At 29.1% G+C, this 57,671-nt stretch carries 52 protein-coding genes (2 of these 52 only partly in view); 4 read left to right on the top strand and 48 right to left on the bottom strand.

Going from position 1 to position 57,671, the window contains the following annotated elements:
* The coding region annotated (locus GFJ41_RS08655) for a hypothetical protein (protein ID WP_170075114.1) crosses the window boundary (this coding region is incomplete at its 3' end): on the bottom strand, positions 1–652 show 652 of its 907 nt. Its footprint begins 255 nt before the window's first position.
* A 275-nt stretch (positions 653–927) separates the two neighbouring features.
* On the opposite strand from GFJ41_RS08655, the gene GFJ41_RS08650 reads away from it, so the two are divergent.
* Entirely contained in the window at positions 928–1,356 is a 429-nt protein-coding gene (locus GFJ41_RS08650) for a hypothetical protein (protein WP_035118620.1), read from the top strand.
* Between the two features lie 107 nt (positions 1,357–1,463).
* Here the strand turns inward: GFJ41_RS08650 and GFJ41_RS08645 are convergent, their stop codons facing one another.
* From GFJ41_RS08645 to GFJ41_RS08580, 14 genes are all read right to left on the bottom strand, one after another.
* On the bottom strand, positions 1,464–1,976 hold the full coding sequence (locus GFJ41_RS08645) for a superoxide dismutase family protein (protein WP_035118621.1): 513 nt from the start codon (positions 1,974–1,976) through the stop codon (positions 1,464–1,466).
* Between the two features lie 159 nt (positions 1,977–2,135).
* Positions 2,136–3,518 (bottom strand): MATE family efflux transporter, encoded by a 1,383-nt coding sequence (locus GFJ41_RS08640; RefSeq protein WP_035118623.1) that lies wholly within the window; start codon positions 3,516–3,518, stop codon positions 2,136–2,138.
* A gap of 12 nt (positions 3,519–3,530) precedes the next feature.
* Entirely contained in the window at positions 3,531–3,968 is a 438-nt protein-coding gene (locus GFJ41_RS08635; protein ID WP_035118625.1) for a MarR family winged helix-turn-helix transcriptional regulator, read from the bottom strand.
* Positions 3,969–4,109: 141 nt separating this feature from the next.
* Complete coding sequence (locus tag GFJ41_RS08630; RefSeq protein WP_170075113.1) at positions 4,110–5,507, bottom strand: PTS fructose transporter subunit IIC; 1,398 nt, start codon at positions 5,505–5,507, stop codon at positions 4,110–4,112.
* A gap of 2 nt (positions 5,508–5,509) precedes the next feature.
* Positions 5,510–5,971: a PTS sugar transporter subunit IIA gene (locus GFJ41_RS08625; RefSeq protein ID WP_170075112.1), complete on the bottom strand. Its 462-nt coding sequence runs from the start codon at positions 5,969–5,971 to the stop codon at positions 5,510–5,512.
* A 12-nt stretch (positions 5,972–5,983) separates the two neighbouring features.
* On the bottom strand, positions 5,984–7,879 hold the full coding sequence (locus GFJ41_RS08620; protein WP_170075111.1) for a BglG family transcription antiterminator: 1,896 nt from the start codon (positions 7,877–7,879) through the stop codon (positions 5,984–5,986).
* Positions 7,880–8,100: 221 nt separating this feature from the next.
* A complete protein-coding gene (locus tag GFJ41_RS08615; protein WP_170075110.1) occupies positions 8,101–8,550 on the bottom strand; it encodes a GNAT family N-acetyltransferase in 450 nt (149 codons plus the stop codon).
* Positions 8,525–9,055 (bottom strand): GNAT family N-acetyltransferase, encoded by a 531-nt coding sequence (locus GFJ41_RS08610; protein WP_035118631.1) that lies wholly within the window; start codon positions 9,053–9,055, stop codon positions 8,525–8,527. The genes GFJ41_RS08615 and GFJ41_RS08610 overlap by 26 nt, the downstream gene beginning before the upstream one ends.
* Positions 9,056–9,514 carry a MarR family winged helix-turn-helix transcriptional regulator gene (locus GFJ41_RS08605; RefSeq protein WP_035118632.1) on the bottom strand — a complete coding sequence of 153 codons (459 nt, stop codon included), beginning with the start codon at positions 9,512–9,514 and terminating at the stop codon, positions 9,056–9,058.
* A gap of 208 nt (positions 9,515–9,722) precedes the next feature.
* Positions 9,723–10,178 (bottom strand): thioredoxin-dependent thiol peroxidase, encoded by a 456-nt coding sequence (gene bcp / locus GFJ41_RS08600; protein WP_021430266.1) that lies wholly within the window; start codon positions 10,176–10,178, stop codon positions 9,723–9,725.
* A gap of 105 nt (positions 10,179–10,283) precedes the next feature.
* Positions 10,284–10,790: a CarD family transcriptional regulator gene (locus tag GFJ41_RS08595; protein ID WP_021430312.1), complete on the bottom strand. Its 507-nt coding sequence runs from the start codon at positions 10,788–10,790 to the stop codon at positions 10,284–10,286.
* Positions 10,791–11,022: 232 nt separating this feature from the next.
* Positions 11,023–11,895, bottom strand: a complete 873-nt coding sequence (locus GFJ41_RS08590; protein ID WP_035118633.1) for a ferredoxin-like domain-containing protein — start codon at positions 11,893–11,895, stop codon at positions 11,023–11,025.
* Positions 11,896–12,083: 188 nt separating this feature from the next.
* Positions 12,084–12,515 carry a hypothetical protein gene (locus GFJ41_RS08585; protein ID WP_035118635.1) on the bottom strand — a complete coding sequence of 144 codons (432 nt, stop codon included), beginning with the start codon at positions 12,513–12,515 and terminating at the stop codon, positions 12,084–12,086.
* A 96-nt stretch (positions 12,516–12,611) separates the two neighbouring features.
* On the bottom strand, positions 12,612–13,679 hold the full coding sequence (locus GFJ41_RS08580; protein WP_021434032.1) for a sulfurtransferase: 1,068 nt from the start codon (positions 13,677–13,679) through the stop codon (positions 12,612–12,614).
* Positions 13,680–14,006: 327 nt separating this feature from the next.
* Between GFJ41_RS08580 and GFJ41_RS08575 the strand changes: the two genes are divergently transcribed.
* Positions 14,007–14,753, top strand: coding sequence for a glycosyltransferase family A protein (locus tag GFJ41_RS08575; protein ID WP_170075109.1), 747 nt, complete (start codon positions 14,007–14,009; stop codon positions 14,751–14,753).
* Positions 14,754–14,890: 137 nt separating this feature from the next.
* Here GFJ41_RS08575 and megL read toward each other — a convergent pair whose 3' ends face one another.
* From megL to GFJ41_RS08470, 21 genes are all read right to left on the bottom strand, one after another.
* Entirely contained in the window at positions 14,891–16,084 is a 1,194-nt protein-coding gene (gene megL / locus GFJ41_RS08570) for a methionine gamma-lyase (protein ID WP_021430305.1), read from the bottom strand.
* A 248-nt stretch (positions 16,085–16,332) separates the two neighbouring features.
* Complete coding sequence (locus tag GFJ41_RS08565; RefSeq protein ID WP_170075108.1) at positions 16,333–17,913, bottom strand: sigma 54-interacting transcriptional regulator; 1,581 nt, start codon at positions 17,911–17,913, stop codon at positions 16,333–16,335.
* A 20-nt stretch (positions 17,914–17,933) separates the two neighbouring features.
* Positions 17,934–18,848, bottom strand: a complete 915-nt coding sequence (locus GFJ41_RS08560; RefSeq protein WP_332841127.1) for an SPL family radical SAM protein — start codon at positions 18,846–18,848, stop codon at positions 17,934–17,936.
* 95 nt (positions 18,849–18,943) lie between these two features.
* Entirely contained in the window at positions 18,944–19,219 is a 276-nt protein-coding gene (locus tag GFJ41_RS08555) for a hypothetical protein (protein ID WP_114543717.1), read from the bottom strand.
* A gap of 15 nt (positions 19,220–19,234) precedes the next feature.
* Positions 19,235–20,665: a Na+/H+ antiporter NhaC gene (nhaC, locus tag GFJ41_RS08550; protein WP_025161816.1), complete on the bottom strand. Its 1,431-nt coding sequence runs from the start codon at positions 20,663–20,665 to the stop codon at positions 19,235–19,237.
* A gap of 339 nt (positions 20,666–21,004) precedes the next feature.
* Complete coding sequence (locus tag GFJ41_RS08545; protein ID WP_170075107.1) at positions 21,005–21,706, bottom strand: B3/B4 domain-containing protein; 702 nt, start codon at positions 21,704–21,706, stop codon at positions 21,005–21,007.
* Between the two features lie 98 nt (positions 21,707–21,804).
* Entirely contained in the window at positions 21,805–22,644 is an 840-nt protein-coding gene (locus tag GFJ41_RS08540; protein WP_206001528.1) for a MerR family transcriptional regulator, read from the bottom strand.
* A gap of 27 nt (positions 22,645–22,671) precedes the next feature.
* Positions 22,672–23,394, bottom strand: a complete 723-nt coding sequence (locus GFJ41_RS08535; RefSeq protein ID WP_170075106.1) for a DUF434 domain-containing protein — start codon at positions 23,392–23,394, stop codon at positions 22,672–22,674.
* A 131-nt stretch (positions 23,395–23,525) separates the two neighbouring features.
* Positions 23,526–25,610 carry an FtsX-like permease family protein gene (locus GFJ41_RS08530; protein ID WP_170075105.1) on the bottom strand — a complete coding sequence of 695 codons (2,085 nt, stop codon included), beginning with the start codon at positions 25,608–25,610 and terminating at the stop codon, positions 23,526–23,528.
* Positions 25,600–26,367, bottom strand: coding sequence for an ABC transporter ATP-binding protein (locus GFJ41_RS08525; RefSeq protein ID WP_035118647.1), 768 nt, complete (start codon positions 26,365–26,367; stop codon positions 25,600–25,602). The genes GFJ41_RS08530 and GFJ41_RS08525 overlap by 11 nt, the downstream gene beginning before the upstream one ends.
* 135 nt (positions 26,368–26,502) lie before the next feature.
* Complete coding sequence (locus tag GFJ41_RS08520) at positions 26,503–27,501, bottom strand: sensor histidine kinase (protein ID WP_170075104.1); 999 nt, start codon at positions 27,499–27,501, stop codon at positions 26,503–26,505.
* Positions 27,498–28,163, bottom strand: a complete 666-nt coding sequence (locus GFJ41_RS08515; protein ID WP_035118650.1) for a response regulator transcription factor — start codon at positions 28,161–28,163, stop codon at positions 27,498–27,500. Before GFJ41_RS08515 ends, GFJ41_RS08520 begins: the two co-directional genes overlap by 4 nt.
* 165 nt (positions 28,164–28,328) lie before the next feature.
* On the bottom strand, positions 28,329–30,887 hold the full coding sequence (gene xdh, locus GFJ41_RS08510) for a selenium-dependent xanthine dehydrogenase (protein ID WP_170075103.1): 2,559 nt from the start codon (positions 30,885–30,887) through the stop codon (positions 28,329–28,331).
* A gap of 10 nt (positions 30,888–30,897) precedes the next feature.
* Positions 30,898–32,271 carry a dihydropyrimidinase gene (hydA, locus tag GFJ41_RS08505; RefSeq protein WP_170075102.1) on the bottom strand — a complete coding sequence of 458 codons (1,374 nt, stop codon included), beginning with the start codon at positions 32,269–32,271 and terminating at the stop codon, positions 30,898–30,900.
* A 15-nt stretch (positions 32,272–32,286) separates the two neighbouring features.
* Complete coding sequence (locus tag GFJ41_RS08500) at positions 32,287–33,390, bottom strand: 4Fe-4S binding protein (RefSeq protein WP_170075101.1); 1,104 nt, start codon at positions 33,388–33,390, stop codon at positions 32,287–32,289.
* Between the two features lie 64 nt (positions 33,391–33,454).
* Positions 33,455–34,816 (bottom strand): nucleobase:cation symporter-2 family protein, encoded by a 1,362-nt coding sequence (locus tag GFJ41_RS08495; protein ID WP_150841529.1) that lies wholly within the window; start codon positions 34,814–34,816, stop codon positions 33,455–33,457.
* Between the two features lie 27 nt (positions 34,817–34,843).
* Positions 34,844–36,172, bottom strand: coding sequence for a putative aminohydrolase SsnA (gene ssnA / locus GFJ41_RS08490; protein WP_035118659.1), 1,329 nt, complete (start codon positions 36,170–36,172; stop codon positions 34,844–34,846).
* Positions 36,173–36,191: 19 nt separating this feature from the next.
* On the bottom strand, positions 36,192–37,772 hold the full coding sequence (locus tag GFJ41_RS08485) for an N-acyl-D-amino-acid deacylase family protein (protein WP_035118662.1): 1,581 nt from the start codon (positions 37,770–37,772) through the stop codon (positions 36,192–36,194).
* A 19-nt stretch (positions 37,773–37,791) separates the two neighbouring features.
* Entirely contained in the window at positions 37,792–38,979 is a 1,188-nt protein-coding gene (locus GFJ41_RS08480; protein ID WP_170075100.1) for a YgeY family selenium metabolism-linked hydrolase, read from the bottom strand.
* 34 nt (positions 38,980–39,013) lie between these two features.
* Complete coding sequence (dpaL, locus tag GFJ41_RS08475) at positions 39,014–40,225, bottom strand: diaminopropionate ammonia-lyase (protein ID WP_170075099.1); 1,212 nt, start codon at positions 40,223–40,225, stop codon at positions 39,014–39,016.
* 228 nt (positions 40,226–40,453) lie between these two features.
* On the bottom strand, positions 40,454–42,250 hold the full coding sequence (locus GFJ41_RS08470) for a sigma-54 interaction domain-containing protein (RefSeq protein WP_170075098.1): 1,797 nt from the start codon (positions 42,248–42,250) through the stop codon (positions 40,454–40,456).
* Positions 42,251–42,507: 257 nt separating this feature from the next.
* Between GFJ41_RS08470 and GFJ41_RS08465 the strand changes: the two genes are divergently transcribed.
* Positions 42,508–43,818, top strand: a complete 1,311-nt coding sequence (locus tag GFJ41_RS08465) for an NCS2 family permease (RefSeq protein ID WP_170075097.1) — start codon at positions 42,508–42,510, stop codon at positions 43,816–43,818.
* Positions 43,819–43,871: 53 nt separating this feature from the next.
* On the opposite strand, the gene GFJ41_RS08460 is transcribed toward GFJ41_RS08465, so the two are convergent.
* From GFJ41_RS08460 to GFJ41_RS08435, 6 genes are all read right to left on the bottom strand, one after another.
* Positions 43,872–44,282 carry a peptide deformylase gene (locus GFJ41_RS08460; protein ID WP_170075096.1) on the bottom strand — a complete coding sequence of 137 codons (411 nt, stop codon included), beginning with the start codon at positions 44,280–44,282 and terminating at the stop codon, positions 43,872–43,874.
* Between the two features lie 83 nt (positions 44,283–44,365).
* Complete coding sequence (locus tag GFJ41_RS08455; RefSeq protein WP_035118672.1) at positions 44,366–44,989, bottom strand: GyrI-like domain-containing protein; 624 nt, start codon at positions 44,987–44,989, stop codon at positions 44,366–44,368.
* A gap of 50 nt (positions 44,990–45,039) precedes the next feature.
* A complete protein-coding gene (locus GFJ41_RS08450) occupies positions 45,040–45,435 on the bottom strand; it encodes a GNAT family N-acetyltransferase (RefSeq protein ID WP_206001527.1) in 396 nt (131 codons plus the stop codon).
* 223 nt (positions 45,436–45,658) lie between these two features.
* A complete protein-coding gene (locus tag GFJ41_RS08445) occupies positions 45,659–47,353 on the bottom strand; it encodes a sugar phosphorylase (RefSeq protein ID WP_170075095.1) in 1,695 nt (564 codons plus the stop codon).
* A complete protein-coding gene (locus GFJ41_RS08440) occupies positions 47,346–50,009 on the bottom strand; it encodes a glycoside hydrolase family 38 N-terminal domain-containing protein (RefSeq protein WP_226890241.1) in 2,664 nt (887 codons plus the stop codon). Before GFJ41_RS08440 ends, GFJ41_RS08445 begins: the two co-directional genes overlap by 8 nt.
* Before the next feature lie 101 nt (positions 50,010–50,110).
* Complete coding sequence (locus GFJ41_RS08435; protein ID WP_170075093.1) at positions 50,111–52,093, bottom strand: fructose-specific PTS transporter subunit EIIC; 1,983 nt, start codon at positions 52,091–52,093, stop codon at positions 50,111–50,113.
* Between the two features lie 150 nt (positions 52,094–52,243).
* Here GFJ41_RS08435 and GFJ41_RS08430 point away from each other — a divergent pair, with 150 nt between their 5' ends.
* Positions 52,244–52,975 (top strand): MurR/RpiR family transcriptional regulator, encoded by a 732-nt coding sequence (locus GFJ41_RS08430; RefSeq protein ID WP_035118686.1) that lies wholly within the window; start codon positions 52,244–52,246, stop codon positions 52,973–52,975.
* Between the two features lie 39 nt (positions 52,976–53,014).
* Here GFJ41_RS08430 and GFJ41_RS08425 read toward each other — a convergent pair whose 3' ends face one another.
* From GFJ41_RS08425 to GFJ41_RS08400, 6 genes are all read right to left on the bottom strand, one after another.
* Positions 53,015–53,371 (bottom strand): hypothetical protein, encoded by a 357-nt coding sequence (locus GFJ41_RS08425; RefSeq protein WP_170075092.1) that lies wholly within the window; start codon positions 53,369–53,371, stop codon positions 53,015–53,017.
* A gap of 40 nt (positions 53,372–53,411) precedes the next feature.
* Positions 53,412–54,107 carry an ABC transporter ATP-binding protein gene (locus GFJ41_RS08420; RefSeq protein WP_170075091.1) on the bottom strand — a complete coding sequence of 232 codons (696 nt, stop codon included), beginning with the start codon at positions 54,105–54,107 and terminating at the stop codon, positions 53,412–53,414.
* 6 nt (positions 54,108–54,113) lie between these two features.
* Entirely contained in the window at positions 54,114–55,529 is a 1,416-nt protein-coding gene (locus tag GFJ41_RS08415; RefSeq protein ID WP_035117060.1) for an ABC transporter permease, read from the bottom strand.
* 105 nt (positions 55,530–55,634) lie between these two features.
* The gene (locus tag GFJ41_RS08410) at positions 55,635–56,786 is read right to left on the bottom strand and encodes a sensor histidine kinase (protein WP_035117203.1); all 1,152 of its coding nucleotides are present in this window, start codon (positions 56,784–56,786) and stop codon (positions 55,635–55,637) included.
* Complete coding sequence (locus tag GFJ41_RS08405) at positions 56,774–57,445, bottom strand: response regulator transcription factor (RefSeq protein WP_035117061.1); 672 nt, start codon at positions 57,443–57,445, stop codon at positions 56,774–56,776. Before GFJ41_RS08405 ends, GFJ41_RS08410 begins: the two co-directional genes overlap by 13 nt.
* Positions 57,446–57,613: 168 nt before the next feature.
* A protein-coding gene (locus GFJ41_RS08400; RefSeq protein ID WP_035117062.1) for a DUF5692 family protein crosses the window boundary here: on the bottom strand, positions 57,614–57,671 show its 3' end. The gene runs 878 nt beyond the window's last position; only the last 58 of its 936 coding nucleotides appear in the window; its start codon lies off the right edge, out of view; its stop codon occupies positions 57,614–57,616.

The raw sequence follows: 57,671 nt of genomic DNA, 5'->3' as shown, positions 1-57,671 counted from the left end.
CTTCTACTGCTGATACTGATTCTACTTCTGATTCAGATGCTACTTCTACTGTAGATGCTACTGCTGATGCTGACTCTACTTCTGACTCAGATGCTACTTCTACTACTGATACTACTTCTGACTCAGACTCTACTTCAGATGCCGATGCTACTTCTGATTCTACTTCTGACTCAGACTCTACTGCAGACGCTGACTCTACTGCCGATGCCGACGCTACTTCTGATTCTACTTCTGACTCAGATGCTACTTCTACTACCGATACTACTTCTGATTCAGACTCTACTTCTACTGCTGATACTGATTCTACTTCTGATTCAGATGCTACTTCTACTGTAGATGCTACTGCTGATGCTGACTCTACTTCTGACTCAGATGCTACTTCTACTACTGATACTACTTCTGACTCAGACTCTACTTCAGATGCCGATGCTACTTCTGATTCAGATGCTACTTCTACTACTAATACTACTGCTGATGCTGACTCTACTTCTGACTCAGATGCTACTTCTACTACTAATACTACTTCTGATTCAGACTCTACTTCTACTGCTAACACTACTGCCGATGCTGACACTAACTCTACTGCTGATGCTGATATCGATGCTAATAATGATTCTAATGCTGATGCTGATGTTACAGCTAATAATAACAATCAATCTAATGCTACTAACAGCGTAGGGCCAATAAATATCAGTACACCTATAAATATATATATAACATGCCCATGCTGTGGTAAAACACATCAATGCAAGCCAGATCACTGCGAACCAGATCACTGCGGTCCAGATTACTGTGAATCAGACCACTGTGGACACTATTGTAATAGAGGCTCTGTGATTAGCATAGATCCAGAAACATGTATATCAAATGAACAAGATGAAAGTAACGATATAACAGAGTAATAGGTTTGAAAGGAGCTTAATTTTTATGAATCAAACAGAGAATATAACTAATAGCAAAGTTGTTCCTTCTAAAAATAAAAAACACCAACATGTTCATAATGGTAAGATTATAGATGATGATACTAAGCTTGTCCCTTCTGAAAATAGCAAGCATGTATCTGATAAAAAACACCAACATGTTCATAATGGTAAGATTGTAGATGATGATAGCGACCTTGCTCCTTCTACAGAAGGCAAGCATAACTCTAATAAAAAAGTTAGTCACCATCACCAAGTTGTTCATAATGGTGAAGTCATAGAAGAGGACAGTAGTCACCAATATATTCAAAATGGTGAGATTATAGATGAAGATAGTAATCATCTTCCTCCTAAGGACATCAAGAATGGCTCTAATAAAAAAGTTACCCATCATCACCAACATGTTCACAATGGTGAAATTATAGACGAGGAATAATGTTTTATAAATCTCTAAATTAAGTTATGTAAAAATGAAATGGTGAGCTTATAAATAAGCTCACCATTTCTAATTATATTCTATTGATTTCCTACTTTATTCTAACTTTACATATAATTAGAAACAATTAACCCACAAGCTAACCTAGCTCCTGCATTTCCTGCTGGTTGAGAAGTAAAATCATCATATCCTTCATGAATTATAAAAGACTTTCCTATTATTTCATCAACAGTAAATCTATTGGTAAATGTAGAAAGTAAGCCTACTCCATCAGCAGATAGTATTGGTGGCAAATCACCTGAGTGCATAGGATGTTCTACTTTTGTTGGATTGTAGTGAGATTTAGCTGCCATAAATGGTTCCTTTTCATTTCCTACTGAACAATCTCCAACCTCGTGAATATGGAATCCATGAAATGCGCTAGTTTGATTGTTTTTATTAGGAATTCCAGTTATATATGCTTTTACATATACTCCTTCATCTAATTGGTATAAATATACCATTCCCTTTATACAAGGTCCTAGTGGGCCTCCTTGTATTTTTGCATATGCATCTGGCTTAGATGGATTATAATTAGAAAAAACCTTTTGAATATCATACTTTTTACAAGAATTGTCCATAATATCCTCCTTAAGTTGTAATAAATTTTCTCGCTCTCTATCTTATGATTATAACTTTCAAAATGTTAATATGTACTTTTACTTAAACATAAAAATGGATATTATCTAAACGATAATATCCATTTTAAAATAATTTATATTTTAATTAAATTATTTTATTTATACAACTTCTAACTCTTCAATACATTCTACTTCTTCATCTAAATCATATTTTTTTATTTCTTTAACTAAAACTATACCAGTTATAATTGCTGATACAATATCTGCAGTAGGTTGAGCTAACCAAATTCCATTTAACCCTATAAAGTTTGGTAATATCATTATCATCGGTATTAACACAATAACTTGTCTTAGTAATCCCAATAGCATAGACATTTTAGCCTTTCCTATTGATTGGATAAAATTACTTCCTACTATTGATATTCCTACTATCGGCATTGCAAATGCATATTTTCTAAGTCCATTTACAGTTATATTCATAAGCTCTTGATCTTTATTAAATGCTCCTACTAAAAGTTGTGGTGCAATCTGAATAACTAAAGCTCCTACTATAAATACAACAGTTGCTAACATTAGACTTATTTTTAAAGTTTTCTTAGCTCTATCATATTTTTTAGCTCCATAGTTGAATCCGACTATAGGTTGCATCCCTTGAACGAACCCAAATGCAGGCATTACAAACAACATATTTATAGAACTTATTGTTGCCATTGCTCCTATTGCCAAATCTCCACCATATACTTTTAATGAAGTGTTGAACATAAGTTGAACCATACTATTAGCTAACTGCATTGCAAATGGCGACATTCCTATTGCAAATATAGTTTTTATAATTGTTTTATCTAATTTTAAATTTATTTTTTTAAATTCAACATTTGACTTTCCTCTTAGGTAATATGTTAAACCCCAAATTGTTGAAACAGCTTGTGATATTATAGTAGCAAGTGCAGCACCTTGGATACCCATATTAAAACCAAATATAAAAATTGCATCTAAAACTATATTCATAAAACATCCTGCTGCCATTATAGCCGCTGAAAGTTTTGGGTTTCCATCACCTCTTATTAAGTTACTAAACATCATTGACATTATATTGAATATTGCTCCGATTAAGATTATACCCATATAATCTTTTGCATATCCTATTGTCGATTGACTTGCTCCAAATACCATAAGCATTTTATTTGAAAATATAGTCCCAAATATGGCTATTAATATACCTATTAAAACCGATAAACTAACTGCATTTCCTACTATTTGTTCAGCTTTGTTTCTATCTCCTTGCCCTAGTTTTAATGATACATTAGTTGTTGCTCCAACACCTATTAAAGTTCCAAAAGCAATTATTATAGACATTATTGGCATTGTTACTCCAAGTCCTGTTATAGCCAAAGGCCCAACCCCTGGTATGTTTCCTATAAATACTCTATCTACAACATTATAAAGTGCATTTACCATCATCCCAATAATTGCTGGAACTGAGTATTTCAGTAATAATCGACCTATTGACTCTGTCCCTAAGATATTTTTACTATTGTCCATACAAATCCTCCTTTATATGTCTATATGATTACATACTTTTTCAAGTAAATTCTTCAATATAATTTCCTCTTCATCAGTTAAACTTTCACTGATTATTTTATTCCAATCATTAAAAACGCTATAGATATTTGGTTTAATATCTTTAGCTTTTTGTGTTAAAAAAATTTTATTAGATCTTTTATCTTCACTATCTTTTACTCTAGTTATAAGATTTTGTTTTTCTAATTTTTTTATAGCTCTAGCAGTTGTTCCTTTATCAATTTTTAAAACTTCTGATATTTCCTCTTGATTTTTCCCATCTTTAACATATAAATCCATTAAATACATAAGTTGACCTGAGCTTAAATCATACTTTGCAACTTCTCTATTTATAAATACTCTAGATTTTCTATATAATTGAGAAATAAACTTCCCAACATATTTTTTGTCATCACATTTTTTTTCACACATTTTTTTATCACCTTTCATTAGTTGTATATGCAACTATATTAGTTTATCACATTTTAGTTGCATATGCAACTTTTTCATTAATCATACTTTCCTTAAACGTAAAAAAGACTTGGATTTTCCAAGTCTTTTTAATTAATATATTTAATTTGCATTTAAGCTTTTTTTCTTAATCGCTATTAAAAGTAATGCTGCTACAACTGTTCCTATTGCTATTGCAGCCAAGAATAATAATAAGCTACTTGTTGCTCCTAGCAATCCAACAATTGGTCCTCCATGAGGAACATTGTCAGTTATTTTAAATACCATTCCCATAGCTCCTGCTATTGCACTTCCTACTACTATAGAAGGTATAACACGTTTTGGATCTCCTGATGCAAAAGGTATTGCACCTTCTGTAATTCCTATAAGTCCCATTAAGAATGCTGATAATCCCGCTCCTCTTTCTTCTTCTGTGAACTTATCTTTAGCTATGAAAGTAGCAAGACCCATAGCCAATGGTGGAACAGGTATAGCACAAGCCACAGCTCCCATTACCAAAGGATTTCCTGCTGCTATTGATGCAACTCCAAATAGGAACGCAGTTTTATTAATTGGACCACCCATATCTATTGCAACCATAGCTCCAAGTACTAATCCTAAAACAACGCTTAATGCTGGATTTGATGCAAGAGATGCTAACATTAAGTTTAATCCGTCCATAACCCATGAAATTGGTGCTCCTAATATTAATATTAAAGCTGCTGAGATAACTGAAACACTTATTATCGGAATAACAAATATAGGCATAATCGCTCTTAAATCTTTTGGTACTTTCCATGTGTTCATCCATTTAACTAAATATCCAGCCATAAATCCAACTATTATTGCCCCTATAAATCCTGTACCATTTGAAGTTCCTAATATTGCTCCATCATTTGCAACCATAGCACATATCATAGCTGGTGCTAATGCAGCTCTTCCTGCTATAGACATTGCTATAAATCCAGCAAGTATAGGTATCATTAATGTAAATCCAATTCCTCCTATTGCACTAACTTTGTTCCATATAGAACCTTCTGGTATCACCATTCCAGATGCAGTAGGGTTTCCTCCTATTGCAATAGCCAACGCTATAAATAATCCCCCTACAACAACGAATGGTATCATATGTGAAACTCCATTCATAAGTTCTTTTACAGATCCACCTGAAGCAGATTTTTTATCCGACTTATTTTCAACTTTTCCTTCTTGTATTTTTGCAGTAGTAGGTAAATTTTCTATAAGAGTTTTTGCACTTTTTATAGCTTCTTTTATAGGAACCTCTATAACCTTTTTACCTGCAAATCTATCTTTTCCTTCTATTGCAACATCTGCTGCAATTATTATATAATCGCAATTTTTTATATCTTCACCAGTAAGTGAATTTTCTACACCTTGTGATCCTTGAGTTTCAATTTTCATTTCGTGTCCTAATTTTTTACCTACAATTTCAAGCTTTTCAGCTGCCATATAGGTATGAGCTACCCCCACTGGGCATTTAGTAACCCCCAATATTTTCATACTTACCCCTCCATTTCAGATATTATATAGTTGTATAGATTTTCTTTATCACTTTCATTTAATAATACTTCTACAAAATCATCATCCATAAGTCTTCTTGCAAACTTTGATATAATTTGGAGATGAATATTACCTTCATCTGTAGCAGGCATAACTAAAGCTATAGCAACTTTTACAGGCTCGTCATCTAAAGACTCCCACTCTATATCATTTTCAAATTTAACTATAGATATAAATGGATTTTTTACTCCTTCAAGTTTTGTGTGTGGTATTGCCACATATCCACCAAATCCAGTTGAGGACTCTTCTTCTCTCTTTAAAAATCCATTTAATAAATCTTGTGAGCATACATCTGAACTATTTACAACTAGATCACTTATAACGCTTAATGCCTCCTCTTTATTTCCTCCATTTACTTTTATACCATCAAATATTAATTCTTTTTTTAATAAATTTTTTATCATTTTTATTTCCTCCTAATACATTAATTCAATTAATTTATTTTTATCTATAGCTTCCATGTTTTCTATAGATTCTTCACTATCTATTTGTGCAATTTTCCTATAAAAATTATTAAAAAACTCTGGATTTTGTTCTAATAAACCATTATCAAAAGCAATTAAGAATACATGGTACACTGTTGTGTCTCCCCACTTTACTCCATCTTTTATATAAGCTATACATATTGAGCTTTCAATAACATGATTAGCTTTTCCATGTGGAATTGCTATGTTATTTATATTAGTTGTAGATAGTTTTTCTCTATTTATAACACTATCTAAATATTTATCATCTACACTAGAGTTTTTATTAAAAACTTTTACCATTTCTTTTAAAACATCTTCATAGGTTTTAGCATTTTCAATTTCTATAAATGCTCCTTTTTGTAATAATTCTTCAAATAATTTTTTACTTTCACTTCTTTTTATATAAGCTTCAATATTTTCTTTATCTTGCTCTTTAATAAGAGGTGATACGTAAATTACATCTTTATGTTGATTTGGAAGCTTTTCAGTTGATATTATAAAATCATAGCAATCCTTTTTCATCTTTAAGAAAGTTTGAACTGAGTATGCTCCCACAATTTCTATATCTTTGTATATATTTTTTATTCTGTTTACTATTAAATCTGTTGATACTTGTCCTAAGTGACAAACAATTAATACTCTAATTTTATCTTTATTACTCTTTGCTCTTTCTATAGCTGTTTGAAAATGCAATGATAGATATATAAGTTCATTATCTAAAAAGCGATATTTATAATCTTCATTTATTACATCTGCTGTTATAGTAGACATTTCAAATGCAAATGGATATAACTTTTTTATATCACTTAAGCTGTAAATCTCGCTTAATACAGAATATCCTCCTCTGCTTATAGTAGAGTATAAATGTATAGATAATCCTTTTTTTAATTGTTCATCCATAAATAAGTCAATTGCCAATTCATTTTTAATTCTGTCTAAAATTCTATTTATAGTCGGTTTTAGCTTTTCTATCTTCTCGCTTTTATTTAGTGAGTTATTTTTTTTCAATACTGAAAATAAATAACATAGATAGTACTTATCCCCTTCCCTTAAAGATAGCTCAAATCTTTTATTTATATCGCTAACTATTTCAGAATACTTATTGAAATTTGGTAAATCTTTTATTAATCTAGTAAAAGATTTGTTTTCTTTGTGGAGATTTTCTTCTCTTATATCTTTCAATAAAAATAATAAATATAAAAATAATTGTTTTATAGATTCATCTGTAAATGTAAATATATTGATTTCTTTTATATAATCTATAATCAATATACAGATATCGATTTCCTGAACTTCAAAATAATCCCTCATATTAAAGTGCAAGTTATCAAATCTATTTACTTCTTCGAAAAAATCTATTCCTTTCATATAAGGAATCACTAACTTTACAAATAAAGACATCCTATCTAATTTTGAAGATGAATACCTTATTCCATAATGCCTAATAGATTGAATATCATCCTTATACTCTTTTAATATTGATACCAATTGTTTTTCTATTAATGATTTACTCACAAATAATTTATCTGCTATTTCTTGTATTGTTATAAAATCTCTTTCTAATATTATTGTCATCAATATTTGATTTTGAATTGGAAACTCTATAAGAGACTGGGCTTCTTTTAAAAAAACTATAAATTTTTCTTTATTTATAATCTTTATTTTATTATTTTCTTGTATCACTAACTGCATATCATAGTTTGCTAATATCTCATTAATTAATATTATTTCATTTTTTACTGTTGCTGTAGTTATTTTAAATCTTTTAGAAATTTGTTTTAGTGAAATATAATGATAATCATTTAAGTAATTTAATATTAAACTTTGGCGTTTACTAATTTTCATCTTTAGGTTTCATCCTCCAGACTCTCTATTATGATTTAATTTTATCCTATGTTCTTTTTTTGTAAAACACACAATAATTTACCCTTTTTAAAATTTCGTGTGTTTATATCAATTTTCTACATTTTTCTTGATTGTTAAATTTGTATTTATATTATAAAGCAAAAAAGAAGCTATATTCAGCTTCTTTTTTATTATTTTTAAAATAAATTTATAATTTTTCTCTAAATATTTATTACCATTACTTTTTCACCATTTATGTCAAACTCTCCATTAAATTCAAATCCAATTTTTTTATATAAAGAAATAGCTCCTATATTATTATCATATACGCTTAAATAAATTTTATTGTATCCATATTCATCTTTTAACCTATTTAGTAAAAATCTTACTCCTGATTCTCCATATCCCTTGCCTTGATTTTCGTGAGAAATTAAAAATCTGTCTAGCCAAACTCTACCTCTCTCACCTTCATTTTTAAATAAGCCATACATAGCAAATCCTATAGCTTTATCTCCATCGTATATTCCTACTGGTCTCCATAACGAAAATTCCTTTGACTCCTTTAAACAATCTTCTACACTCTCAATATATCCAAGTTGTTCTTTCCCTACTTTTAAACTAGTTATTTCTTGATAATTTTTTTCATTAATTTCTTTTATATTCAAATTCATTTTTATCGCTCCCTAATACTTTTTCATAACAATAAAATGGTTCTTCTTTTCCTAAAAAGCTCATCTCTCCAATAAAATTATAATTAAACTTTCTAAATAGAGAATTCATCTTTGTATTTATAGAATAAGTATCTGTTTTTAAATAATTTACTCCACTTTTAGTAGCTAAATCCTCAGCAAAATTCATTAATCTAGATCCTACACCTTTTTTTCTAAAATTAGGATTTACTGCCATTCTGTGAACCACCATGCACTTTTCATTTTTTGACCATTTTAAATCTTTGTATTCTTCTGGTTCAATATAATTAACACATATAAACCCTGTTATAATTTCATCTTGCTGCTCAATATATAAATCTCCTGATTTTATATCTTCATCAAAATCTTGCTCTTTAGGGTAATTCTCATCCCATTGTGTATTGTTGTAAGACTTCATTTCTTTTACTGTTTCTTTTATAATTTCCATTATCCCCTGAATATCATTTGATTTAGCTTTTATTATCATTTACTTATCTCCTTTACCCTTTAATTTTATCCAATCTGCTTCTATATTTTTACTCATTTTATTTATAAGTTTTAAAGCTAATTCCATTTCATCTGAACTAAATCCATTAAGACACACATCTATTTGCCTATTTTCTTCATTTATTATATTGTTGTATATATCAACACCTATAGAAGTTGGCTGCAAATTATAAGATCTCCTATCGAAAGCATCTGCTTCTCTGTATATATAACCTAAATCGATTAATTTCTTTACTGCTTTTGTAGTTGTTGTTTTGTCTACTTTAAGCATATTAGATAAATCTATAAAATTAATTTTATGATTTTCACATATACGAGTTAAAAAAATAAATTGTCCTTTTTGCAAGTTAAACTCTTTATACTTTACATCACTTATATAATTTATAGCCCTTGATAAAACACCTATATTTCTTAATAAATCATTTTCTAATTTTTCCATGATTTCACCTTCTGAAATTTTAGTTTATAATGTTTACTAAAATTGTTTTATATATAAATATAGTTGAACTTTCAACTTTATTTTATATTACAATATTTTAGTTGAAACTTCAACTATATTTTCATATTTAAAAATAATTGCAAATAAAAAGTACATTGATAAATATCAATGTACTTTTTTATCTCTATGATGTAAATGAAATATATATCTATCCTATATATTCTAATATTTCACCTACATTTTTATCTGCCTTAACTTTGTCGTATGCCTTTTCTATAATACCATTTTCATCTATGATGTAAGTTGTTCTAATAACTCCAAACCCAAGTTTTCCATATAATTTCTTTTCTTGCCATACATCGTAAGCTTTTATTGCATCAAGGTCAGGATCTGATAAAAGTATAAATGGTAATTCATTTTTTTGTGCAAATCTTTCATGTGATTTTACACTATCCTTACTTATACCTATTACTACCATATCTTTTGATTTAAACCTATCAAAATTATCTCTAAATGAACATGCTTGCTTAGTACACCCTGGAGTACTATCCTTAGGGTAGAAATATAATACTACTTTTTTATTTTTAAAATCTGATAAACTTACTAAGTTTCCGTCTTTATCTTGTAGTCTGAAATCTGGTGCTTTTACTCCTGCTTCTAACATATTATTTTTCCTCCGGTTTATATTTATTAAATATATACCAAATATGTTTTGTTATTAAACTTTTACTTACTAAATTTTTTTCAGGCTGCATTTAAAATGATTTAATTAAATATTTTGTTGCGGTATATGACTTGTTATATATGGAATTACTTCATCTGGAGATATGTTTAAAGCAATTGCAAGTTCTTCGTTTAAAAGTCTTTCTGCTTCTTTCATAACATTATCATCTACTTGATGTGGTTTTTTTCCAATAGATTTTACTTTTTCATTATTGCAATATATATTTCTTATTAGTTTTATAAGTTCTTCACATTTACCGCTTTTCAGCATTGCATTAAACTCTTTATTTCTTGTTTTATCATCGTCGATCCATGAAATATCCATGTTAGCCATATCATTTAGTAGTGAAGTTGCACTGCTTTTAGATATAGTCTTTCTCATTGGAATATTTTTATTATCCACAGGGGCTTTTATTATTATATTTTCAGCATAAACTGGACTTAATACATAATATTTTCTGTCTTCTCCGTTTATAAACTTTTCATTAGTTATGTCTATAACTTTACATGCTCCTGTCATACCATACATTACACAATCGTCAATCTTAAACATTAAGATTTCACCATCCTTAAAATAATAAAAAAGCTACCTACTTTTAGGTTGGCTTTTTTGACCCATAATAGAAATTATATTTATACACATAATTTAAAATACAATTTCATATTCATTATATAAAAAAAGTAGTTTTGACAACAGGACTTACGTCATCAAAACTACTCGTTGTATTATTATTTTACCACATTTTAAGCTTTTCATGTAAGTAAAAACTTTTTTTTATATAAAACTATATAGAATTTATAATACATTCTTCTACTTTATCAAATCCAACTCTGTCTATAAGCTGGGCAAATCTCTCACCTTCATTTGCATTTTCTTTAAAGTAATTAACAATTGTATCTATAACTTGTAATATATCTTCTTCTTTAAATTTCTTTCTTAGTGGCTTTCCTAAACTAGCTTCTCTACCCATTCTTCCACCTATAAATACTAATATATCTATTTTTTCACTATCACTTTCTACTGCATGTGCTGGACAAAAACTAACGCATTTCCCACAATTGCTACATTTATCCTCTATTATTGAATACTTACCATCCTTATACTCAAATGCTTTATCAGGACATACCTTTAAACATACTTTACATTCAATACACTTCCTATTGTCTATCCTAACCCCTGTTAATGGTAATATACTCAAATCATTAGATTGAGCCTTACCATAGCTATTTTTACAGCCTAATACTGCTATTTTAAATTTAGCAGGTAGCTCTCTTCCAAAAAACTCATTATGTACTTCTTTTGATATTTTTTGAGTATCTATAAGACCGTTAGAGCACACACTTCCTTTACAAGATAAAATTGCTCTTACAGTCTTACCTCCTCCACCTACTATTAATCCATTTTCTTGTACTATGTTTATCACTTTTTCTATATCATCATACTTTATATACGGTATTTCTACCGTTAACCTGCTAGTTAAATTCAATTCTTTATTTCCATATTGCTCTGCAATTTTAGATAATATGCTAAATTCTCTTGAAGTAAATACTCCTGATTTACCTATTACTCTTATAGCAAAGTAACCATCTTGTTTTTGAGGAACTATTCCCTTAGACTTTAATTCATTTTTTTCTTGTAATGATAATATTGGTTCCATGTATTTACCTCCTAATATGACTTTAATTAATATATAATTTCATACGTGATAAATTATAACATTACATTTGCCCATTCATTAATTGAAATTGTTTATAGTAATTATACGTTTTTTTAATAGTAAAAAAGTCTCAATAATAATAATTGCCTTATTATCATTGAGACTCTTTTTCAGTTCAATTAATTTTCTTATTTAGTTTTATACCATATGACACCTATAAAAGTTTTTATAATTTGAATTAAAGTTACTGCTCCAAATATGGCACTCATATAGTAAAATGCTCTTATTTCTTCAGATGAATACATTAATACAAATATAGCAAATGCAATTACAAATAAAACCATAGTAATGCTCATTATAGTTACTATTTTTTTAAGCATATACTTTCTTTTCAAATACATTACTAATACAATAAGCATTAATATAGCCAAAGCTAATATAGCTACATATTTTATAGTTTGTATAGGATATTCTTGCTCCCAAATATAGTTTTTATGTACTACATGTCTTAACATGCCCATTTTAGCATGAGTAAAATAATTTACTAAATATGCACCAACTAACATCAGTGCTTCTAATATAGTTACTAAAACATAAAAAATCTTCTTTGCTTTTCCCATATAATATCAACTTCCTTGTCTAAAATCTAAGATAAGCACTGCAATCTGTGCAGTGCTTATCCTTATTATAATATATTTTATATAATTTTATATAATTTATTTTTTTGCAGCTTTATCTGTTGGTAGTTTATCTACTGTAGTGTATTGACAATCCCCACTATTAGGATCTCCTACTTGTACTGGAAGATTTCCATGCATTTGCCACTCATTCCATCCACCATCATAAACAGTCATTCCTTCCCATCCTGCATCGTAAGCAATTAACCAAGGAACTGAAGCTCTCCATCCTGTACCACAGTAGAATGAAAGTTCATTATCTTTTTTGATATCAGAATCTGACCATAGTTTTTGCATTTCATCAGCACTTATAACTGTTCCATCTTTGTGTAAGTAATCTTGCATATTGTAAGGATCACTTCCTGCATGACCCCAAACAGCACCTTTAGGTTCTCCAGCTCTATCTATATAAGTGTATCCACTTGTTTTTCCATCAAACTCTTCTTTACTTCTTATACTAACTAAACGGAAATTAGAATCGTCTTTTAATTTCTTTTTAACTTCATCTATAGACATCCAATATTCTGGATGTGAAGGTACTTTAGCTCCAAAGTCTTTTGCTGGAGTAGCTTTTTCTACTTTAGTTTCAGTCTTATATCCAGCTTTTTCCCAAGCATCAATTCCTCCGTCTAATACTTTAACATTTTCAACTCCTGCCCAAAGATATGCATATGCAACTCTACTTACTGCAGAAATGTCATTTCCATATAATATAATAGTTTTATCTTTTGTAACTCCTAAATCTAACATTCCTTTTTCAACTACTTTAGGATCTGATATATTCCAAATTGGTTCAGATTCAACACTTGAAGTATCTACATGTATTGCACCTGGAATATGCCCCTTTGTATAAGTCGGACTATCTTTGTAAGTTCCCCAAGAAACTTCTAAAATCTCATAATTTTTAGATTCTGGTTGATTACCATCTATCACACTTTGTACCCACTGAGGAGATACAAAGACTTTTTTTGCATCTACTTGTTCAGCTTTTACATCTGATTTTGCCTTCGCTGACTCTTGTGATTCATTCGAAGATTTACTACATCCTACTGCCATTGTTGCTACCATTGTGATTCCAACCAATGCACTAATTAATTTTCTTTTCATACATCTTCCTCCGTTATGATTTTCATTGTCTTAAAATAATTTTTATTTCGGATGATTTCAATTTTTATTTTGGTTTTTTCCAATAAAAATAATTCTAAAAATTTTAAATTTATTAAAATTTTCTCCAACATTCTACCATATACGCTATGAATCTCCAATCTTTATAGAAAAAATCTATATATCATATCAATATTATTTATATTTTCTATATCTATTTTGAATTTTTATAATAAATCAAAATGTGACAACAATTATGAACTTCGAATATTATAAACTAGATAGTATTTTTTTATCTAACTTATTAACTCTTAGGAGAGTGTAATTTTCATGCTTAATGAAAAGATAATGATTATAGATATTCCATTCAATATATTAGATCATCCTTTTTGGTGTGGATTTAAAATTCTTTACTCCCCCATATCCCAAAAAGCTCAAACTAAAGAATGGATAGATCCAAGAATAGATGTATTTATGGATTATACAGCTAAAAGCCTTATAAACCAAACTAATCAAAATTTCAAATGTATATTAAGACATACCCCGGGAACGAAAGAAGTAATGAATGATTCTCTTTCTAGATATCCAAAGTTACCTGACAATATAATTTTTACAGATGATGGAGATAACTTAATAAAAGAAATTATTAGTCCATATAAATATGTCTTTCATATAAGAATTGATAGTGATAACATGTTTAGTCCAGACTATATAGATCAATTATATAAAATTGAAAACTATAAAAACTTACAATGTATATTATCTCAAAAAGGATATATGTATGATGCTAATAGAGATATTTTAGCAAATATGGATCATCCTTCTCCATCTTTTTATGCTTTTATTTATACAGTAGAAAACTTTCTTTTGGGTCTAAGATATCCTGTAAAGGATGACCATTGGGGTGCAATAAGCTATATTCATGAAGTCATTCCTACTCCAAGTTATATGATAATTATCCATAAACTTAATGTTAGCAATGATTTTCAAGTTATTTTGGAATATCCTTTTATAAAAACTTGGCTTGCCAGTAAAGATGAAAAAGAAAAAGCATTAGAACTTTTTAAGTTAAAGTAATCTAAATTATTTTAACTTCATATAAGTTAATAGTATATTTTAAGTTGCAAAATAATAAGGGTTTATGACATATATCATAAACCCTTCAAAATAAAAAATAATATTATTTAATACACAATCTATCTTAAATTTGTTTTTTATAATCTATCTAAACCTTGTTTTAAGTCAGCTATTATATCTTCTGCATCTTCAAGGCCAACAGATATTCTTATTAATCCTTCAGATATTCCAGCTTCAGCTCTTTCTTCTTGAGTATATGGAGAATGAGTCATTGAAGCAGGATGTTGTATTAATGTTTCACAATCACCTAAACTAACTGCAAGAGTACATAACTCTAAAGAGTTTAGTAATTTTTTACCACCTTCAAGTCCACCTTTAACTTCAAATGCTATCATACCTCCTGGCATATCCATTTGTTTTTTAGCTAATTCATATTGTGGGAAACTTTCTAATCCTGGGTAGCTAACTGTTTCTACATTTGGATGAGATTCTAAGAATTTAGCAACTTCTATAGCATTCTTAGTGTGTCTATCCATTCTTATTTGTAAAGTTTTCATACCTCTTAATATTAAGTAAGCATCAAATGGAGATAAAACAGAACCTGTCATATCCTTAACTCCGAATAATCTCACTTGAGTTATAAAGTCTTTTTTACCAACAACGAAACCTGCTATAACATCTCCGTGTCCATTTAAGTATTTAGTAGCAGAGTGAACAACAACGTCAGCTCCTAATTCAAGTGGTCTTTGTAAGTATGGAGTACAGAAAGTATTATCAACAAATACCATACAACCTTCTACTGTATGAGCTATTTTAGATATAGCTTCTATATCAACTAATTTTAAGTCTGGGTTAGCTGGAGTTTCTAAGTAAACAACTTTTGTGTTTTCTTTCATAGCTCCTTTTACTTCATCTAAGTTAGTTGCATCTACAAAAGTAACTTCTACTCCGTATCTGCTTATTCCATGGTTTAACATTGCATAAGTACAACCATATAAAGTTTTACTTGCAACTATATGATCTCCTGCTTTTAATGCAGTCCATAATGCTGAAGTTATAGCACCTATTCCTGAACCTGTTGACATGCAAGCCTCTCCATTTTCTAGTAGTGCCATTTTTTCTTCTAGTTGCGCATTTGTTGGGTTCCCAAGTCTTGAATATATAAATCCATCTTCTTCTAATGCAAATCTTCTACCACCTTGTTCAGCACTATCAAATACGAAAGTTGATGTTTGATATATAGGTGTAGTTAAAGCCCCTGATACTGGATCCTTTTTATGTCCTCCGTGTATAGCTTTTGTTGCGAATTTCTTATTCTTTAAGTTTTCCATTTTGAGTTCCCCCTTTAAATTTATTTACGCTATTATATATGAGCAACTCTCATGCCAAACTTTTTTGTTTTCGAATAAAAATATTTATTTAATTTTAAAAACGCAAAAACATTGAAAATACGCTATTTTTCGAAACGTTTACACAAAGCTGTAATTTATATTTTCAAAGATAATTTTTTTAATGTAAAGCTTTATTTACAAATCATTATACTTACTGTAAATATTTATTTACATATGTAAAGTTTTATTTACAAATCAGCTTCCTTTATATTATATTTTTTAATTTTATTCATAACTGCAGTGTGAGATATTCCTAGTATTTTTGCACTTGATCTATAACTTTTATTTGAATCATATACTTTCATAATTATTTCTTTTTCATATCTTTCCATTTCTTCTTTTAATGAATTAAATTCTATCTCTTCATCTTCTTCTATAAAACTATCAGTAATATCTTCATCTTTATATATAGAGTCTATAACAATATGTTGAGTAGTTAAAATATCCCCATTGCATAAATTCATAGCTCTCTCAATTAAATTTTGAAGTTCTCTTACATTCCCTGGCCAATCATAACTCATTAACTCATCTATAAATTCTTTCTTAAAACCCCTTATATCTTTATTTAACTTCTTATTAAGTTTATTTATAAAAAATTGAACTAATATAGGTATATCATCCAGTCGTTCTTTTAAATTTGGTATCTTAATAGGAATTACATTTAATCTATAATATAAATCTTCTCTAAAGCTTCCATCTTTTATCATCTTTTCAAGATTTTTATGAGTAGCAGCTATTACCCTAACATCAACAGCTTCTTCTTTGCTACTTCCTATTTTTCTTATTTTTCCTTCTTGTAAAACTCTAAGCAGTTTAGCTTGAAGAATCATTGATAATTCTCCTATTTCATCTAAAAATATAGTTCCTTTATTAGCTTCTTTAAATAAACCTTCTTTACCGCTTTGCATTGCTCCTGTAAAACTTCCTTTTTCATATCCAAATAGCTCACTTTCTAATAAACTATCTGGCAGTGCAGCACAGTTAATAGCTACAAATCTTTCATCTTTTCTATCACTTAATTTATGAATGGCATTTGCAAAGAGTTCTTTACCTGTACCACTGTCCCCTCTTAATAAAACAGTAGAATTACTCTTAGCAATTGTTGTAGTTACTTTTTTTACTTTACCCATGCTTTTACTATTTCCAATTATATCTTTAAACGGACCATCATCATTATTTTTATTTATTATTTTAACAAGTTGTTTAGCTTTATTAACATCTTTAATAGAAATAACTGCTCCCACAGTTTCATCATAATCATTAGTTATTCTTCTACCTGTAGTAATATAACTACTTGTGGTGTCTCCATGTTTCAAACTAGATTTTATATTGTCATACTCTATGCCCTTATTAACTAAATCCGCAATTATATCATCATTGCCTACAATATCTCTAATATCTCTACCTACTACTTCTGCTTTTTTATAATTAAATAATTCTTGGCAGTAATTATTAAATATGTTAATTTTGAAGTTTTTATCAATAGATATAATTCCTTCATCTACTGAGTTAATAACTGCAAGAAGTTGTCTCTCATTTTTTTCGTAAGATAAAAGTTCTACTTCATTTACTGATATTACATCTGCTATGCTACAAATAGCTTCTTTTAATATTTCTTTAGTTTTTGCATCGATATCATTTATCTTTATACAAACCTTTGTAGGAAAAACTTCCATAGATACTAAATCTATCTTTTTATTGTAAAGCTTGTACAAAATCTCGGTTGTGATACCAAATCTATCTTTTGTATTTACTTCAAACCTAACCATACAAACGTCTCCCTTTTATATTAAAACCAACTAATTTGAGTTTTTTCATATTTATTTTTATAATCATTTATAATATCCTTCATATCATATAAAATATTATATTTTTCACACTCTTCTTTAAAAGTCTTCCATAGGTTATCGTAATTTGTAGCCCCATTTTCATAAGATTCTCCATAAGCTTTTATATACTTTTTATCTAAATCCTCACCTGGAAATATCTTTCTTAATTGCTCAAAATAATACTCCCTTTGATTTTGTCTTAACGTTACTCCTAATCCATAAGTGAATACAAACTTAGCTCCAGATTCATAGGCCTTTTTAATAATATTTTTTATATTATCTTCATTATCATTAATAAAAGGAAGTATAGGCATTAATAAAACACCTGCATATATTCCATTATCTGAAAGTTTCTTCAAAGCTTCAAATCTTTTAGATGTTGGACATACATTGCTTTCTATCTTTTTACATAAATTATCATCATATGTAGTTATAGTTATCTTTATAATAGTAGGTGAATGACTTTGTATTCGTTTTAATATATCTATATCTCTAGTTATTAAATCACTTTTAGTAGCAATTGATATCCCAAATCTATTTTCATCTACTGCTTTTAAAGCTTCTCTTGTTAACATAAATTTCTCTTCAAATGGATTGTATGGATCACTCATAGCACCTGTACCTACAACCCCTTTTGTTTTCTTTGACTTAAGTTCCTTTTTTATTGTTTCAGTTGAATTTTCTTTAATTCTAACTCTATCAAACTCTATTATTTGATAGCAGTTGCTTCTTGAATCACAGTATATACAACCATGGCAACAACCTTTATATATATTCATCCCATAATTAATACCAAACCAATTTGGGTTTTCTTTATATCCAGATACAATAGTCTTTGCAGGTATAAACTCCATCGATACCTCAACCCTTTCCATATTAGCTTTTTGCTTAATACGGTTTTACCATATATAATTTTTAAAATCAACAAAAAACTCATATCCAATGGACATGAGTTTTATTTAATGTATATTTATATTGTTTTATCAGTTTTAACTATATTTGTAATTAATAAACTTAAAAGTATCAAAATTATACTTACGATCCAAGGCTTTAATCCGAAGTTATTAAATAATAAGTTAACACCAGCAATTGTAATTAAAGCATAGCTAATAGATATTAATATTCCATTTTTAGATTTTTTACTCGATAAAATCATTCTTATACTTAATGTAAACATTCTTATCCCTATAAATGCCATAAGTACGCCTACAATATCTTGAATTATATAGTAATAATGAAACTCCATATTAATTTCTCCTTTTTATATAGCGTCTTCAACTTCTCTCATCATAACAACTTCTTCTTCTGTGTACGTTTTCATTGTAAATCCTGTAACTCCATATATAAATGTTATTAAAGGAGTTATCCAGTTTAAGAAACAGTATGGAATAAATTCAAAAGAACTAACTCCTAATGTCTGACTACAAAATATTGCATTTGAATTCCATGGAATTAGTGGAGCCCCTAAGGTTGCAGTATCTTGTATAATCCTAGATAAGTTTTCAGGTTTTAAATTAAATTCCTTGTATAAAGGTTCCATTATAGTTCCTACAAATACAGATGTAAACATCATAGAAGAACTAAACGCATTTGCAAGATAACTAGATATAAATGTAGTTCCAATTAATTTAGTTCTAGACTTTCCTATCTTACTTAACATAGGTTGTAATAAAACTTCTAAAAACCCTGTCTTTTGTAAAATTCCAGCTATAACAAATACTATAAATACTAATAATACAGTCTCTGCCATACTCATTATTCCACCACGATTTAATAGTTTATCTGTATATTCAAGCCCTGTATCTATAGAAAAACCATTAAGCATATAATTTAATAACTTACTAATACTTTCGCCTTCTTGGAAAAATGCTATAATTGCACCTGCTACTCCTGAAGCTAGTATAGAAACTATAGATGGCTTTTGTAAAAGTAATAGAATAAGTAAAAATATTATTGGTATTATTGAAACAAATCCTATATTGAAATTAGCTTTTAAAACTTCCATTACTTGATTTATTTGATTGTAATCTATAGTATTATTAGCATATTTAAATCCTATAACTGTATATAAAACTACACAAATTATATAAGCTGGAACTGCTGATAAAGTCATATGTTTTATATGAGTTATTACATCAGTTTTACAAACTGCTGCTGATAAGTTCGTAGAGTCTGAAAGAGGAGAAATCTTATCTCCGAAAAATGCACCAGATATTATAGCTCCAGCTGTTAATCCAGCAGGAACCCCCATACTAGTTCCAATACTCATTAAAGCTATACCTGAAGTACCTAAAGTCCCCCATGAAGTACCAGTAGCTATAGATGTTAAAGAACATACTACTAATGTTGTAACTAAAAAATATTTAGGTGTTATTATAGCAAGTCCACTATACACAATAGTCGGAATAGTTCCAGCCGCTATCCATGTAGCAATCAATACTCCAACAGAAAGCACAATTATATTAGATTGAAATGCACCTTTTCCAACATCAAATCCCATTTCTTCAATTTCACTATTCGTGTAACCTAACTTCATAGCAGCAGGAACTACTATTAACCATGATAATAAAAACATTGTTGTTATAGATGCCTTAAAAACAACCATTCCAACTGTAGTTAAAGATATAATTGCAACCATTACTAACACTGCAAACTGAAATGTAGGTTTTCTTTTTTCTATGTTTTTGCTCATTTTAACTGCCCATCCTTCTTAATCTCTTTTATTTGTATGTAATTGATAAGTAACCAATATTCTTGGTTTTTGATATCCTTTTCCTAAAGTATTAAAAATCACCATCCTTATCATTTTGTCTCATAATACTATTAAGCAATATCTATGCCAAATTAATTTTTCAAAAAATACATTGCGTATAATCATTGAAATTTAAGTAAATGTTTTTTATTTTGATAACAAACTCTTTTTAAATTCAATTTATCTAATTATTATATTTTGTTATATATTTAACCCATTAACTAAATAAAAAGGTTTAATGGGTTAAATAGGACACCCCTTAAACCTTTTTAACTAATTTTATATTTCAAATTCTGTATTGTTTTTATCTATAAATCCTACCTTTACATCACAAGAAAATACTTCTTTTAATAAACTTGCTAATTCATCTCTTGCCGACATAACACTATCATAGTTTTTATTTGTAAATCCATCTATAGGTAAAAATATGTTCTTACTTTCATTGGTGATTTTTCCTTGCTCGCTTTGTCTCCATATCCATCTTCTTGTTCTTACATTGTCCCCAGCTGAATAAATCAACTCCCCATCTTCCAAAATTTCTGTTTCTTCAGTTCCTAAAGGAATAAAACTATCCCCTTCTTTAGAAAATCTAACCTCTATATCCCCTTCTAACGTATCTATATCATGTGCTCCTAATGGAACCATATATTTTAAAGATACTGCATTTCCTAAATCTACAATAGGACTTATGTTAGGTAGCCCTTTACCTTTAGATGTTCTAGTAAGCATAGCTTCAATAGAGCTCATAAATTTATTTGGGTTAATTCCTAATTCTTTAAATGCATCTCTATAATATAGTATTCCCTCTAATTCTTTAACCTTAGTGTCTTTAAATTTATCTTCACAGTCTTTTATTGATTTATCTAATTTTCCTACAATATCATTTTTTACTAAACTATTATCAATTCCCTTTGCTACTATAACTCCAAAACAAACATTATCTAACTTTTCAAAGACTTCACTTGATACACTAAATTTCATATTAATCCTCCAAAACTTTGAGTCCTATTTATAATAAAACTCGTATTTTACTACCATGTTTATTATAAAAAATAATAAACATTCCAGTAGATGGAATGTCAATATCTTTTTACTAGTATTTGTATTTCTGTTACATATTCTGAAGAATTTGTAGTTAATCCTGAATCTACTAAGGTTATTTCTATCGAATCCTCTAATATTTCATAGTTATTTTCTTCTATATATTTTAAAATTCTTTCATAATAAATATCAGAATCATCATGTAATCCACTAAATCTTAGACATATATATTTTCCTTTAGGTAAAATTTTGCTTATTTCTTTACTATATTTTTTATTTTCTACAAAAATAAAAGTTGAGTCATAATCTTTAAATAATTTATTTTTTAATTTATTTTTAGATATAGAAACCCCTACTTCTCCTAAAAATATAGATGATTTTTTATTTGCCTTATTTTCTAGCTTTCTAATAGAAATTTCTAAGTCTTTGTTTGTCTTAACTTCTTCCTTTAATAAAACAATAGACCTCTCTTCAATATCCGCTTCTATTATTTTATTTATTTTTTCATAGTCTATTGAATCTTTTATTTTACTAATTCTACCCTTAACTTTATTTTGTATAATTTCTAATTCTTCTATCTTTTTCTTAATTGCTTGTTCTTGAATTTCGAATAATTTAAGAGTATTATTTATACTTCTATTATCTAAATGAGATTTTATTTTACTTAGTGCTATTCCCATACTTTTTAGATAAATTATAGTGTTTAGTTTTTCAAATTGATTTGTTGTGTAGTATCTATAGTTATTTTTTTCGTCTATATAACTTGGCTTAAATAAGTCTATTTCATCATAATACCTTAATGTCTTTTTATTAATATCAAATAAAATTGCTATTTCTCCTATTGTAAATAAGTCTTTTATATTTGTTTTATTACTCATTTATATCCTCTCTATAATCAATGTTTTTTAGTTAATTATATCATTTAGATTAATGATGTTCGCTTCTTTTATATATTCTTCAATTATAGATCTGGTCATATTGAAGTAACTTATACATTTATCGATTATTATTGCATCACTACTAACTACCCTATCCAGTTTTTCTAAAACAACATCTGGATTGTTTACTATGTTTACATCAACATCAACTCTTTTTTGATCAAAACATTCAAGTATCTTATGTTTTAAATTTCCAGAATTAGATACTGGCGAATCCAAATAAAAAATTACTGACTTACAATTGTTTTTCTCTAAAAAATTAGCTATTAATGTTAGGGCTTCTTCTGTTTTATCAATGACTTTATATGTTCCTCTAAGTCCTGCTAAATCTCTAATATTTCCATCACTTCCTAATATTAATGTTCCTTTTGATAAAGCTACTTCTAAAGTTATTATCGTATTAAATCCATCTATATATATAGGTCCTTCACTTATCTCCTCTATATCTAATCTTTTGTTTTTTCTTATATGTTTATTTTCATTGGAACACACTATCCTTTTTATACAATCTCTTTGTCTATTTGAAAATTGATATCTATTACATACAAAATTTACTACAGCATCTATTTTATATTCTCTATTTATTAGCCACTCAACTTCTTCTTTAGCTTTTTTCAATCTTATAAGCTCTTTATCAGAAAACCACCTTTTATCATGTTCATCATATCCTCTTTTAGCTATCTTGCTCATATTTTAGTTCACCACCTTAACCCAATTTTAGTATCTATATCATTATTCTTCTACTTAATTTAAGATGGTATTCAATTAAGATATTAATAATAAAAAAAGCTCATATCAAATGGATATAAGCTTTTCAATCATTATCTATTCTTTTTGTTATTTATAATACTTAAGCTCTCATAATAACTTGCAAAGAAATATGAACCATATATTACAGCTACTATAGCTGAAGATACACATATATTCTTATATAATCCTACACTTGATAATTCTAAAATTACTTCATACAATAAATTTGATACAAATATAGAATGAATTGTAGCTAATATTAAAGGCATACTAAATAAAATTAAAACTTGAATAAAGATAGATTTTTTCATATCCTTTTCTTTGACACCAAGCTTTCTCAAAGTATCAAAACGCTCTTTATTTGATGTTGATTCTGAAATTTGTTTAAGTGCTAATATAGCTCCTACAGATATAAGTAGTATTATTCCTAGGTATATGGATATAAATGAAAATACTACATTAAGTGAAATTTTCTCCCCATCAATAACTAACTTTGATTCAAAGTTTAAGTCATAACTCTCATTATCGCTAAAATTAATTAATTCATGTGAGAACTTGTTGTCATATTCATTGTTTGATTTTATATAATTAACATTTAAGCATGTCATTGTTGGGTACAAATTCTCTAAAACTTGATTTGGAACTATCAAAGTTATAGAATCAGGAACAATATTGCTATTATGGTAATATATATCTGAACTTATATTCAAAAATTTAAGTTTGTGATTATTTATATTTAATTTTAAAGCCATATTGTTATTTATTAATCCATCTAATAATTTTTTAGCTTTAGGTCCATTTCCATTTAGTACAAATTCATTATTTTTAAGATCTATCTCCTTTAACCCTTGTTGTTTTCTTATTTTGTTATAATCTGTAATCCCCATTATAGGTATATCATAATCATTTTTAACATTATTAAATATCTTATTGAAAGTAATATTCTTTAATTCATATAATTTTACTTCAGCAGACTTAGATACCAAGTCATCGTAAGGAAAACCACCTTTAACAAGAGTATCCTTTAAAGTATTATATGTTTCTGTTGTTAATAGCTTATCATCACTATATACTTTTTCTTCATTAAATACATTTTCATCTTTAATCCTATTATTATATCTAGTTACTGTAGCATCAAATGGAGTTGTTACTCCTAAATCTTGTTTTAAATAATCTGCAAATCCCATTCCAAATGGAATTATAACTAATGCTGCAAATATAACTAAACAAATTACAGTTATAGATAAACTCATGCTCTTAATACGGCTACTCATCTGACTAATTGTAAACATAGTTAAATTATCATAATATAATTTTTTACGCTTTTTTATTTGCTTCAATACAAAATCAGATATCGATATAAAAAATAAGTAAGTACCTATCAATATTAAGACTATGCATATACTAATTATCGTATTATTAGGCTCAAATAAAGTTTTTAGTATCATATAAGACCCTAATATTAACATAATTGATAGAATGAAAACAATAATATTCTTTATTCCTTTATCATTTGTAAAGCTTTCATTTTTTTTATTCGAATTGATCAAATCAATTAATTTATATTTCTCTATATTTTTTTTATTAAATATATTTACTAATAATAAGACAAACCCAAATAATAATATAGTTTTTATAATTGCACTTATTGAAACAGAAAATTTAAATGCTAATGAATCAATATTTATCATTTTGAATATAATTATACCAATACCTTGTGATGCAAATATACCAAATATCAATCCAACACATAATGAAAGAAAACCTATAATAGTATTTTCTTTTAGCATTAACTTATTAATATCTCTTTTATCCATCCCCAGAGTTATGTATATCCCGAATTCTCTCTTACGTTTTTTCATTATAAAATTATTAGAGTAGGTTATTAGAAATCCGAAAACTAAGCATATAATTATAGAAAATCCTCCTAATATACCTCTAGACATATAGATATATGCATCTAGCATACCATTTCCCATAAGATTTGACAGTATATTATCTATAGAGTTAAAACTGTATAAAAGTGCAACTCCAAATGAAAGGGTTATAAAATAAATCATATAATCTTTAATACTTTTTTTTACATTACTTTTTGCTAATTGTTTAAATGACTCATTTGAAATTTGAGATATATGACCTTTTCCATTAGAAAACATGCTGATTATCGCCTCCTAGAATAGAAATTACTCTAATTATTTTGTCAAAAAATTCTTTACGAGAATCATTCCCCCTTACTAACTCATTAAATATTTTTCCATCCTTTATGAACAAGATTCTTTTACAGTAACTAGCTGTAAACGCATCATGTGTTACCATCAATATGGTTGCATTTAATTCTTCATTTAAAATTTCAAGATTTTCTAGAAACATTCTAGCAGATTTCGAGTCTAATGCACCCGTGGGCTCATCCGCTAAGATTAATGACGGATTTGTAATTATAGCCCTTGCACAAGCTATCCTCTGTTTTTGACCTCCAGATAGTTCATAAGGATATTTATTAAGTATCTCTTTTATTCCTAACTTTATTGCTATTTTATTTATTTTCGAATCAATTTCATTAGGCTTATTTCCTAATATTGCAAGTGCTAGAGCAATATTATCATGTGCATTAAGAGTATCTAATAAATTAAAATCTTGGAAAATAAATCCTAGTTTTTCTCTACGAAACTTAGATAATTCATCTTCATTCATTTTTGTTATATCATCGCCATCTATATAAATATTACCTGCAGTTATTGTATCTATAGTCGAAATACAATTTAATAAAGTAGTTTTTCCACTTCCTGAAGCACCCATTATTCCTATATATTCTCCATTTCTTACTTCAAAACTTATATTATCAACCGCTTTTGTAATACTGCCTTTATTTTTATAATATTTTTCTATATTTTTAACCTTTAATATTTTATTCATAATTCTTACCTCCTTTTGTTGATATAATGATATCACTTCAAAAAATTATCATCCACAGATTTACATAACAGTAATATAACATCTTTGTAATATTATTATCTGTATATAAGTTTAAAATAAATAAAAAAGAGGCTATTATCTAGCCTCTAAGAACGTTAATTTAATATTTGTTCCTTCTAAAATATCTGGCATTACCTCAATACCTACCTCTAATTTATCACAAAGTTTCTTACACAAATATAATCCTATACCTGTAGACTCAGAATGTTTCGTTCTTCCGTTTGAACCTGTAAAGCCTTTTTCAAATACTCTTGTTATATCTTGTCTAGGAATACCAATTCCATTGTCCCTTATGTATAAATCAATTCTACTAGATGACTTTTCACTATATATTTCAATAATAGGTTTATCACTTTTGTATTTAATAGAATTACTGATTATTTGTCCAATAATAAATTCAATCCATTTTTCATCTGAAAGTATATAAAAATCTAAGTCATGTAAATTAGGCTTTATATTTTCATTTATTATCTCTTTTGACTTTCTTCTCATAACATTCATTACAATATCTTTCATATATAATTTCTTTATGTGATAATCTTTTTCTACAGTATCACTTTTCGACACATAAAGAACTTGTTCTATATAGTCATCTATTTTATGGATTTCTTCCTCAATACTCAATGTTGTTTTGTTTTTGTTATTTTCTATTAATAATTTTGAAGTAGCTATTGGTGTCTTTATCTCATGTACCCATGTTTCAATATACCTACGATATTCTATAAATTTATTATTATAAGCTTGATTTATGTCATTTATATATTTGCCCTCAATTTTTAAAAGATCATATAATATCTTGCCTTCTATAAAATTTGGTTTTTTTATTATTTCTGTGATATATGACTTTTCTTCTATCTCCTCAAATAATCTTATCATCTCATCATAATATTTTTTCTTTCTTATAAAATCAAAGAAAAATATTAATATAAAACTCATAACAAATATCATTTCTATGTATAATGCTGAGTAATATTCTAAATTAATCGCTATCATAAAAGCATATGATATTATGATAGTAATAAAGAATATAAAAATAATTAAAATTTTATCTTTTATATAACTAAATATTGTCATACCATATAACCTAACCCTCTCTTAGTTGTTACATACTCTTCAAGTCCAATATCTTCAAGTTTTTTTCTAATTCTATTAACATTAACTGTAAGAGTACTATCTTCAACAAACTCAGCCATGTCCCATAAACTACTAATTATTTCATTCCTAGTCATTATCGTTTCTTTATTTTCCATTAATAATTTTAGTATACCTAATTCAGTTTTAGTAAGATCTACAGTTTTTCCATTGTGAGATACCTTGCTTTTTAATATATCAAGTACTGCTCCATTATGAGATATAATCATAGATTTTTGTTCTCCATAAATCCTCTTTAATACAGTAGATATGCGAGCAAGTAATATTCTAGAGTTAAAAGGTTTACTAATAAAATCATCTGCTCCTAAATTTAGTACGTCAAGTTCATCTAAATCACTTTTACTACTAGTAACCACAATAATTGGAATATCAGCTTTTTTTCTAATTTCTTTACATATATAAAATCCGTCATATACCGGTAAGCTCAAATCTAAAAGCACCAAATCAGGGTGTTCATCTAGTATATTTATTATAATATTTTCATAGTCATCACTACTCATACACTTATATCCATTTCTTTCTAACAGAGTAGATAGTTCATTTCTTAATTTAATTTCATCTTCAACTAAAAATATACTTTTCATATTTATCCTCCTTATAAAAGATAATTTACCCCTATATATTATACTACCCAATATATTATTTAAATAAAAATTAAGAAAATCATTTTTAATGTATATAATTTTTATAATTTTCTTTATAAAAATAGACCCCGGACAAAAGGGGTCTATTTTTTAATAGTTAACATTTTATTTTTTCTTATATGGTGTATTTATAAGAGGTAAGCTAGTTCTAAACTCTTTATCAAATCTATAGTAAGCATTTGCTGTTGCAGGTGCTGTTGGTATTGCTGTTATTTCCCCTATACCTTTAGCTCCATATGCCAATCCATCTTTATTTTTTTCTATTATTATAGGCTCTATTGGTGGAGCATCTGTTGATTTAAAAAGTCCTAGTGTTCCATATTTAGCTTTAGGTACACAATTTTCTAATGGATAAGTTTCTGTAAGTGCGTATCCTAACGACATTACCACTCCACCTTCTATTTGACCTTCAACATTAATTGGATTAACTGCTCTACCAACATCATGTGCAGCTATAACTTTTTCTAACTTTCCATTTTCATTTAGTATTACAACTTGAGTAGCATATCCATAAGCGACATGGCTCACTGGATTTTCTTTATCAGATCCCATTCTGTCTGTCACACTAGAATATGTTCCTAAAAACTCTTGCCCTTCTAAGTCATTTATTGTTTTCCCAGAATCTAGTTCTTTTTTAAGTTCTAGACATGCATTTTTCGTTGCCTCTCCTGTAAATACAGTTTGTCTAGATGCTGTGGTATTTCCTGAATCAGGAGTTAAATGAGTGTCAGGTGCTTGGTATATAACATCTTCTGGTTTTAAACCTGTGGTCTGACAAAGCATTTGAATCATAGTTGTCGCTAATCCTTGACCTATACAAGATGCACTTGTTCTTAAATGTATTTTCCCATCTTTTATAACTAACTTGCATCTACCTATATCAGGTATTCCTACTCCTACCCCTGCATTTTTCATAGCACAAGCTATTCCTGCATAAGGGTATTTATCATACTCTTTCTTAACAGCCTCTAGTGTTTCTACCATAGCTGTTCCTTCATCTGCTATTTGTCCATTTGGCAATACTTGACCTGGTCTTATAGCATTTCTATATCTTATCTCCCATGGAGATATTCCTACCATTTCCGCTAGTAAATTTAAGTTAGATTCTGTTGCAAAACAACTTTGTGTTACTCCAAATCCTCTAAATGCTCCTCCTGGAGGATTATTTGTATACACAGCCTTACCATGTATATCTATATCTTGATAGTTATAAGGTCCTGCTGCATGTGTACATGCTCTCTCCAATACAGGTCCTCCTAATGATGCATATGCTCCAGTATCTGATACTATTGTAGCTTTTAGTGCTGTTAAGTATCCATTTTCATCACATGAAGTTGTAAATTCCATCTCCATTGCATGCTTCTTTGGATGTACTATTATACTTTCTTTTCTAGTTAACTGAACCTTTACATACTTCTTCGTGTGATATGCAAGTAAAGCAGCATGATGTTGAACACTCATATCCTCTTTACCTCCAAATCCTCCGCCAACCATTTTATTTATTACTCTAACTTTTTCATGTGGAAGACCTAGCATATCTGCACACTCATGTTGAGTTGCATATACTCCTTGATCCGAAGAATATATTATTACACCATCATCTTCATAAGGACCAGCTACTGCACATTCTGGTTCTAAAAAAGCATGTTCATTAAATGGAACAGAATATCTTCTTGTTACTACATGCTTAGAATTTTTTATTTTTTCATCAGCATTTCCTCTTACTAGCTCTTTTTCTACTAAAATATTTCCACCTTCATGAATTTCCGGAGCATCTTCTTTTAATGCTTCTTCTGGACAAGTTAAAGGTTTTAGTTCTTCATACTCAACCCTTACTAATTTCTTAGCTTCTTCTAGAGCTTCCTTTGAATTTGCAGCTACTAATGCTACTGAGTCACCTAGATATCTAGTAATTTCACCTTCTGGAATTAACGTATCCCAGTCTTTCTTTAAATGACCTACTTTTATTGTTCCAGGTATATCTTTAGCTGTTAATACAGCTACTACCCCTGGATATTTTTTAGCTTCTTCTATATCGATTTTTTTTACTAAAGCCCTTGGGTACATAGTTCTTACTGCAGATCCATAAATCATTCCATCTATTCTAATATCATCTACATACTCTGCTTTACCTAAAGTTTTTGCCACTGCATCAACTCTATGTAATTTATCTCCAACAAGCCCCTTACACTCAACTTTTGGAACTTCTATATTTTCTCTAATTATTTTAGCAGCTTGCTTTACTGCTTCTACTATCTTTACATATCCTGTGCATCTACATATATTTCCTCTTAAGGCTTTTCTTATTTCTTCTTCTGTTGGATCTAGATTTATATCTAGTAAAGCTTTAGAACTTATTACCATTCCAGGTATGCAGAACCCACATTGTACTGCTCCTGCATTTGTAAATGCATATGCATATGCATCCATTTCTTTTTCAGACATTCCTTCTATGGTAACAATATTTTTACCTACTAACTTTTGTGTGTTAAATACGCAAGCTTTTGTAGCTTTACCATCTATAATAACCATACAAGTTCCACATGCACCCTCTGCACATCCATTTTTTACAGAAGTTATGTTCATATCTTCTCTTAAAAACTCTAATAGTTTTTTATTTTCTTTTGCTTGAACAATTTCCCCGTTTAATGTGAATTCAAACATATATGACCCCCTAGTTTATAGTTCTTACTATATACTTTCCAGTAGGATGTTCTACTGTTAACTTTCCTTCTTTTATAACTTCAATCCCCCTTAAAAATACATGCCTAAACTGGCACCCAACTTCGCATCCTTCATATGGAGTATAGTCCGTATTTTGAGTTTGATTTTCTGCACTTATTGTATTTTTTATTTCAGGATCTATAACCACTATATCTGCATCGCTACCCACTTCAATGCTTCCTTTTTGAGGATACATTCCAAATAACTTCGCTGCTTTTGTAGACGTTAACTCTACAAATTTATTCATACTTATCTTTCCTTCTTTAACTCCATATGTATATAAAAGACCCATTCTATGTTCAACCCCTGGGCCTCCATTTGGAATTTTGCTAAAATCATTTATTCCAATATCCTTTTGGCCTTTATAATTAAATGAACAATGGTCTGTTCCTATAGCATCAATATCTCCCTCTTCTAAAGCTTTCCATAAAGCATCATTGTCTACTTTTGTTCTAAGTGGTGGTGACATTACATACTTAGCACTTTCAAACCCATCTAAATCATATAATTTATCATCTAAAAGCAAATATTGTGGGCAAGTTTCTGTATATACTTTAACCCCATCCAATCTAGCCTTTTTAACTTCTTCTAACGCATCCTTTGAACTTAAATGAACCACATATACAGGTGCATTTGCAGTCTTTGCAATTTTCATCAATCTATAAGTAGCCTCTACTTCTAAATCTGATGGTCTACTTAGTTGGTGGTATTTAGGTGACAATTGATTATTCTTTTTACACTCATTTATTAGCTCACTTATTATATCTCCATTTTCGCAGTGGAATCCTATAAGCACTCCTAAATCCTTAGCTCTTTTCAAAGCTTTGAATATAATTCCATCATCAACTTGTAGTGTATCTTTATATGCCATATACATTTTAAATGATGTAACACCCTCATTTATCATATCTTTCATTTCTTTGGATATATTATCATTCCAATCTGTTATAGCCATATGAAATCCATAATCTGAATAGCATCTTCCCCTAGATTTATCATGCCATTCTCTAAGACCATCATTTAATGTATGTCCTTTTGATTGAGTAGCAAAATCTAGTATTGTAGTTGTACCTCCAACTATAGCTGCTTTAGTTCCTGTTTCAAAATTATCAGCTGTTATTGTAGTTCCAACATCTAAGTCAAAATGAGTATGAGTATCTATTCCTCCAGGTACAAGATAGCACCCATTTATAGGTACTATCTCATCTCCTTCTTTAAATAAATCAGCCCCAATTTCAGCTATTTTTTCATTTTCAATTCTTACATCTGATTTATAGGATTTTACATCCGTTACTATTGTTCCACCTTGTAAAATTAGCCCCATTTTAATTTCCTGCCTTTACTTTGCTTCTACAGCACCCATTTGCATTGTTAATGCTCTCTTTGGACATCGTGTTACGCATAATCCACATCCAAAACATTTATCTTCATCTATAACCATTTCATCTCCAACTTCAATTGCTTCATATACACAACTTGTTACGCATTTTTTACACTTTATACATTTATCTTGATCTACTTGTGGAGCTACTGCATGAGTTCTAAATTCCATCTCTTGAACTTTTTTATGTGCTAGTCCTTTTATTTCATTTACATCTGAATATCCATTTGCTTCTAAGAATTCGTTTAATTCTCTAGCTATTTTTCCGTATACTTGTGGTCCTTTAAGTATTGCTTCTGTACAAGTTTGTACTGCTGAAGCCCCAGCCATCATCATTTCAGCAACATCTCTTCCGCAAGTTATTCCACCTACACCTATTATTGGTATATTTACAACTTTAGAAGCTTCGTATATACATCTTACTGCTAACGGTCTTATTGGAGCTCCTGATAACCATCCGTATCCTGTTTTACTTCCCATTATAGGGAATCCTGTTTCAACATCTATTGCCATACACGGTCCAAAAGAATTTATCATTACAAGTCCGTCTGCCCCTGCTTCTTCAACAGCTTTTGCTATTGTTTGTATATCAGTGTGAGGACTCATTTTCATAAATACTGGTACGTCTAATGCAGCTTTTGCAGCTTTTAAAGCATTTACTATAGGAGTAACATCTGTTCCTACATAATGTGTAGATAATTCAACTGCATCTGCATAAGGCTTAACTAGTGGTGCTACTTTAGCGATATCTTCTGCTGTATATCCCATACTTATTATTACTGGAACTCCTGCACTTTTAGCTTTTGCATATTCTTCAGCTATCCATTGTTCCTTTGGTAATTCAGACCATAACTCTGTATTTAAGAAACCACTGTTAGTATTTGCCATACATGGTCTTGGTACGTCTGCTGGAAGTACAGATATAGTTTTTGTGCATATACCTCCTGCTCCACCTTTTACAGCTTCTATGCATAAATCTCCATCTTTAGCTCCTGGTCCTGCTGCTGTCATTATTGGATTTGGAAACTCCATATCGTGTATTTTAACTTTTAAATTTGCCATTTTTTAATCTCCCCTTTTTTTATTTTTGTTTATATTTTCACAAAGCGCATTCTAATTAATATAATTAAACTGCTTTCTCATCTGTTTCATTATCATTGTTTGATTCTTTTTTACTTCCTAATTCATTAAAGAATATGTTCAGTATAACTGCTGCTAAACTCCCCGTTGTTATACCACTATGGAATATTGTTTGCACCCAATTTGGGAAGTTATGATAAAAGTCAGGATTTGCTAAAGGTATCATCGCCAACCCCACACTTATTGCTACAATTACTCCATTTTTTGTCCCATTAAACTCAACTTTGCTTAAAGTTCTTATTCCACCTACTAAAACCATCCCAAACATGGCGAATCCTACTCCACCAAGAACCTGTTTAGGTATTGCTGCTATTATTGATGCAAATTTAGGTATAAATCCTAATACCAATAAGATAATACCTGCATGTATCGCTATGTATCTTGACTTTATTCCCATCAATCCAACAAGCCCTGTATTTTGAGCAAATGGAGTTATTGGAAATGAGTTGAATATACTAGATAGAAAAGTTGAGATACCATCTCCTCTTAATGCTCTTTTTATATTTGCGCCATCTATATCTTTATCTACCATCTCATGTATTGCCATCATGTTTCCTAATGATTCAGTCATTAGTACTAACATTATTAATCCTAAAGATATTACTGCTGATGGTTCAAATACTGGCATACCAAATTTTAAAGGCACATTAACACTAAACCAACTTGCACTAGCTACATTACTAAAGTCAGCCATGCCTAATACACCTGCTAATACTGTTCCGATTACTATTGCAAAAAGTATTGCTGCACTATTCCAGATCCCTCTTAAATACTTAAATAGCACAATAGTTATAGCTAAAACAGCTAATGCTAATCCTACTTGAGACGGTTCAGCTGGACCTACTTTACTATCAGTTATCCACTTAATCCCAACTGGTAATAGAGATACTCCGATTACCAGTACTACTGTTCCTGTAACTACTTTTGGGAAAAATCTTATTATTTTTTCAAATACTGGAGCTATTATTATACATAATAATCCTGCTGCCATAACTGCCCCAAACACAGTTTGCATAGCTAGATTTGGATCTTGGTATGATGAAGCTATAGATGTCATGGCTGCAACAGCCGCAAAGCTAGTTCCTTCGATTACCGGAATCTTAGCACCTGCAATATTTCCTATACCAAAAGCTTGTATAAGCGTTCCTACCCCCGCCATAAATATACAAGCACTAATTAAAAAAACTATACTTTCATGGTCTAGTCCTGCAGCACTTCCTACCATCATAGGAACTGCCACCGCTCCTGCACACATTGCTAACACGTGTTGTAATGAGAATATCCATGACTTGGATACCGGTATCCTCTCATCCACTGGAGCTATTTTAGGGCTTTTTTCTTGAGACATTTATAGTCCCCCTTTTATATTATTTTTTTATATTCTATCCCACAATTTGTTGCTCATCTCTCTACTCTTTGCTAATATCGACTCTTCATCAATATTTAATAAAATTCTATCCTTCATCAATACTTTTCCATTTATAATAGTTGTATCAACACTTCTTCCTGTCATCCCAAATATTATGTGTCCATTTTCTGTATTTTCATTAAGTGGAGTATGCGGTATATAATCTACAACTATTACATCAGCATATGCTCCCTCTTTTAAAACTCCTAGATCTTTTTTATAATGCTTACTAGCTATTTTTCTATTGTTTTCAAATAACATAGTTGGAGCTTCTGCCCATCCAACTCTTGGATCTCTTAATTGATGTTTGTGTATTATATTTGCAACCTTTAAAGATTCAAACATATCACTTGTATATCCATCAGTTCCTAATCCAACAGTTATCCCTTTGTTTAATAAATGAACTACAGGAGCACATCCAACTGCATTTCCCATATTAGATTCTGGATTATGTACAACAAAAGATTTATTTTCTTTTATTAATTCCATTTCTTCAGAATCTATATGAATACAGTGAACTGCTATAGTTTTGTCATTTAAAACATTGAAATCATTTAATCTTTGTACAACCTTTTTATTGTATTTTTCTTTATTTATAATGACATCATCTATCCCCTCTGCTGTATGTACATGATATCCAGCATCTAGATTAGCCATTTCATTTGCACATTTTTCTAAAGTTTCATCAGATAATGTAAAAGCTGCATGAAGTCCAAACATACCTTTTACCATATCTGATTCATCATTTTGAGCAAATTTTATAAAATCAACGTTTTCCTTAATTCCTTGGTCTATCGTTTTTAATCCATCTCTATCAGATACTTCATAACAAAGGTTAGTTCTAATTCCTAAATTCTTAGCTACATCTTTTATAGTAAATAAACTTCCCTCTATAGCAAACGGACTTGCATGGTGGTCAAATACTGTTGTAACTCCATTTTTTATACACTCTATATAAGTTGAATAAGCGCTATATTTTGTATCTTCTAAAGTAAGTTTTTTATCTAATCTCCACCATAAGTTTTCTAGAATTTCCATAAAATTTTCTGATGGTTTTCCTGGTACAGCCATCCCCCTAGCAAAAGAACTATATATATGCATATGAGTATTTATAAGCCCTGGCATTATTACCTTTTTATTCGCATCTATAAACTCATGACTTGAGTACTTTTCCTTCATTTCTTTAGTTGAACCAATCTCTTTTATAACATTACCTTCGATAACTACACATCCATCATCCATATATGGATTTTGCTCATTTTTAGTTATCAATCTCCCATTTCCAACTAATATCATGTTTTGATACCTCCTAAGGTTATCTCAATACTTTACCAGCCTTAATATGTTTATATTCATTTTCTTCAATTACGCAGTTTCCATTTATGATTACATAATCTATACCTGTTGGATATTGAGTAGAATTAATATAATCATCACACCCTGAAACTTTATCTTTATCAAATATAACTATATCTGCAAAGTATCCCTCTTTTAGTTGCCCTCTATCTTTTATACTGAAACTTTGTGCAGCTTTTTTAGTCATTTTGTGAACTGCTTCTTGTAAAGTCAGTACTCCTAATTCTCTAACATATCTTCCTAATATTTTAGGGAATGATCCGTATGCTCTTGGATGTGGCTTTCCTGATAATAGCCCATCTGTACAAACATTTTGTTCTTCTCTCTTCATGAAAGTTATAATGTGTTCTTCTAATCCATAAAAATCTACCATTCCAACTGCATTTTCTTCTTCTAATAATAGGTCCATAGTAGCATCAACAGGGTCTTTACCTCTCATCTCACCTATTTCTAATAGACTTTTACCTATTGTATTTTCATTCTTTTTATTCTTTACACTTGTAACAAAAATTTGATCTATTCCTGCAAATTGAATAAAGTTATCCCAACCTTCTATTCCATTTTCGATATCTTTTTTCATTCTATTTCTATCATCTTCGTTTTGTAATCTTTCTAATAGTTTATCTGTCCCTCCTGAATGTGCCCAAGGAGGAAGAACTACTCCAAGCATAGTACTACCTGCAGCATATGGATATTGGTCAAATGAAACTTTTATACCTTCTGATTTGACTTTTTCCAATAACTCTAAAACTTGTGGTATGTACTTCCAGTTATCTTTTCCACACACTTTAAAATGTGAAAAATGAACCTTAACTCCAGATTCTTTTCCTATAGTTATTATTTCTTCCATAGATGTAAGTATCGTATCAGCTTCACTTCTTTGATGAACAACAAATACTCCATCATATTTTGCAACAACCTTGCACATTTCTATTATTTCTTCAGTCATAGAATAAGCACATGGTATATATATAAGCCCTGTAGATAATCCAATAGCGCCTGCTTTTAATTCTCTTTCTGTGATTTCACACATCTTTTGAATTTCTTCTTTAGTTGCTGGTCTATCTTCTAATCCCATAGCTTCCATTCTAATATTTCCATGAGGAACTAAGTAAGTTTCATTTAGCCCTACTCCGTTATCTTCCATCATAGTAAGATAGTTATCAGTAGTTTCATATTCCCAATCTATCTCGTCACTTTCACCATCTAGGCCTGCTAGATTTTTTCTCCATGAAGGAATAAATTCCTTAGGAAGTGGGGCCATAGATATACCATCTTGGCCCAACACTTCTGTTGTTATTCCTTGTCTTATCTTTATTTCATTAAATGGATTTACTAAAATCATAAGGTCTGAGTGGCTATGAGTATCTATAAAACCAGGACATACTACTCTACCTCTTGCATCTATTATCCTATCTACATCTTCTGTAATCTCAGTTGATATTTTACTTATCTTATCATCATTAATTAACACATCACCTATAAATGGTTCTGTATTGTTACCATCAACTACTAGCCCTTGCTTTATTAAAATTTTCATAACACTTACCCCTATTTATTTATTTTTTATAAACTGATTTAAGTATTCCGTAGTAACCTTCTGCTCCTATAAATAATTGTCCTTGTTCTATATATTCATCTATTGTATGAGCAAGATTTTCTTTTGAAGGCCCAAATCCTATTGTTTTTATTCCTGCTTCACCTGCATAGTGACTTCCATTTGTACAGAATGAGTATTGAGTTATTTGACTATCTATTCCAGCTTCTTTTAATCCTTTATATGCTGCTTGAACAAACTCATCTTGCTCATCATATAACCAACCTGGGAAGAATCTTTCACCTTCTATTTTATTTCCTGTGTAGCATCCTTCACATCCTATAGCATAAGAAACTTTAGCATCTAGCTCTGAATCTTCTTTCATCATTTCATCTAATAATGCTTGTATTGGAGCTAGTACTCCTTCTTTAGTTTCTCCTACTAATAATCTTCTATCGAAAGTAGCTTTGCAATAATCTGGCACTACTGAAGCTCCTGGATATGGAGAAGATTTTATATCAGTTAAAACTAATATTCCAGGTCCTAATACTGGATGAGTAGGTGGCTCTAGATTTTGTATTTTTTCTATTATCTTAGACATTTTATATACTGCATTTATTCCTTTGTGTGGGTTAGCAGAGTGAGCTGGTTTCCCGAAAGTTTCCACTACTATTTCTCCTCTACCTCTTTGCCCTATCTTTAAGTTAAGTTCTGAAGATTCACCTATAACAACATAGTCTGGCTTAACAGCTTCACTTATTTTTCTAGCTGCTATCCCTTCAAATATTTCTTCATGAACTACACCTGCTACATATAATTCACCTTCAAAATCTTTTTTTGTATCTTCTGCAAAATATGAAACAGCAGCTATCATTGCACTTAACTGACCTTTCATATCAGAAGTACCTCTACCGTATATTTTCCCATCATTTATAACTCCACCAAATGGAGGGAATGTCCACTTACTTTCATCTGGTACTTCTACTGTGTCTATATGTCCATCAAATAATATTTTCTTTCCTTCTTTATTCCCTTTGATACAACCTATTATGTTTCCGTATTCATCTCTAAACCAACTATCAAATCCTAGTTTTTTGAAGTTTTCTTCTATTGCTTTAACTACATTTTCTTCATGTCCTGAATAACTTGCATTTCTTATTAACGATTGACATAACTCAGTTAATTCTTGTTTTCTTTGCTCATTTAACATCCTATTAATCCCCCTTAATTTTTCTAATTATTATCTATATACTTGCACATTCTCCGTCCCAAACTATGCTTCTATATTTATCTGGATCTGTGTCCCCTTCAGTACTTATTAGTAATACTCTAGAGTCTTTATCTAGTTTTAATGCTTCTCTAAGATCTTTTAATTTATCATCGCTCATCATAGCTGCTAATAACCCTGTTGTTACAGCTCCTGATTCTCCTGATATAACTTTTGTATCTCCTGTTAATGGATTTCCTAACACTCTCATTCCTTTAGCTGAAACCCAATCTGGTGCTGAAACAAAAGCTCCTGAATAGTTCTTTAATATTTCAAATCCTATTGTATTTGGCTCTCCACAAGCAAGCCCAGCCATTATTGTAGGCATATCTCCACCAACAAATCTTGGTTTTCCATCTCCAGCTTCTGCAGATTTATAGAAACAATCTGCTTCATCAGCTTCTACTACTACTGTCATAGGACACTCATCAAACGCATTAGCTATGTATCCTTGCACTGCACCTGCAAGAGATCCAACTCCAGCTTGAACAAATACATGTGTAGGTCTTTCTACTCCGTACTCTTTTAATTGTTCCACTGCTTCTTTAGCCATTGTTCCGTACCCTTGCATTATCCACGCAGGAATATCTTCATAACCATCCCATGCTGTATCTTGAACTATAAGTCCTCCAACTTTTTTTGCATCTTCATCTGCTAATCTAACAGCATCATCATAGTTAAGATCAGTTATACTTGCATCTGCTCCTTCTGCCTTTATGTTGTTTAATCTTGTTATTGATGATCCTTTTGGCATATAAACTACTGATTTTTGCTTTAATTTATTAGCAGTCCAAGCAACCCCTCTTCCGTGGTTTCCATCAGTAGCTGTAAAGAATGTCATATCTCCAAGCTTTGCTCTAACTTCATCAGATATTAATTTTTCATAAGTTAATTCTGATATATCCATTCCTAATTTTTCAGCCATGTGTCTTGCCATAGCAAACGATCCGCCTAGAACCTTAAATGCATTTAATCCAAATCTATATGATTCATCTTTTACGAAAACTCCTCCAACTCCTAATGCTTCAGCTAAATTATCTAATTTAACTAATGGTGTTTTTGTATATTGTGGGAAACTTTCGTGGAAAGATTTCACTTTACTTATCTCTTCATCATTTAAAAACTCTATAGTTTTTTCCTTATTTTCACTCTTTGGTAGGTTATTTAATTTCCATTTTATTTCTCTCATAATTCTCCCCCTTGTATAAATGTTTTCGTAATTTGTATAAAGCAATTAATATGCCAAACTTAAATTTATTTTCTTAACAAACCTTGAACCCTAGCTTTTTAAACTAAAACTTTGTTAATTCACTCACATTTTATATTTTTGACTATCCTTAATTCCTTTCCCGATATAATAAAAAATTCTCAAATCGGGAATTTTTACCGATTTGAGAATTTTCATTTTGGGAATTATTTAATTTTCATCTAGTTTTCTATATAAAGTAGATACACCTATTCCAAGCTTTTTAGCTATTTCCTTTTTGGCTTTTGTATCTCTTCCATATTTATCAAGTATACTATTTATATAAAATAACTCTAATTCTTTCATAGTTAAAATATCTTCATAATTATCAATTCTTACTATATTCCTACTGTTAGTATTTTTATTTGTAGTATTTATTTCTTTTATTTTATTATTATTCTTTTCATAATACTTGATTATATCTATTGGCAACATATCTTCTGATATTATTCCATCTTCTCCGATTATATTCATCATATATTCTGCTGAGTTCTCTAATTCTCTTATATTTCCCGGCCAATAATAATTAATCAACTTATTCATCACAGATTCTTCAATTTTCTTTACCCTTATGTCGAATTCTATTGAATATCTATTTAATATATTCAAAAATATATCTTTAATATCTTCTTTTCTATCCCTAAGTGGTGGTAAATTTATAGGCATTACATTTAATCTATAATACAAGTCACTTCTAAATTTACCACTATTAACTAAATCTAGTATATTTTGATTTGTAGCTGCTATTACCCTTATGTCTAAATCTATAATTTTGTTAGAACCAATCCTAACTAACTTTCTCTCTTGTAAAACTCTTAATAATTTAGCTTGTAAATGTACAGATAAATCTCCTATTTCATCTAAAAATATTACTCCTGTATTAGCTAACTCAAACTTTCCTATTTTACCTTCATTACTTGCACCACTAAAAGCTCCTTTTGCATATCCAAAAAGCTCACTTTCTAATAAGGCTTCTGGAATAGCTGCACAGTTTATGGCTATAAACGGTTTAGTACATCGATTTCCTTCTGCATGTATCGACTTTGCAATTAACTCCTTACCTGTTCCACTTTCACCCGTTATTAAAACTGTAGAATTAGATTGTGCAACTCTCTTAGTTCTAACTTTAACTAGTTTCATAGCTTCACTATTTCCAATTATAGAATCTATTTTTTTAACTTCCCATTTAGTATTTATTTTTTGATCTTTATTTTCTTTAACTTCATCAAAAATTATAAGTTTATCATAATTATTAATATAAGGATGAACAGGTATTATCTTATATGTAGTCCTATAAATTTTGTCCTCTATACTAAAACTTAACATCTCGTCATTATCTTCATTTTGCTCTATAGCTCTTATTTCTACTAATTTGCCTATTGGATCATCAAAAATACTTAGTCTTTTCTTTGCTATATTATTTATATATGATATCTTTCTTCCTGGATCTAAAATAAGCACTCCTTTTTCAATATTATCAATTATATCTCTAAACATCTCCATCTCTTTATCAATATGCTTACTATCTTCAAATTCATTTACTTTTATAGAAATCAAATCTGAAATATGATGTATAAACTCTAAATAAGATTTTAACTTTTTACGTACTTCTTTTTTCTTTTCTTTATCAGTACTTATTGCACCTATAACACCAATTGTGCGGCCACTATACTTAATCGGCACAGCTAAAATCATTTTATCAAGGCACTTACTAAGCCTACTACAGTTACTACAAATTTCATGACTAGCTATATCTATTACTGTTATATCATTTCCTGTACTAATAACTTGGCTATATATATAACCACTAGATACAAGAACTTCATTTTCTTTATATTTGTAAATCCCAGAACCCCCAATTCTGACTAACCTATCATCTACAATTTCAATATCTACATTCAATACGCTCGCTATTGTTTCCACGTATTTGGTCATCTCTTCTTGAACTTGTTTTAACATACTCGCCATTTGATATATTTCCCCTTTGTTAGTAAGTTTCACATATTGACTATATTTTATCATAATTGATTATCAAATATAATTAGCTAACTTATTAATTTACATAAACTTTTCAATTTATTTATTTTCCCTGTATCAATATTTTTAACAGAAAAATCGACAATAAACTTCACCAGAATTATAGACAATAAAAAAAAATAGTGGTAATATATATGGGCATTAACCAATGCGGGCGGGCGAGGGAACCAAAATAAAGAGGAAGAAGGATGGAACAAAAACTATCAAGCAGTAAATTAGAATCAATTGCAACACAAAGTTTAAAAACAGAGATTTTAGCAGGAATCACAACATTCATAGCCAGCGTGTATATCATAATGACTAATGCATTAATATTATCTGATGCAGGTATAAGTCCAGATGCAGCTATGATAGCTACAGTACTTACATGTACTATATCTACAATTCTTATGGGAGTACTCTCAGATACTCCACTTATATTAGTCCCTGGAATGGGAATAAACTCATTATTTACTTATACTATTGTTCAATCAATGGGATTAGCATGGCAAGAAGCTTTAGCAGCAGTCTTAGTAAGTGGTATAATATTCACTTTAATAGCAAGTACAAAGCTAACTTCAATTCTTATGAACTCGATACCAAATAACTTAAAACATGCAATAACTACAGGAGTAGGATTTTTAATCTTATTCATAGGACTTCAAAAAAGTGGTCTTGTTGTAGGTAATGAAAATACTATGATAGGTATTGGTAATATCGCAGACAAGGAAACCCTTTTAAGTATAGTAACTTTAATTATCATATTAATATTAAATATGAAAAACGTACCAGGTAACTTACTTATAAGTATAATAATCGGTACAGTATTATCGCTTATTATGGGAGTAACTAGTCTAAGCAGTTTAGATTTTGCAGGATTTAACATAGGTGCTATTAAAGAAGTATTTTTAGGCATGTCATTTAAAAATGTTTGGTCTATACCGTTTATGGTAGCAGTATTCTCTATAACAATTGTAATAGTATTTGAAAATATGGGAATTTTATATGGTCAATTAGGAGCTCTAAAAAGAGAAGAAGATTTCCAAAAATCATTTAAGGTAACTGGAATATCTAACATAATAGCTGGAATATGTGGAACAAGTCCAACTATAGTTGCAGCTGAAAACTTCTCAGGGATCAGTGTTGGTGGCAAAAGCAAAGTAGCTGCATTTACATCTGCTACATTATTCTTACTATCATTGTTCTTAATACCTGTATTAAAACTTATACCAGATGGTGTTATAAGTAGTGTTCTTATATTTATAGGAATACTTATGATACAAACTTTCTTTGATCTAGAAAAAGGAGATTTGATAGAAACTATATCTATAATCTTAATGATTACGATAATACCTTTTACTTATAATATTGTAAATGGTATATCTATTGGATTTATAGTTTATACAATTCTTAATTTAGTTATAAATAAAGGGAAAAATGTTTCTGTAGCTATGTACGTACTTAGTGGCTTGTTTATTCTTAACTTTGTAATGAGTACGGTTATGGGAACTATCCATTAACATATTAAAAAAGGCGTCGCTCTAAAATAGGGCTCGCCTTTTTCATTTATATACTATATTATTATTCCTTCGAAGTGATCTACTTCGTGTTGAATAATTTGTGCTGTAAATCCTGTAAATACTTGCTTATGTTTTTTAAAGTTTCTATCTAGGTACTCTACCTCTATTTTTTCATATCTAGTTGTTTTCCTAAATCCTTCTAAAGATAAACAACTCTCCTCAGCTTCATAAGGAATCTCTTCTTTTAGTATAACTGGATTTACCATAGGAATTATCATCTCCCCTACACTAAATACTAGTATACGCTTTTTTACTCCGATCATGTTAGCTGCCATTCCTACACAATGGTCTAAATTTGATCTTAATGTATCTATTAAATCATTTATAACTTCTACATCATCTTTTGTTGCAAGTTCTGATTTTTGTTCTAAAAATAATATATCTTTTACAACTTCTTTTATCATACTTAATAACCTCTCTAATTTATCTGAATTAATATAAGTTTATATTAGTACAAGTATGTATTTCAGTCAAATTATTAAATATATTAATTTGCTTCTACCGTATATCTAAGAACAGTTTTTAATTTTGATGCTTCAGTCTTTCTAAAATCTGAAAGATATATTTCTCTATGAGCTTTTGTTTTTATCTTTAAATTATTTTCATTGCAAAACTCTTCCATAACTGAAAAAGTCCTTGGTTCATCATCATAAGGTCCAACGTGAAGCATTTGAACTGAAGTTCCTTCTTTAATATTTTTAATCTCTACTTTTTCTAATAATGGATTTGACTTTTTCTTTTTTGCAATATCCATAGCTATATTGAAAACTTCTTCATTTACAAATTCAGGTTGTCTAATCATTAATGTGTAAACTAGCTCGTCCTTATTAAGGACTTCTTCAGCTCTGCCTTTTTCAGTTAAATCCCATATTCCTTCTAATGGATATACTGTGTATTCAAAGTATCCTTCTGGAGTAATACCTTTTTTAGGCATCATTCTTATTGCATAAGCTAGCGAGTATAGTGTTTCTATCGCTTTTGAGAATCCTTCACTATTTGGGTTTCCTTGACCTTTTAAAGTTAGGAATTTGAATTCAGGTATTTCTACTAGTTGCGGTTTTTCTTTTGGTATATAATATTCTTTTTCTTTTTTTCTCCATTCATGTTTCATGAATATCGCTCCTTTATTATTACTATTTTATACTTTTTTATATAATTTACTTATTTTCTCTTCATACCACAAGCTTCTGGCTCTACATATTCAAATTTAAATTTTGAGTATAGTTTATCTGCAGGCTTGTTTGCAATTAAGCAAATATATGCATGTTCATCAGTATTTTGTTCTAAATAAGTATCAATTTCTTTCATAATTACCTTTCCAAAACCTTGACCTTGATACTTCGGATCTACCATAATGTCAGAAACAACATAAGTTATTCCTTTATCCCCAACAACTCTTCCAAATCCAATCAAATCGTTATTATCCCATAAAGAAACTATAAATAATGAATTTTTCAAAGCTATTTCTGATTTTATTAGATCTTTTTCTCCCATTCCTGTTCTTAGTCTTAGCGAAATATATTCCATTGGTGATGGTGACGTGTATCTTATATTCATATTTTTAACCTCCCCTGTGTATTTATTTCAGTTTAACTGTCCAGATATAATATTATTATTTAATATCATATATTAGTTTTCATTTATTTTACCATCTATTCTATCTAAAACTTTACTCTTTTTCTAAAATATAGTCTAATTTCCTCGTTCGTTATTACAATAAAAAAGGACATCTTCAATTTCTTAGATATCCTTTTCCAATATTAAAATAATAATTTTTTATTTAATTAACTTTTATCCAAGCAAATCCGTATGGATTTAAAGTTAATTTTCCATCTATTATTGATTTATCTAATATATTTACTCCACTAATACCACAATCTAATGTCTTTTCTTTAGATGTAATATTTACTATATATAATATCTTTTCATTAGTTTCTTCATTTTCACGCTCTAGTGAAAATATTTCACTTCCAAAATCTAATACCTTTTGATTTCCATATGGAGAAAATGAACTCTCTGACTTTCTTATGTTTATTAATTTCTTGAACTGTGTAAATATCTTATTTCTTCTACTATCATTTTCCAATTCATCACAAATTCTATTATACTCTAATTTTTCTCTGTTTATCCTTCTATTAATTCCAGATTCTTCTACCCCTTTGTAATAATTTCTTGATCCCAATAATGAGTGATAGTATATAGCTGGTACCCCCACAAAAGATAATAATAACGAATGAGCTGCCAATATCTTTTGTATTTGTAAGTCTTCTTCTATATCCTCACCTTTATTTAAAAGAGCATCCAAGTAATTTATATTTAACTCATATACTGATTTTGTACCATCTTCATTATTTTTATATGATACTCTACCACCATTATTTATAGTTTTATCTACTAATACTTGTTTTTCTTCTTCTGTAAGTATTCCTTCAGTTGGTCTCATACCTATACCATCATGACTTGATAAGAAATTAAAGTAAGTTGCCTTGTCAGATACTCTATCTATAGCATTTGCCCAACTTGTCAGCTTTGTTGAATCATGTTCAGTAAAAGCATGAAGTGTAAGTGGTGGCAATGCAAATTGGTAAACCATATGGGCTTCATTTTTTGTATCACCAAAGTAACTTATATTTTCCATATGTGGTACATTAGTTTCTGTTATTATCTGAGTGTTAGGTTTAAAATAGTCTAATATCATTCTCCATAATTGTATTATCATATGAGTTTGAGGAAGATGTATACAAGTAGTTCCTGATTCTTTCCATAAAAATCCTATAGCATCTAGTCTTATAGATGTTGCTCCATTTAAAGCATAGTTTAGTAAAATTTCTGTAGTTTCTATAAGAACAGGAAAATGTTTTATATTTATATCTATCTGGTCTTCACTAAATGTAGTCCATGCAGTTTTAGTTACATCTTTACTCTTAAACTCATGTATAAGTGGCGAAGTCCTAGGTCTTACTACCTTTGAATAATCAAATGTTTCATCTTTTGATATAAAGTAATTTTGAAATTTCTCTTCTCCATTTAAATAACCTTTAAACCAATTACTACTTTTTGATATGTGATTTGCTACAAAATCATACATAAGTCTATAATCCTTAGATAGCCTGTTTATGTTATCCCAGTCCCCTAAATTTCTATCTATTTTCATATAGTCAACAACTGAAAAGCCATCATCAGATGTATACTCAAACATAGGTAGTATATGAACATCTGTTATGCTATCACCTACTTTATTATTTAAAAACTTCTTTAAAGAGTCTATAGTAGGTATACCTTCTTCGTATATACTATCTCCATAAGTTATTAAGTATATATTTTTCTCAGATATATCCTCTACCTTGGCAAAACTTTCACCTTCAAATTTTTCTATTGTAGACTTCATTATTTCAAAAAATTCCGGCTTATATTCTTCTTTATATATAGACTTAATTTTTTCTTCTATATTTTTTAAAAGCATATTCTTATCCATGGTGTTCTCCTCCTAGTAACTTTAATGTCACATATCCTTTAGGGTTTACCTTTATTTTACTATTTAAATTTTTTAATTCTTTTTCATATAAGTTAGTTATTATTATATCTTTTATATAATCACTATTTATACTTACTTCCTTAGTTATACCTGTCGGATTAAATAATCTTACTATTACACCATCTTTTTCATATGATTCTTTACATACACTCATAAATATATCATCATCATTTATGCTAAATAAGCTATAATTTGATAAGTTAATAATATGATTTTTAGGTATTTCAAATCTCTCTAATCTTTCTTCAAAAAGATTTAAATCTTGATTCTGATATGATGTATATTTGTTTATAAATTTGTCCGTTACTTCAAATAACTCTACTGCGTCTTCATTAGATACATTAAAGTATATTGCATATTCAAATTTCATGCTCTTAATAAGTTGGGCATCCTTAGTGTAAACTACTTTATTATTTATACCCGATGCTCTTCCAGGTCTCCAAGCTAAGTTGTCTCTTCCTAATACTCCAACACTTCTATATAAAGTAAGTGCTATCTTTTTATCTTCTAAAACTTCATATTCCTTTATCCCCTTTGTTACTAATCCAAACATGTTATTATCATTTCTAAGTGCAACAAAGTTTTCTAATCCATATATGCATACTGGCTTTTCTGCAAATTTTCTTTCCATCCAATCATCTAAATACTTATTATAATTTTCTCTTTTTATAGCAGAGAACCCTTGATCGCTTAATGAAAATTTTGAATCTATATTTGTATTGTGTACTACTCTTACTCTATGATCTTTAATATTATTGTCTATATCATGTGAAACTCTTATAAAGTTTTCACCTTTTCTCATTTCTATTTTTGTTAATATCTCTAAAGTTCTAGATTTTTTGTTTATCTTTCTTTCTTGTATATCAAAAGGTACATCTATTTCATAGTTTAATATCATAGTCTGTACCAAATCACTTTTATATACCTCTATCAAATTAGCTTCTGTTGCTAATATATTTTCATCTGAGTCTAATGGTGAAAAATCATACGAATCTCCGTAATCTCCACAATTTTCAAAGTAAATCAGGTTATATATTTTTTCTTTATTAAGTTTATTAACTAATTCTAAGTTATTCTCGTTAAAAGTTAATTCATATAAATCATTTTCTATGCTTCTGTCTCTGGATTCCAATAATTTTGATCCTAAATTTTTATTATCTTCGCTAACTATTAAGGTAGTAAATCCCATAGCTTTTATATTTACACCAGCTATTCTCACTTCAGTTCTATAGTACCCTTGCAGCTCTACTTCTTTTTCTCCTTCAGCAGTTACTAATACCCGTTTCCCTCCACTTATCCTTTCTTGATTATTTATAGTAAATTCTAAAGGCTCTCCATCTAAAGTTTTTATTTCTATATCTTTTTCCTTAGTGAATACTACAGACTCAATTATTTCGTTCATATCCTTAGCCTTAGTATTGAATACTAATAATAAATCATCTCTATTTAAATGCTTGCTTACTGATATTGTTATTTGCTTTTTAATAATATTTATTAATCCGTCACACATTATATTAACCTTTTCAAGTCTTGCAATTATATCCCTATTTGTACCATCTGAATTACATCCACCTATACTATCATGGGCATGAGCGTCAAATAGTAGCTTCCACATAATATCTAACCATCTTGATTTGTAGCTTATTCCTAATGACTTACCTATAACGCCTAATGGCTCTAGTACATAAAGTATTTTATTTTCTACTAATGTGTTTAAATATTTTATGTCATATCTTTGAGATTTTATAGTATTGTGTATTCTTGACTTTTCACATGCTATAAGTTCTCCATATATTTTATTTTTAAAATCTTTAACCCATGTATCATTCATAAATGTCTCATAATCAGATAGTACAAATTCATAAATATCTTGTTTTTTATTTAATTCTTTTATAATTTGAGGGAAGTGCTCTCTTACTAAAACTTGATCTCCGCCAGATGGTAAAAGTAAATTATCACAATCCTTATTTAAACTTTCTAGCTTTTTAAGCATAGGTATCAATTTATCATATATATACTCATCATCAGAAGCTAAAAATTTTCCTGGTCCGTACCCTAAATAAATATTGTTCGATCTAACGCTTTCATTATCAGGAGATACCCACTTAAAGTTTAAATTTTTCTTTAAATCATCAGTGTATAAACCACGTTGTAATATACTATTTTCTATTCCAAATCCCTTAAATATAGATGGTAAATATGCATTTTGCCCAAATATATCTGGAAGATATCCCACATTCATACTATGGCCGTATTCATTTCCTAGTCTTGTTCCATATAAAAGGTTCCTGATTATAGATTCTTTGTTTACTAATATAGAATCTGTCTGAGTATACCAAGGCCCTACAAATATCCTTTTATCTCTTACCAGTTCTTTAAGTCTTTTCTTTTCTTCTGGATATAACTTTATTAATTCCTCTACAACTGATAACTGCGCATCAAAAGTATAAGATTTAAAGTCTTTATTATTTTCAAGTACATCCATTAAATATGGCATGTTTTCACCTAACAATATATTTGAATCTTCTATTGTAAAGTACCACTCTCTATCCCAGTGAGAATGAGGTACCACATATACTTTTTTCTTATTATTCATATCTTCCTCCATTTAAAATGCTAGTATTTTTGAGTAAATTCCACTTTTTAAAAATAGGAATTATCCAAAACTAATTTAATTTTGAATAATTCCCCCTTTAATTAAGATATTTTTCTCATACTATCGTCTGAGCTCTTAGCTTCTTCTTTCTTTATTAAATAGAATCTAATAAATATATTAGATAATGCTATAAACATACAACCTACTACTAACCCTAATATATAAGCCCATAAGTTCTCTACTAAAGGCCATCCCCATATAGCTGGCAATGGATTCCATTGAACTGCCCCTAACATTACAGCTGTTGTCGAACCTATTATAGCCCCTATTACATTTATAGGTATTGTTATTAATGGATTCTTTAACATGAAAGGTATAGCACCTTCACTTATTGCAATTAATCCGAGTAATATAGATGTATTCCCTACTACTCTTAAATTTTCATCAAACACTCTTCTCTTAACTATATATTTATCTAAAACAGTAGCTAATCCTAACCCTATTGGAGGTATTACTATAGCTAATACTCTTCCTGTTAATGGGAATATACTATCTGCTGCAAGACCTATCGCGATTGCACCTGCTGCCTTATTTATTGGGCCACCTAAGTCAAATGCGGTACATCCTGCTATTATTGCAGTTAATGCTATTGTTGAACCTGTTCCGAAAGACGCTATTACATTTGATAACCAGCCATTTAATCCTCCAAATATAGGATCTACTAAATAGAAATTTAATAAGAATACTACTAATACTGATATTCCTGGTAATAAAAACATTGGTTTCATTGCTTGTAAATTTTTATTTAACTTTATCTTTTCATTTAAAAACTTAGTTACATATCCTGAAACTAAACCTAGTATTAAAGCTCCTAGGAAACCTGAAGGTACTCCACCCTCAACTCCCCAAAATGTAAAATGTAATCCACCTGCAAAAGCACCACCCATAAATCCTGGTACTAATCCCGGTCTATCAGCAATTGAATAGGCTACATAAGCGGCAAATATTGGGTAGATAAATTTAAATATCATTCCACCAAACTTATCTAAATATCCTAGTAACACATAAAGTTGATTTCCACTTTGTGTTAAGGTATCCATGTTATCTATTTGTCCTAATCCCATTGCCGCTAACTTAGCAATCCCCATCATAAGTCCTGCTGCAACTATTATAGGAATCATATAAGATATACCTGTCATTACAGCTTCTACCATTTCTTTTAATATTCCTTGCTTCGCTCCCGAATCAGATGAAACCGCTACTTCCTCATTAGAAACTTCTACTTTTCCATCTGGATTTTCTAGTACTTTTGTTAGCAGTTTTTCTGCATTCTTTAAAGGCTCTGCAACCCTAACTTTTACAAATTGCTTTCCTTGATATCTTTCCATATTTTTAACTGCAACATCACTAGCAAATATTACTCCATCGGCTTCTTCTATTTGTGCTTTAGTATGTCTATCTTCTATACCATTAGCTCCTTGTTTCTCCGTTATAACCTTTATCCCCATCTTTTTCCCTGCTTTTTCTAATGCTTCAGCAGACATATAGGTATGAGCTATACCAGCTGCACATGCAGTTATAGCTAGTACAGTTTTTGTATATGTTTGATCTTCTTTGCGTTCTTTCTTTCCACTATTCAAGTTCATTAAAAATGCTTTAGAATCTTTAGCAGTTCTTAAAGAATTGTAAAACTCTTCATTCATTAATGATACAGATAATTCCGATAGTAATTTTAAGTGAGTAGAACCCTCTTCTGCCTTAGGTATAGCTAATAAGAATATTAAATCAACCTCATTATTTTCATCTATACTCTCCCAATTAGATATTTTATTGTTTAATCTAGCTACTGCAAAAGCAGCTTTATTTACAGATTCACACTTACCATGAGGTATCGCTAATCCTTTTTCTAATCCAGTTGGAGAATGTAATTCTCTTTCCATTACAGTATTGAAAAACTCTTTTTTTGAACTAACAACACCTTCAGAATAAAGTTTGTCTATTAATAACTTTATTGCTTCTTCTTTTGTACAAACATTTAAATCTAGCATAATTAGATTCTTGTCAGTCATATTAGCTAAGTTCATTTTCGTCCTCCTATAAAACGTTTACTTAAGTATTCCTTTAACTTATAATAGTATTATATATTACAAGAAAAACATTTTCTTATACATGAAAAGTACATTTGTACTTTTTTAATAATAATAAAGGCGGTGATTAACATCAGTAGCTTTGTAATGAAATTCTCACATAAATTAAATAATCTTAGTCATGCTGAAAAGCATATTTTTTACTATATAGATTCTAATATATCTACATCAAAAAATTTGTCATTAACAGCTTTAGCTGAAATAAATAATGTAAGTACTACTACAATAATAAGAATGTGTTCTAAATTAGGACTATCTGGATATTCTGAGCTAAAGCATATACTTAAGGATTTGGACAAAGAAGATTTTACTAAAGATAGAGAAAAACAAATTAGTGATATCATAGCTAGCTTAAATCAAAATATATCAAATCTTAATACCACTAATCTAAACAAATTAGCTAAAAGTATTAAAAATGCTAATAAAGTAGTAATAGTAGCGGTAGGGTTATCAAAACCTATAGGAGAGTATTTTTCTAAATTATTGATGCAGGCAAACAAAAATAGTTTTTATGTATATGAATCTCATATGATTGACTTATTAGATCAAACTATACAATATGGAGACTTAGTTATATTTGTATCTAATAGTGGTGAAACAAATACATTAATTACCTCATGTGAAAAATTCAAATATAAACAATTTACAACAGCAGCTATTATAAATAGTCCTAACTCTAAACTAGCAACTCTAGTTGATATACCTATTAATACATGTTCTCAGCAAATTAAAATTTCTGGGTATGATACTACCCCAAGGTCGACCCTATTGGTAGTAATAGATATATTATTTGAAACTTATTTAAATATAAAATCATAAAAAATCGAAGGCTATATATTAACCTTCGATTTTTTATGATTATATATTACTAAAAAATTCATCTATTTCATCATCTTTATTCTCTGGTACTCTTTCTAAATATATACTTTTTTCTTTTATTACTTCTTTACCTTTCATTATATAATCTATCTTTTTAACTATATATCCTAAAGTAATTAAAGATATTGTGTAAAATACAAATGGTATAACTGTAACTAAGTAATAATTTATTACTTCTACTAACTCCTTTTTAGGTTCAAATCCCTCTTTAACTAAATCTGATATGTAAACATTTGATTTATATATAATAAATATAGTGCTTAGAGCCATTAATGTTGCACATATATACAATATTACTGTAAGCTTTTGTGCTTTTTTTATATCTGACAATTTCATAACATTCTCCTATCATATACTTCATTTATTTTATTTTCTATTATTTATCAGTATTAACTTTTTCCTTTTCGTCTTTTATAAATAATAATTTACCAGATTTTAATCCCCAAATTTCATCAAGGTATGAACACACTTTTTTTGAGTGAGTTACAATGATAACACACTTGTTATGTTTATGGGCTAATGATACTAAAATATCCATTATTTTTTCTTCAGTCTCATTATCTAAATTTCCTGTTGGTTCATCGGCAATTATTATATCTGGATCATGGGCAAGTGCCCTGGCAATTCCTATACGTTGCTGTTCACCACCAGATAAATTTAAGGTTTTTCTATTAGCTGTATCAACATCAATTCCAACATCTTCTAGTAAATTATAAATATAATTATTTTCATCTTTCTTCTTTACATTACTTATATTCATAGATAATAGTATATTTTCTTTAGCTGTAGCATTTAGAAGTAAATTATATCCTTGAAATATAACCCCAATATCATTGGCTCTATATAAATCCCTATCTATTGACTTTAAGCCTTTATCTTTGTATAAAACTTCTCCCTTAGTACATGTATCAAGCCCTGATATTAATGATAATAAAGTACTTTTACCCGCTCCGGATTTTCCTATTATTCCATATACTTTTCCTTTTTCAAAGTTTATATTTATATCCTGAAAAACATCTTTCTTTCCACCTTCATATCTATAACTTACATCTTTTAAACTTAGTAAACTCATCTCTACCTAATTCCTTTCTGATAATATTTTTCTTGGTTCAAATCTCATTATATATACAATTCCAATACCAATAGATATTGCTCCAAGTAACAGTGCTATTAATATTATTCCCACAATTGCTTCACTGCTAAGATGTACATTTAAATTAGTTATTGGATCTACGTTTGAAGCTGCGCCCATTCTAAGCATCATCATTCCTCCAGATGCACTTTGATTTTGAGCCTCTATTTGAGTTTTTAAGAGAACATTTGAAATTGATTGAGCAGATAAACTAGCAATAGACAATCCTACAACTAATGAAATAGCTATTGTAGATAATGTTTCGAAGATTAAACCAAGTGCAACCTTACCTTTTTTCATTCCCATTGCTCTAAGAACACCAATTTCATATTTTCTTTCACGAATTCCTAAGATAGATATTAAAATTAAAATACTACCGCCAAAGCATAGTACTAATATCATAAACATGTTGGCTATCTTTTGTAATCCTTCAACAGGCTTAACAATTTCATCATAACTTTGAGAATCTGTTGATACATCATATAACTTATTTAATCCCAATTTATGTGCTTCTTCATTAAACTCACTTAGTAAGTCTGGATCTTTTAAGAAGAATTTTGCATTTACTGAAATTAAATCATTATTTGTTTTTACTTTGTATGCTTTTAAAGTATTGAAAGTTGTAATAATTTCATTTTTTCTATTCATCATAGGATGCTTAAAGCCATAATTTGGAGATTCAGTTCCATCATAATAAATTCCAGAAATAGTTAGTTCTAATGGATCATATTTATCAGAATCATCTGGGTTTTGAACTTTAAAAGTATCTCCTACTTTTAGATTATTTAATTTAGCAAAATCTTCACTAACTAAAGCTTCGCCATCTTTCTCTGGCATTTTACCATCAGTAACTTTCCTATCACCCTTTTTAAACTCTTCTAATCCTGCAGAATTAAGTCCTCCCATAATATTTAGATTAGACTCTTTTGCATTTTCAGATCTTCCTTTTCCCCCAGCAACAGCTACTCCATTATTACTAGAATTTTTATTATTTTTTTCATATTCATCTTGGTCTAGTGATTTTAGCTTATCACTATAACCACCGTAACTTGCAGTAAATATTGTTTCTTTTAAATATTCCGATTTAGACAATTTTTCTAGTAAATCATATTTAGGCCTAATGGATTCTACTGACTCTATACCATCTTCTTGTACTTTTTCCATAATTTTTTCTTGATCAGGCTGAATAAATACTTCTGAACCAAATCGATTTTTATAATCTTTTATGATTTCACCCGAAGTAGTATTTATAACAACCGAAATAGCTACACATGAAAGTATTGCAATCATTATAACACCAAGTAAAATATTACGCCCTTTATTCCTCGCTAAATTTTTTAGTGCATTTTTTAAAATATACATCCTTTAAACTCTCCTTTTTTCAACTTTGATTGTAAACACAGCATAACAAATTAATTGTTTACTCAATGTTAACCCTCGCACTAAGAATTAAATATAAAATAAAAATTACTTTTTATATTCAGAGAAGGATAAATAAAAACAAGATCCTTTATTTATTTCACTATCTACAATTACAAAACCATCACATAAATCACACACATGGGCCACTAAGCTTAATCCTATTCCATAACCATCTTTATTTAATTCATTAATTCTATATTTATTGTTAAATATGTTATCTATAAAATTTTTTTCCATTCCAATTCCGTTATCTTCTACTTTAATTATTACGCTATTGTATTTATTTCTTACAGATACTCTTATCATTTTATTTTCACCATACTTTACTGCATTATCAACTAAATTACTTACTGCACGATATATCCATCTTTCCTTAGCTAAAATAGTTGTATTATTTTCTTCATCAAAATCAAATTCAATATTTTTATAGTTTTTTTGATACATGTCGCAAACACTAGCACATATTAAAGAAACATCTACACTAACCATCTCATCACCAGATTTTAAATCACTTAAAGTTAATACATCGTCTATACTGTCAGCAATATTATCTATCAATTTAATATATTCTTGATTTTTGTCTATTTCTAAATTGGTTCTTAATATAGCAATAGCATTTTTTTGTTCATGGGATAAATAAGAATTTAATTTTTTATAGTCCTCTAAATTTTGTTTAAATTTTTCCTTTATATTTTCATAAGCTATTCCAAAGGTTTTGCTTACTAAGTATGGATTAAAATCATCATCAAGTTCATTTAAATTCTTCACAATATTTTCTATTTCTTTATCATGAATCTTATTTAATACTATCCATAATATTAAAGATGATAATATTAAAACAAAGAAAAATATTAAAACTATACTTAATATGTCTTTAAATCCTATCTTCAGGTAAGCTCTTCCGATTTCAGCTATATCTACTAACTTATTTATTCCTGTAATTTTATTGTTTTCAAAATTTTCATTGTACTCTTTTAAATTTAGATAACTGCCTTCTTTTAGTGCTCTATATATTAAATTTTCTTCGTTATATACAGAAGTACTAACAATAATAGCTTTGGTATTTTTTATATTTGTTTTAGTTTCTAGATTATTAAAAGATCCTTTTATTTTATATAATCCAACTCCTATAACAAGTGATAGTATTAATGAATATATTATTATAACTAGTCCACTTTTAAAGTTTACTCTACGCATAAACAATAGCCCTTTCCTCTAACATTAACTAAAACATCGTGACCTTGTACATTTTTCAATTTATTTTTTAGCCTTGATATATGTACTCTTAGTACTGATGAAAATGGATCAAAGTTTTCATCATATACATGCTCTACAATTTCCTCACTAGAAACAACTGCAGGGTGTTTATAGCAGATGTACTCTAATATATCAAACTCTTTTATTGCAAGTATTACCTCTTTCTCATCTATATACACAGTACGATTTACTGGATTAAGCTTTAAAGTTCCAATGTTTATAATTGGATTTGTTCGTCCATGGAATCTTCTTATTACTGCATGAATTCTTGCTCTAACTTCTAATAATTGAAATGGTTTTGTTATATAGTCATCTGCTCCATTATCTAATCCTATCGCTAAGTCTGATACATTATCTCTTGCTGTTATTATTATTATTGGTGTGTCTATTGATTTTTTTCTAAGGTATTTTAGTACTTCTATTCCATCAGTATCCGGTAGGTTTAAATCTAGTAATATAACATCATATTCATTAATACTTGCTTTCTCTTCTCCTTCTTCTCCTGTATTTGATATATCTACTTTAAAGTTCATATTTTCTAACCCTTTTTTCATTGAGTTTGATAGTTCTATATTATCTTCTATAACTAATAATCTCATTTTTAGCTCTCCTTATAAATCAATAAATTAAAATTTTTATATCATTATACTTTATCATATTTAATGTTTATCCAATGTTAACAGGTTATACAATATAAATAAAAAAATGTAGTTACTAAGTTTTCACACTTAATAACTACATTTCATTTAAAGAGTACTATTTTTTATCTACTTATTTTCAGCTAACACATGTTGATACGCATCAGTATCTGTGTAAATTTCATCC

Origin of the sequence: Paraclostridium dentum, from assembly GCF_012922555.1 — a bacterium.
Taxonomy (GTDB): Bacteria; Bacillota; Clostridia; order Peptostreptococcales; family Peptostreptococcaceae; genus Paraclostridium; species Paraclostridium dentum.
This window is presented reverse-complemented; position numbering and strand designations above follow the sequence as displayed.

Bases quoted from the DNA above. Each gene is read 5' to 3' on its own strand.
- GFJ41_RS08650 (WP_035118620.1), top strand. From the start codon at position 928: ATGAATCAAACAGAGAATATAACTAATAGCAAAGTTGTTCCTTCTAAA.
- GFJ41_RS08645 (WP_035118621.1), bottom strand. From the start codon at position 1,976: ATGGACAATTCTTGTAAAAAGTATGATATTCAAAAGGTTTTTTCTAAT.
- GFJ41_RS08640 (WP_035118623.1), bottom strand. From the start codon at position 3,518: ATGGACAATAGTAAAAATATCTTAGGGACAGAGTCAATAGGTCGATTA.
- GFJ41_RS08635 (WP_035118625.1), bottom strand. From the start codon at position 3,968: ATGTGTGAAAAAAAATGTGATGACAAAAAATATGTTGGGAAGTTTATT.
- GFJ41_RS08630 (WP_170075113.1), bottom strand. From the start codon at position 5,507: ATGAAAATATTGGGGGTTACTAAATGCCCAGTGGGGGTAGCTCATACC.
- GFJ41_RS08625 (WP_170075112.1), bottom strand. From the start codon at position 5,971: ATGATAAAAAATTTATTAAAAAAAGAATTAATATTTGATGGTATAAAA.
- GFJ41_RS08620 (WP_170075111.1), bottom strand. From the start codon at position 7,879: ATGAAAATTAGTAAACGCCAAAGTTTAATATTAAATTACTTAAATGAT.
- GFJ41_RS08615 (WP_170075110.1), bottom strand. From the start codon at position 8,550: ATGAATTTGAATATAAAAGAAATTAATGAAAAAAATTATCAAGAAATA.
- GFJ41_RS08610 (WP_035118631.1), bottom strand. From the start codon at position 9,055: ATGATAATAAAAGCTAAATCAAATGATATTCAGGGGATAATGGAAATT.
- GFJ41_RS08605 (WP_035118632.1), bottom strand. From the start codon at position 9,514: ATGGAAAAATTAGAAAATGATTTATTAAGAAATATAGGTGTTTTATCA.
- bcp (WP_021430266.1), bottom strand. From the start codon at position 10,178: ATGTTAGAAGCAGGAGTAAAAGCACCAGATTTCAGACTACAAGATAAA.
- GFJ41_RS08595 (WP_021430312.1), bottom strand. From the start codon at position 10,790: ATGTTTAAGATTGACGATTGTGTAATGTATGGTATGACAGGAGCATGT.
- GFJ41_RS08590 (WP_035118633.1), bottom strand. From the start codon at position 11,895: ATGGAACCAATATTATCATTACAAGAAAAAAATGAATTAAAGTCTAAG.
- GFJ41_RS08585 (WP_035118635.1), bottom strand. From the start codon at position 12,515: ATGGGAAAAGCAAAGAAGATTTTTTATGTTTTAGTAACTATATTAGAA.
- GFJ41_RS08580 (WP_021434032.1), bottom strand. From the start codon at position 13,679: ATGAAAAGAAAATTAATTAGTGCATTGGTTGGAATCACAATGGTAGCA.
- GFJ41_RS08575 (WP_170075109.1), top strand. From the start codon at position 14,007: ATGCTTAATGAAAAGATAATGATTATAGATATTCCATTCAATATATTA.
- megL (WP_021430305.1), bottom strand. From the start codon at position 16,084: ATGGAAAACTTAAAGAATAAGAAATTCGCAACAAAAGCTATACACGGA.
- GFJ41_RS08565 (WP_170075108.1), bottom strand. From the start codon at position 17,913: ATGGTTAGGTTTGAAGTAAATACAAAAGATAGATTTGGTATCACAACC.
- GFJ41_RS08560 (WP_332841127.1), bottom strand. From the start codon at position 18,848: ATGGAAAGGGTTGAGGTATCGATGGAGTTTATACCTGCAAAGACTATT.
- GFJ41_RS08555 (WP_114543717.1), bottom strand. From the start codon at position 19,219: ATGGAGTTTCATTATTACTATATAATTCAAGATATTGTAGGCGTACTT.
- nhaC (WP_025161816.1), bottom strand. From the start codon at position 20,665: ATGAGCAAAAACATAGAAAAAAGAAAACCTACATTTCAGTTTGCAGTG.
- GFJ41_RS08545 (WP_170075107.1), bottom strand. From the start codon at position 21,706: ATGAAATTTAGTGTATCAAGTGAAGTCTTTGAAAAGTTAGATAATGTT.
- GFJ41_RS08540 (WP_206001528.1), bottom strand. From the start codon at position 22,644: ATGAGTAATAAAACAAATATAAAAGACTTATTTACAATAGGAGAAATA.
- GFJ41_RS08535 (WP_170075106.1), bottom strand. From the start codon at position 23,394: ATGAGCAAGATAGCTAAAAGAGGATATGATGAACATGATAAAAGGTGG.
- GFJ41_RS08530 (WP_170075105.1), bottom strand. From the start codon at position 25,610: ATGTTTTCTAATGGAAAAGGTCATATATCTCAAATTTCAAATGAGTCA.
- GFJ41_RS08525 (WP_035118647.1), bottom strand. From the start codon at position 26,367: ATGAATAAAATATTAAAGGTTAAAAATATAGAAAAATATTATAAAAAT.
- GFJ41_RS08520 (WP_170075104.1), bottom strand. From the start codon at position 27,501: ATGACAATATTTAGTTATATAAAAGATAAAATTTTAATTATTTTTATA.
- GFJ41_RS08515 (WP_035118650.1), bottom strand. From the start codon at position 28,163: ATGAAAAGTATATTTTTAGTTGAAGATGAAATTAAATTAAGAAATGAA.
- xdh (WP_170075103.1), bottom strand. From the start codon at position 30,887: ATGTTTGAATTCACATTAAACGGGGAAATTGTTCAAGCAAAAGAAAAT.
- hydA (WP_170075102.1), bottom strand. From the start codon at position 32,271: ATGGGGCTAATTTTACAAGGTGGAACAATAGTAACGGATGTAAAATCC.
- GFJ41_RS08500 (WP_170075101.1), bottom strand. From the start codon at position 33,390: ATGGCAAATTTAAAAGTTAAAATACACGATATGGAGTTTCCAAATCCA.
- GFJ41_RS08495 (WP_150841529.1), bottom strand. From the start codon at position 34,816: ATGTCTCAAGAAAAAAGCCCTAAAATAGCTCCAGTGGATGAGAGGATA.
- ssnA (WP_035118659.1), bottom strand. From the start codon at position 36,172: ATGATATTAGTTGGAAATGGGAGATTGATAACTAAAAATGAGCAAAAT.
- GFJ41_RS08485 (WP_035118662.1), bottom strand. From the start codon at position 37,772: ATGAAAATTTTAATAAAGCAAGGGCTAGTAGTTGATGGTAACAATACA.
- GFJ41_RS08480 (WP_170075100.1), bottom strand. From the start codon at position 38,979: ATGTTAAATGAGCAAAGAAAACAAGAATTAACTGAGTTATGTCAATCG.
- dpaL (WP_170075099.1), bottom strand. From the start codon at position 40,225: ATGAGAGAAATAAAATGGAAATTAAATAACCTACCAAAGAGTGAAAAT.
- GFJ41_RS08470 (WP_170075098.1), bottom strand. From the start codon at position 42,250: ATGGCGAGTATGTTAAAACAAGTTCAAGAAGAGATGACCAAATACGTG.
- GFJ41_RS08465 (WP_170075097.1), top strand. From the start codon at position 42,508: ATGGAACAAAAACTATCAAGCAGTAAATTAGAATCAATTGCAACACAA.
- GFJ41_RS08460 (WP_170075096.1), bottom strand. From the start codon at position 44,282: ATGATAAAAGAAGTTGTAAAAGATATATTATTTTTAGAACAAAAATCA.
- GFJ41_RS08455 (WP_035118672.1), bottom strand. From the start codon at position 44,989: ATGAAACATGAATGGAGAAAAAAAGAAAAAGAATATTATATACCAAAA.
- GFJ41_RS08450 (WP_206001527.1), bottom strand. From the start codon at position 45,435: ATGAATATAAGATACACGTCACCATCACCAATGGAATATATTTCGCTA.
- GFJ41_RS08445 (WP_170075095.1), bottom strand. From the start codon at position 47,353: ATGGATAAGAATATGCTTTTAAAAAATATAGAAGAAAAAATTAAGTCT.
- GFJ41_RS08440 (WP_226890241.1), bottom strand. From the start codon at position 50,009: ATGAATAATAAGAAAAAAGTATATGTGGTACCTCATTCTCACTGGGAT.
- GFJ41_RS08435 (WP_170075093.1), bottom strand. From the start codon at position 52,093: ATGAACTTAGCTAATATGACTGACAAGAATCTAATTATGCTAGATTTA.
- GFJ41_RS08430 (WP_035118686.1), top strand. From the start codon at position 52,244: ATGAAATTCTCACATAAATTAAATAATCTTAGTCATGCTGAAAAGCAT.
- GFJ41_RS08425 (WP_170075092.1), bottom strand. From the start codon at position 53,371: ATGAAATTGTCAGATATAAAAAAAGCACAAAAGCTTACAGTAATATTG.
- GFJ41_RS08420 (WP_170075091.1), bottom strand. From the start codon at position 54,107: ATGAGTTTACTAAGTTTAAAAGATGTAAGTTATAGATATGAAGGTGGA.
- GFJ41_RS08415 (WP_035117060.1), bottom strand. From the start codon at position 55,529: ATGTATATTTTAAAAAATGCACTAAAAAATTTAGCGAGGAATAAAGGG.
- GFJ41_RS08410 (WP_035117203.1), bottom strand. From the start codon at position 56,786: ATGCGTAGAGTAAACTTTAAAAGTGGACTAGTTATAATAATATATTCA.
- GFJ41_RS08405 (WP_035117061.1), bottom strand. From the start codon at position 57,445: ATGAGATTATTAGTTATAGAAGATAATATAGAACTATCAAACTCAATG.